Annotated in this window: 49 protein-coding genes (1 of these 49 running past the window's edge); 31 read left to right on the plus strand and 18 right to left on the minus strand. The window is 70.3% G+C overall.

Going from position 1 to position 57,671, the window contains the following annotated elements; translation table 11 throughout:
* The 4 genes from ACIBJB_RS11335 to ACIBJB_RS11350 form a co-directional block, all read left to right on the plus strand.
* A partial coding sequence (locus ACIBJB_RS11335) for a hypothetical protein (RefSeq protein ID WP_398929035.1) occupies positions 1-291 on the plus strand: 291 nt, incomplete at its 5' end.
* Between the two features lie 480 nt (positions 292-771).
* Complete coding sequence (locus ACIBJB_RS11340; RefSeq protein ID WP_398929037.1) at positions 772-2,574, plus strand: acyl-CoA dehydrogenase; 1,803 nt, start codon at positions 772-774, stop codon at positions 2,572-2,574.
* A gap of 109 nt (positions 2,575-2,683) precedes the next feature.
* Entirely contained in the window at positions 2,684-3,046 is a 363-nt protein-coding gene (locus ACIBJB_RS11345; RefSeq protein ID WP_398929834.1) for an ArsR/SmtB family transcription factor, read from the plus strand.
* Positions 3,039-3,677, plus strand: a complete 639-nt coding sequence (locus tag ACIBJB_RS11350; RefSeq protein ID WP_398929039.1) for an SRPBCC family protein — start codon at positions 3,039-3,041, stop codon at positions 3,675-3,677. The genes ACIBJB_RS11345 and ACIBJB_RS11350 overlap by 8 nt, the downstream gene beginning before the upstream one ends.
* A 15-nt stretch (positions 3,678-3,692) precedes the next feature.
* Here ACIBJB_RS11350 and ACIBJB_RS11355 read toward each other — a convergent pair whose 3' ends face one another.
* The gene (locus tag ACIBJB_RS11355; protein ID WP_398929041.1) at positions 3,693-4,328 is read right to left on the minus strand and encodes a lipoprotein; all 636 of its coding nucleotides are present in this window, start codon (positions 4,326-4,328) and stop codon (positions 3,693-3,695) included.
* A gap of 70 nt (positions 4,329-4,398) precedes the next feature.
* Here ACIBJB_RS11355 and ACIBJB_RS11360 point away from each other — a divergent pair, with 70 nt between their 5' ends.
* Together ACIBJB_RS11360 and ACIBJB_RS11365 are read left to right on the plus strand one after the other, a co-directional pair.
* On the plus strand, positions 4,399-5,199 hold the full coding sequence (locus ACIBJB_RS11360; RefSeq protein ID WP_398929043.1) for a maleylpyruvate isomerase family mycothiol-dependent enzyme: 801 nt from the start codon (positions 4,399-4,401) through the stop codon (positions 5,197-5,199).
* Between the two features lie 361 nt (positions 5,200-5,560).
* A complete protein-coding gene (locus ACIBJB_RS11365; protein ID WP_398929045.1) occupies positions 5,561-6,088 on the plus strand; it encodes a hypothetical protein in 528 nt (175 codons plus the stop codon).
* 151 nt (positions 6,089-6,239) lie between these two features.
* Here the strand turns inward: ACIBJB_RS11365 and ACIBJB_RS11370 are convergent, their stop codons facing one another.
* Genes ACIBJB_RS11370 through ACIBJB_RS11380 form a run of 3 tightly spaced genes read right to left on the minus strand, consistent with a single transcriptional unit; the run spans position 6,240 to position 9,773 of the window.
* Positions 6,240-6,803: a hemerythrin domain-containing protein gene (locus ACIBJB_RS11370; RefSeq protein WP_398929047.1), complete on the minus strand. Its 564-nt coding sequence runs from the start codon at positions 6,801-6,803 to the stop codon at positions 6,240-6,242.
* 52 nt (positions 6,804-6,855) lie between these two features.
* Positions 6,856-7,311 carry a hypothetical protein gene (locus ACIBJB_RS11375; RefSeq protein ID WP_398929049.1) on the minus strand — a complete coding sequence of 152 codons (456 nt, stop codon included), beginning with the start codon at positions 7,309-7,311 and terminating at the stop codon, positions 6,856-6,858.
* Positions 7,308-9,773 (minus strand): molybdopterin oxidoreductase family protein, encoded by a 2,466-nt coding sequence (locus tag ACIBJB_RS11380; RefSeq protein ID WP_398929051.1) that lies wholly within the window; start codon positions 9,771-9,773, stop codon positions 7,308-7,310. Before ACIBJB_RS11380 ends, ACIBJB_RS11375 begins: the two co-directional genes overlap by 4 nt.
* Before the next feature lie 138 nt (positions 9,774-9,911).
* Between ACIBJB_RS11380 and ACIBJB_RS11385 the strand changes: the two genes are divergently transcribed.
* A complete protein-coding gene (locus tag ACIBJB_RS11385; RefSeq protein ID WP_398929054.1) occupies positions 9,912-11,102 on the plus strand; it encodes an amidohydrolase in 1,191 nt (396 codons plus the stop codon).
* Between the two features lie 37 nt (positions 11,103-11,139).
* On the opposite strand, the gene ACIBJB_RS11390 is transcribed toward ACIBJB_RS11385, so the two are convergent.
* Genes ACIBJB_RS11390 through ACIBJB_RS11400 form a run of 3 tightly spaced genes read right to left on the minus strand, consistent with a single transcriptional unit; the run spans position 11,140 to position 12,802 of the window.
* Entirely contained in the window at positions 11,140-11,865 is a 726-nt protein-coding gene (locus ACIBJB_RS11390) for a metallophosphoesterase (RefSeq protein ID WP_398929056.1), read from the minus strand.
* A complete protein-coding gene (locus tag ACIBJB_RS11395) occupies positions 11,862-12,134 on the minus strand; it encodes a BON domain-containing protein (RefSeq protein ID WP_398929059.1) in 273 nt (90 codons plus the stop codon). Before ACIBJB_RS11395 ends, ACIBJB_RS11390 begins: the two co-directional genes overlap by 4 nt.
* Positions 12,131-12,802 (minus strand): hypothetical protein, encoded by a 672-nt coding sequence (locus tag ACIBJB_RS11400; RefSeq protein WP_398929061.1) that lies wholly within the window; start codon positions 12,800-12,802, stop codon positions 12,131-12,133. Before ACIBJB_RS11400 ends, ACIBJB_RS11395 begins: the two co-directional genes overlap by 4 nt.
* 233 nt (positions 12,803-13,035) lie before the next feature.
* Here ACIBJB_RS11400 and ACIBJB_RS11405 point away from each other — a divergent pair, with 233 nt between their 5' ends.
* Positions 13,036-13,344, plus strand: a complete 309-nt coding sequence (locus tag ACIBJB_RS11405; RefSeq protein ID WP_398929063.1) for a hypothetical protein — start codon at positions 13,036-13,038, stop codon at positions 13,342-13,344.
* 178 nt (positions 13,345-13,522) lie between these two features.
* Here the strand turns inward: ACIBJB_RS11405 and ACIBJB_RS11410 are convergent, their stop codons facing one another.
* The gene (locus tag ACIBJB_RS11410; protein ID WP_398929065.1) at positions 13,523-13,945 is read right to left on the minus strand and encodes an NUDIX domain-containing protein; all 423 of its coding nucleotides are present in this window, start codon (positions 13,943-13,945) and stop codon (positions 13,523-13,525) included.
* A complete protein-coding gene (locus tag ACIBJB_RS11415) occupies positions 13,942-14,511 on the minus strand; it encodes an exonuclease domain-containing protein (RefSeq protein WP_398929067.1) in 570 nt (189 codons plus the stop codon). The genes ACIBJB_RS11410 and ACIBJB_RS11415 overlap by 4 nt, the downstream gene beginning before the upstream one ends.
* Positions 14,512-14,777: 266 nt before the next feature.
* Between ACIBJB_RS11415 and ACIBJB_RS11420 the strand changes: the two genes are divergently transcribed.
* Positions 14,778-16,778, plus strand: coding sequence for a DUF1996 domain-containing protein (locus tag ACIBJB_RS11420; protein ID WP_398929836.1), 2,001 nt, complete (start codon positions 14,778-14,780; stop codon positions 16,776-16,778).
* A gap of 397 nt (positions 16,779-17,175) precedes the next feature.
* On the plus strand, positions 17,176-18,339 hold the full coding sequence (locus ACIBJB_RS11425; protein WP_398929069.1) for a serine hydrolase domain-containing protein: 1,164 nt from the start codon (positions 17,176-17,178) through the stop codon (positions 18,337-18,339).
* A 23-nt stretch (positions 18,340-18,362) separates the two neighbouring features.
* On the opposite strand, the gene ACIBJB_RS11430 is transcribed toward ACIBJB_RS11425, so the two are convergent.
* Complete coding sequence (locus ACIBJB_RS11430) at positions 18,363-19,289, minus strand: GNAT family N-acetyltransferase (RefSeq protein WP_398929071.1); 927 nt, start codon at positions 19,287-19,289, stop codon at positions 18,363-18,365.
* Between the two features lie 418 nt (positions 19,290-19,707).
* Between ACIBJB_RS11430 and ACIBJB_RS11435 the strand changes: the two genes are divergently transcribed.
* The 9 genes from ACIBJB_RS11435 (at position 19,708) to ACIBJB_RS11475 (ending at position 27,943) form a co-directional block, all read left to right on the plus strand.
* Positions 19,708-20,895 carry an ATP-binding protein gene (locus tag ACIBJB_RS11435; protein WP_398929074.1) on the plus strand — a complete coding sequence of 396 codons (1,188 nt, stop codon included), beginning with the start codon at positions 19,708-19,710 and terminating at the stop codon, positions 20,893-20,895.
* Complete coding sequence (locus tag ACIBJB_RS11440; protein ID WP_057613125.1) at positions 20,892-21,293, plus strand: roadblock/LC7 domain-containing protein; 402 nt, start codon at positions 20,892-20,894, stop codon at positions 21,291-21,293. The genes ACIBJB_RS11435 and ACIBJB_RS11440 overlap by 4 nt, the downstream gene beginning before the upstream one ends.
* The gene (locus tag ACIBJB_RS11445) at positions 21,290-21,667 is read left to right on the plus strand and encodes a DUF742 domain-containing protein (RefSeq protein ID WP_007386762.1); all 378 of its coding nucleotides are present in this window, start codon (positions 21,290-21,292) and stop codon (positions 21,665-21,667) included. Before ACIBJB_RS11440 ends, ACIBJB_RS11445 begins: the two co-directional genes overlap by 4 nt.
* Entirely contained in the window at positions 21,639-22,247 is a 609-nt protein-coding gene (locus ACIBJB_RS11450) for an ATP/GTP-binding protein (protein ID WP_028807646.1), read from the plus strand. The genes ACIBJB_RS11445 and ACIBJB_RS11450 overlap by 29 nt, the downstream gene beginning before the upstream one ends.
* 51 nt (positions 22,248-22,298) lie before the next feature.
* On the plus strand, positions 22,299-23,657 hold the full coding sequence (locus tag ACIBJB_RS11455) for a cytochrome P450 (RefSeq protein ID WP_398929077.1): 1,359 nt from the start codon (positions 22,299-22,301) through the stop codon (positions 23,655-23,657).
* A 138-nt stretch (positions 23,658-23,795) separates the two neighbouring features.
* A complete protein-coding gene (locus ACIBJB_RS11460; RefSeq protein ID WP_398929079.1) occupies positions 23,796-25,472 on the plus strand; it encodes a hypothetical protein in 1,677 nt (558 codons plus the stop codon).
* A gap of 36 nt (positions 25,473-25,508) precedes the next feature.
* Positions 25,509-26,480: a phosphotransferase enzyme family protein gene (locus ACIBJB_RS11465; protein WP_398929081.1), complete on the plus strand. Its 972-nt coding sequence runs from the start codon at positions 25,509-25,511 to the stop codon at positions 26,478-26,480.
* 57 nt (positions 26,481-26,537) lie between these two features.
* The gene (locus tag ACIBJB_RS11470) at positions 26,538-26,966 is read left to right on the plus strand and encodes an OsmC family protein (RefSeq protein WP_398929084.1); all 429 of its coding nucleotides are present in this window, start codon (positions 26,538-26,540) and stop codon (positions 26,964-26,966) included.
* 20 nt (positions 26,967-26,986) lie between these two features.
* Entirely contained in the window at positions 26,987-27,943 is a 957-nt protein-coding gene (locus ACIBJB_RS11475; protein WP_398929086.1) for a GlxA family transcriptional regulator, read from the plus strand.
* On the opposite strand, the gene rox is transcribed toward ACIBJB_RS11475, so the two are convergent.
* Positions 27,927-29,429, minus strand: coding sequence for a rifampin monooxygenase (rox, locus tag ACIBJB_RS11480; RefSeq protein ID WP_398929088.1), 1,503 nt, complete (start codon positions 29,427-29,429; stop codon positions 27,927-27,929). The genes ACIBJB_RS11475 and rox overlap by 17 nt on opposite strands.
* A gap of 288 nt (positions 29,430-29,717) precedes the next feature.
* Between rox and gap the strand changes: the two genes are divergently transcribed.
* Entirely contained in the window at positions 29,718-30,716 is a 999-nt protein-coding gene (gene gap / locus ACIBJB_RS11485; RefSeq protein WP_398929090.1) for a type I glyceraldehyde-3-phosphate dehydrogenase, read from the plus strand.
* 43 nt (positions 30,717-30,759) lie between these two features.
* Here the strand turns inward: gap and ACIBJB_RS11490 are convergent, their stop codons facing one another.
* Together ACIBJB_RS11490 and ACIBJB_RS11495 are read right to left on the minus strand one after the other, a co-directional pair.
* Positions 30,760-32,778 (minus strand): non-reducing end alpha-L-arabinofuranosidase family hydrolase, encoded by a 2,019-nt coding sequence (locus tag ACIBJB_RS11490; RefSeq protein ID WP_398929092.1) that lies wholly within the window; start codon positions 32,776-32,778, stop codon positions 30,760-30,762.
* Positions 32,779-32,831: 53 nt separating this feature from the next.
* Positions 32,832-34,451, minus strand: a complete 1,620-nt coding sequence (locus tag ACIBJB_RS11495) for a glycoside hydrolase 43 family protein (RefSeq protein ID WP_398929094.1) — start codon at positions 34,449-34,451, stop codon at positions 32,832-32,834.
* A 373-nt stretch (positions 34,452-34,824) separates the two neighbouring features.
* On the opposite strand from ACIBJB_RS11495, the gene ACIBJB_RS11500 reads away from it, so the two are divergent.
* The gene (locus ACIBJB_RS11500; RefSeq protein WP_398929096.1) at positions 34,825-36,471 is read left to right on the plus strand and encodes a glycoside hydrolase family 27 protein; all 1,647 of its coding nucleotides are present in this window, start codon (positions 34,825-34,827) and stop codon (positions 36,469-36,471) included.
* Between the two features lie 25 nt (positions 36,472-36,496).
* Here ACIBJB_RS11500 and ACIBJB_RS11505 read toward each other — a convergent pair whose 3' ends face one another.
* Positions 36,497-38,962: a SpoIIE family protein phosphatase gene (locus ACIBJB_RS11505; RefSeq protein ID WP_398929098.1), complete on the minus strand. Its 2,466-nt coding sequence runs from the start codon at positions 38,960-38,962 to the stop codon at positions 36,497-36,499.
* 393 nt (positions 38,963-39,355) lie between these two features.
* Positions 39,356-41,587 (minus strand): alpha-L-fucosidase, encoded by a 2,232-nt coding sequence (locus ACIBJB_RS11510; RefSeq protein WP_398929100.1) that lies wholly within the window; start codon positions 41,585-41,587, stop codon positions 39,356-39,358.
* Between the two features lie 451 nt (positions 41,588-42,038).
* On the opposite strand from ACIBJB_RS11510, the gene ACIBJB_RS11515 reads away from it, so the two are divergent.
* Positions 42,039-42,785, plus strand: a complete 747-nt coding sequence (locus ACIBJB_RS11515) for a FadR/GntR family transcriptional regulator (RefSeq protein WP_398929102.1) — start codon at positions 42,039-42,041, stop codon at positions 42,783-42,785.
* On the opposite strand, the gene ACIBJB_RS11520 is transcribed toward ACIBJB_RS11515, so the two are convergent.
* A complete protein-coding gene (locus ACIBJB_RS11520) occupies positions 42,753-43,940 on the minus strand; it encodes an acyl-CoA dehydrogenase family protein (RefSeq protein ID WP_398929104.1) in 1,188 nt (395 codons plus the stop codon). The two genes, ACIBJB_RS11515 and ACIBJB_RS11520, sit on opposite strands and share 33 nt — an antisense overlap.
* Before the next feature lie 149 nt (positions 43,941-44,089).
* On the opposite strand from ACIBJB_RS11520, the gene ACIBJB_RS11525 reads away from it, so the two are divergent.
* From ACIBJB_RS11525 to ACIBJB_RS11555, 7 genes are all read left to right on the plus strand, one after another.
* Positions 44,090-44,635 (plus strand): ATP-binding protein, encoded by a 546-nt coding sequence (locus ACIBJB_RS11525; RefSeq protein WP_398929106.1) that lies wholly within the window; start codon positions 44,090-44,092, stop codon positions 44,633-44,635.
* 198 nt (positions 44,636-44,833) lie between these two features.
* Positions 44,834-47,143, plus strand: coding sequence for a glycosyl hydrolase family 95 catalytic domain-containing protein (locus tag ACIBJB_RS11530; protein ID WP_398929108.1), 2,310 nt, complete (start codon positions 44,834-44,836; stop codon positions 47,141-47,143).
* Between the two features lie 25 nt (positions 47,144-47,168).
* The gene (locus ACIBJB_RS11535) at positions 47,169-49,067 is read left to right on the plus strand and encodes a glycoside hydrolase family 97 catalytic domain-containing protein (protein ID WP_398929110.1); all 1,899 of its coding nucleotides are present in this window, start codon (positions 47,169-47,171) and stop codon (positions 49,065-49,067) included.
* A gap of 104 nt (positions 49,068-49,171) precedes the next feature.
* Complete coding sequence (locus tag ACIBJB_RS11540) at positions 49,172-50,425, plus strand: 4-hydroxybenzoate 3-monooxygenase (protein ID WP_398929112.1); 1,254 nt, start codon at positions 49,172-49,174, stop codon at positions 50,423-50,425.
* A 54-nt stretch (positions 50,426-50,479) separates the two neighbouring features.
* Positions 50,480-51,433, plus strand: a complete 954-nt coding sequence (locus ACIBJB_RS11545) for an expansin EXLX1 family cellulose-binding protein (protein WP_398929114.1) — start codon at positions 50,480-50,482, stop codon at positions 51,431-51,433.
* Between the two features lie 65 nt (positions 51,434-51,498).
* Positions 51,499-51,924, plus strand: coding sequence for a VOC family protein (locus tag ACIBJB_RS11550; protein WP_398929116.1), 426 nt, complete (start codon positions 51,499-51,501; stop codon positions 51,922-51,924).
* A 179-nt stretch (positions 51,925-52,103) separates the two neighbouring features.
* On the plus strand, positions 52,104-53,618 hold the full coding sequence (locus ACIBJB_RS11555; protein ID WP_398929119.1) for an FG-GAP and VCBS repeat-containing protein: 1,515 nt from the start codon (positions 52,104-52,106) through the stop codon (positions 53,616-53,618).
* A 31-nt stretch (positions 53,619-53,649) separates the two neighbouring features.
* On the opposite strand, the gene ACIBJB_RS11560 is transcribed toward ACIBJB_RS11555, so the two are convergent.
* On the minus strand, positions 53,650-55,410 hold the full coding sequence (locus tag ACIBJB_RS11560; protein WP_398929121.1) for a protein kinase: 1,761 nt from the start codon (positions 55,408-55,410) through the stop codon (positions 53,650-53,652).
* A 217-nt stretch (positions 55,411-55,627) separates the two neighbouring features.
* Between ACIBJB_RS11560 and ACIBJB_RS11565 the strand changes: the two genes are divergently transcribed.
* Together ACIBJB_RS11565 and ACIBJB_RS11570 are read left to right on the plus strand one after the other, a co-directional pair.
* Positions 55,628-56,638, plus strand: a complete 1,011-nt coding sequence (locus ACIBJB_RS11565) for a zinc-binding dehydrogenase (protein ID WP_398929123.1) — start codon at positions 55,628-55,630, stop codon at positions 56,636-56,638.
* A 261-nt stretch (positions 56,639-56,899) separates the two neighbouring features.
* Entirely contained in the window at positions 56,900-57,601 is a 702-nt protein-coding gene (locus ACIBJB_RS11570; protein ID WP_398929125.1) for a GAF and ANTAR domain-containing protein, read from the plus strand.
* A 37-nt stretch (positions 57,602-57,638) separates the two neighbouring features.
* On the opposite strand, the gene ACIBJB_RS11575 is transcribed toward ACIBJB_RS11570, so the two are convergent.
* Positions 57,639-57,671, minus strand: partial view of a class I SAM-dependent methyltransferase gene (locus ACIBJB_RS11575; RefSeq protein WP_398929838.1) — the 3' end only. Its footprint extends 738 nt past the window's final position; 33 of the gene's 771 nt are visible here — the last part of the coding sequence; its start codon lies beyond the right edge, outside the window; the stop codon is at positions 57,639-57,641.

A 57,671-nucleotide genomic window follows, 5' to 3' on the forward strand; every position in this document is an offset into this window, starting at 1 on the left:
ACGGCCTCCGCCCTCACGGCCTCCGCCCTCACGGCCTCCGCCCTCACGGCCTCCGCCCTCACGGTCTCCGGCCGGAACACTGTGCTGTGCCGGACCCTCCGAAGGACCGTATGTGCGACGGCCGCACAAACGCACCCCGATCCCACAGTCACCACGCCGACCAGCGATCACCGGCACACCCGTTCGTATCGCCTCGGCGACATCGGCAGCGGCACGGGCGCTCCGCGCCCTGAGCCCGACGCGGCGACGCTCCGCGTCGCGACCACCGGATGCGACTTCTCCCCGGCGTGAACCCCGGAGCCTCCTCGCAAGAAACAGGCGAAGGGCTCCCTCATAGCCGCCGCCCAACCGAACCCCGGCCGGCCACCGGTCGCGCGACTGCACATCACCGAGGAGTGAACTGCCGCGCTTGTCGGCGCGTTTCGCCCCGTTGTCCCCGCCTTCTCCGTCAATTGCGGGGTTTCCGCGAACGTTTGGAGGCGCAACGAGTCAAGGTTGTTTGGGAGGGGGGGCCGTTGGAGCCCCCGGGTGTGTCGGCCTCTCCGGCCTATCGTCGAGCGTGCCCGCCATGGCGCCACGCCGAGGGGGGTAACCGGCCATGCTCCGACGCGCAGGCGTAAAGTGCGGCCTGGGAGGGGAATCACCCTTGTGTAGATTGGGGCTTCTGGTATTAGAGAGGCCGTTTAAGGGGTAACTACCACCACGCGCGGGTGTTCAATCGTGGTGATGATCATGATGTGATCAGGGGCCACCTCGGGCTACGTTGCCGCTGTGATCACCTCTCAACTCCCCGTAACCTCCCCCCCGTTGACCGAGACCCTCGCACTGCGGCAGCTGCTCTTCGGTACGCAGGCCGAGATCCATGAGCCGTGGCGCCGCCTGTTCAGCTCCGACGTCTTCGCCTACCACGAGGGGCTGACGCATCAGGAGCGCACGGAACTGTCCTATCAACGCCTACGGGTGGTGAACGCGGCGGTGCCCGACGCGCAAGCCCTGGCCCGGGACCCGGTCGCCCTGAGCGCCCTGCACGAATGGGCCGGGGTGGTGGACGCCGGCATGACCACGATCGCCAGCATCCACTACAACCTGTTCCTCGGCAGCCTGCTCGAACACGACCACGACGGGCGGGACTTGGGGCCGTACCTGCGGATGGAGCGCATCGGCACCTTCCTGTGCACCGAGCAGGCGCACGGCAACGACGCCCCCCAGTTGGAGACCACCGCGACCCTGGACCGGGACACGGGCGGTTTCGTGCTCACCACCCCGACGCGGGGGGCACGCAAGTGGATGCCCAACACCTCCCTGGCCGGCGGACCCAAGGACGCCCTGGTCGCCGCCCGTCTGGTGATCGACGGCAAGGACCAGGGCGTCTTCCTCTTCCTGACCCCCCTGACCGACACGAACGGCCGTCATCTGCCGGGCGTGGAGGTGGAGTTGCTGCCCCAGACGGCCAGCAGCCCGGTCGACCACTGCGCCACCTCCTTCCACGGGGTGCGGCTGCCGCGGACGGCCATGCTCCAGGGCGAACACGGCCGGCTGACGGCCGAGAGTGAACTCGTCTCCTCCCTGGGGAGTCCGCGCAAGCGGTTCCTGCGCTCCATCGGCCGCGTCACCATGGGCAAGCTGTGCATGAGCGCCTACAGCCTCGGGGTCACGCGGCACGCCCTGGCCGTCGCGATACGCCACGCCCACCAGCGGGTCACCTCGGGCATGACCAGCGGACAGCGCGTGCCGCTTTTCACCCATCGCACCCACCACGCTCCGCTCGTGGAGGCGCTCGCCACGACCTACGCCGCCACCCTGCTGCAGCGCGGGGTCGTACGGCGGTGGGCGCAGGCGGCGGAAGGTGAGCGCGACGAGGCCGAGCGGCTCGTGGCCGTCGCCAAGGGCTGGATCACCTGGCAGGCCCGGGCCGTGATGACCGAGTGCCGGGAACGCTGCGGCGCACAGGGCCTGTTGCTCTCGAACGGAATCGCGGGTCAGCTCGCGGCCAACGAGGGCACGATCACCGCGGAGGGCGACAACACCGTCATCTGGGTCAAGGCGGCGGGCGAGATGCTGCTGGGCGGTTTCACCCCGCGCCCCCTCAGCGAGGTGCCCCCGGCCACCCGGTCCCTGCACGATCCGGCCCACCTGCACGACCTGTTGGGGGACCTGGAGCGCATACGTCACGAGCGGGCCCGGGTGCGACTGCGCGCGAAACGGGCCGGCTCGCCCCTCGACCGCTGGAACGGCGCCTCGGGTGCGGCGCTGTCCCTGGTCGACGCCCACGTCCACCGGCTGGCCGCCGAGGAACTCCTCGCCGCGGCCGCACAGGCCGCCGACCCGCAGGTGGGCCTTCTGCTGGACCACCTCCACCGGCTGTTCGCCCTGCGCTACGTGGCCGCCCACAGCGGTGAACTGCTCGCTCACGAACGCATGACCGCCGAGCAGGTCCGATACCTGCCGGAGGTGCTGGAGGCCACCGTTGCGGCGCTGGCGCCGCACGCCCTGACGCTCACCGATGCCTTCGCCGTGCCCGAGGAGGTCACGGCGCACCACCCGATGCTGCGATCCGAGGGAGTGCCCGCGTGACCCTCTCCCGTACGTCCTGACCCGTCGGCTGACGTCCCGGGGTCGCGGAGCACTCCGCGGCCCCGGGCTCCTTTTTAAGACTTGGCTTATATAAGTGGTGGGTGGCATAGTGGGTTGCGTGCACGCCTTCGACGTACTCGGGGATCCGGTCAGGCGCCGGATATTGGAGCTGCTCGCCTCGGGTGAGCAGGCGTCGGGCGAGGTCAGTGCCGTGATCCGCGGCGAGTTCGGCATCTCCCAGCCGGCCGTCTCGCAGCATCTGAAGGTGCTGCGGGAGAGCGGCTTCGCCTCCGTCCGCGCCGACGGCACTCGGCGGCTGTACGCCGTCGAGACCGAGCCGCTCAGGGAGGTGGACGCCTGGCTGGAGCGCTTCCGGGGTTTCTGGGACCAGCGGCTCGACGCGCTCGGAACGGAGCTCGCGCGGGGAAAGCGCGAGCGCAGGACGCAAGGAGAGGTGAGCGAGGATGAGTGAGATCGCCGACGAGATCAACCGTATGCACCGGCGGGTCGGCACCCGGCAGGTCGAGGCCGGCGAGGCCCGGACAGTCCTGCTGCGCCGTACGTACGACGCCGAGGTCGCCGACGTATGGGACGCGGTGACCTCTCCCGAACGGATCGCGCGCTGGTTCATGCCGGTCAGCGGCGAGCTCAAGGTCGGCGGCCGCTACCAGCTGGAGGGCAACGCCGGCGGCGAGATCCTCGAGTGCGTGGAACCCGAGCGGCTGCGGGTGAGCTGGCTGTACGGCCCCGACCCCGGCTTCAGCGAGGTCGAAGTGCGCCTCACGCCCGAGGGCGGGGAGCGCACGGTCCTCGAACTCGAGCACGTGGCCGTCGTACCGGACGACTTCTGGGACCAGTTCGGACCCGGTGCCGTCGGAGTCGGCTGGGACCTGGGGCTCTACGGACTCGCCCTGCACCTCGCGGGCGGCGGTCTCAGCAAGGAGGAGGCCGCGACCTGGCACACCACGCCCGAGGGCGGTGCGTTCATCACCGGCTCGGGCGAAGGCTGGGGCGAGGCGTACGCCGCCTCCGGTGCCGACCAGGAGACGGCGACGAGGACGACGGCCGCGACGATCGCGTTCTACACGGGAACTGAGGCCTGACACCGCGGCCCTTGCTCAGGCGGTGCGGAGCGTGCGGCGCGCGAGCTCGTACGCCGGGAGCATCTCCTCGTGCTCCTCGGTGTCGAGCCCGCCGAGGTGCACCACCACCGGCCCGTCCGCGGTGGTGACGGCGAAGGCGCTCTCCTTCTTCGTCTCCTCCAGGAGCTCGCTGGAGTACAGGTACTCGACCTCCACACCCGAGACGCCGCCGGACGTGAAGGCGCGGTACTTCTCCTTGGTCACCCCGTCCTCGGCCGCGACGAATGCTTCCAGCACGGCCCGTGTGTCGGCGTCACCCGATTTCCCGGCCCATACGCGGAGGAAGCCGATGTTGCCCGCGGGCTTCGCGTCGATCTCGCAGGCCAAGGAGACGGGCCCCTGGCTCACCGGCGCCTCCACGGCCTCCGCCTTCCAGCTCTCGGCGAGGTCGAAGGTGACGGGCAGCTCGCACGCCGAGCCGGCGGCGCCGATCGTGCCGCCGCCGGCCGCGGCGGCCGTGTCGCCCGGACCGGACGTCTCCGCCGTCGCCGACGGGCGCGCGGACGCCTTCGAGTCGTCCCTCTCAGCGGCCTCCGAACAGCCCGTCAGCACACCTGCCAGCAACGCCACATGAGCGATCCGAAGCCATGTGTTCTCCGCCCCGACCAGCATGGCCGTGTCTCCCTCTACGCAGTGGTGGTATTGGAAGGAGTCAGGTTAGGTGGCAGGGATAACGAATCGTGTGGCGAGGGGGGAAGCGTTGTTGCGCTTCGAGGACTACTGCGAGGCGATCGTCGCCCAGACCGACCTGCTGGCCCGCCACGTCAAGGGTGCGGACCCGACCGTTCCGGTGCCCACCTGCCCCGGCTGGGACCTCGGCCGGCTGCTGCGGCACGTGGGCGGTGACCACAGGTGGGCGGAGGACATCGTGCGGACCCGGGCCACCGAGCCGATCGACGACGGCATGGTCAACGACCCGGCCGCCTACGCCCACCTGGACGACTCCGCGCTCGGCGGCTGGCTCGTCGAGGGCGCCACGCGGCTGGCCGGAACCCTGCGGGCGGCCGGACCCGACGTGCCGGTGTGGACGCCCGCCGACGAGCAGCTGATCGAGCAGGCCACGATGTTCTGGGCCCGGCGCATGACGTACGAGACCCTGCTGCACCGCGCCGACGCGGCACTCGTGACCGGCGCGGAGTTCGAGGTCGAGGAGTCCCTCGCGGTGGACGCCGTGGAGGAGTGGCTGGACTTCTCGACCGTCCCCGAGGCCTACGCACCCCTGCCGGGCGTGCCGGAGCTGCTCGGTCCCGGGCGTGCCCTGCGCTTCGACGCGGGGTCGGCGGGGGAGTGGCTGCTCGACCTCTCCGAGAGGCGGCCGGTATGGCGGCGCGGGTTCGGCTCGGCGTCGGTGAGTGTGCGCGGGCCGGTGACGGACCTGCTCCTGTTCCTCTACGCCCGCCCGGCGCCCGGGGTCGAGACGCGAGGGGACTCGGAGCTGCTGGACCAGTGGCTCGGCCGCACCCGGTTCTGGCTGGAGGCCTAGGGCCCGTTGCGAAAGTGGCCTCTGCCGCGCGACGCCCGGCACGCTCCCCCACTGCCCTGAGGCGTGGGAGGTACCCCCACTCGCCGCACCGCCCGAAAGCCCGAGTACGCCCCGTACGAGGGCTTCCGTGCGGCACTCCCCCCAGCCTTCGGCCGGGGGGGACCCCCAGAGCACGCACCGAACACCGCGCGGCCGCCCTCCGGGCGACGAGGCCACTCTCGCAACAGGCCCTAGGCGCGCGAAGGGGCCGGTGTGGCCGAAGCCACGTGCCGGGGGAGACCGGAGCCATGTCCTCCTGGCGGGACCGCGGCTACCGTTTCGCGCAGTCCCCTCTCCCACCAGCACCTCGGGCGGCCCGGCAGTGCAAGCAGATCTCTCTCCGGTCATCGCGGCGACCACCCACTGGCTGACGCGCGCCTTCCCACCGTCGGGCGGTGCACTGGCCGCCGCGCTGTGCGAGGTACAGGCGCGGCAGGCCGTGACGGTCGCCGCGTGGCTGCGCTATCCCACGGCGATGGACGCCGCGCTCGTCGGCATGGCGGGCCCGGGAGGCTCCGCCCGCCTCGACTGGGTCACCGGCGCGGACAGTGCCGACGACCGGGACGCCGAGGAGCACGCCTGGCGCAGCTGGGTGGACGAGGTCGTGGCCAGCTGGGCGGCCTGTCTGCTCACCGACCCCGGCCTGGCCGAGCTGGCGGTGGCCGGGATAGCGGAGGGCGAGCACACGACGGGCACACCGACCGTGTTCCGCCGCCTGCTCGCCCCGGACGTGACGGACCAGCATGCCGCCGCCCTGCTCCGCCACCCCGATCTGCTCGCGTCGGTGGCCGGGCTGCACCGGGGCGAGCTGCTGGGCCGCCTGGGACCGGACGAGGCGCTCGTCGCCTGAGCGCGGGCGCGGCGCGGCCCGGCAGGGTGTAACGCGCCGAACGTCTCCGTCTCACCCCCCGACCGGGTCGGAGCCCCGTCGGTCGTGCGGGCCGTCCACCTGTGCTCCCGGGAGGCGGTTTCGTGCCGGTGGCCGCCGAAGAGACCGAAGCTCAGTCCTCCTTGCCCCGGCCTGACAGGGCGTCCCTCAGCCGGTCGACCAGGCCGGCGCCCGGAGCGAGCATCTTGTTCGCCGGAGGGGTGTCCGGGGCCGACGGATGCGGGCGGGTCGGCGCCATCTTCTTGGCGCGGCGCACCTTCTCGCCCAGCTCGTCCAGCTCCTTGTCCGAGCACGCGACACGCAGCTGCGGGAAGAGGGTCTGCTCCTCCTCGGCGATGTGGGAGCGGACCTCGCTCATCAACTCGGCCACGATCCGGTCGAACTCGGGATCGTCCGCCTCGCACCCCTCCAGGTCCTTCATGAGCTGCTCGGCCTTGGAGTGGTCCTCGATCTCCCGGTCCGCCATGGTGTCCCCGTTGACCAAGTGCTTCCGCACCGCCGGGTAGAGGTACTCCTCCTCCGCGACCGAGTGCCGGACCAGCTCCATGGTGGCCTGATCTGCGTACAGCTTCCGGTTCTTCTCACCGGGCGCCAGCACCTCGATCTTCCCGAACAGCTCCTCGACCTCGCGGTGATCGGTCACCAGCTCGTCGATGACGTTTCCTCCGTGTCCCATGTTCGTTCACCTCCGCCCCTCGGGTGCCCTCGGCCGTAGTCCCTAAGCCTGGTCAGAGGCTTGTCAGGACCTGTGGGGACAATTGTTTGATCAGCGTGTTGGTCCAGCGCATCTGCCGCAGCGTCTGCGGATGACACGCCGACGCCAGCTCCAGCAGCCGTTCGTCCCGGGTCGCCTGGGCGGCCTGCGCGAGCATCTCCCAGTGCAGGGAGTTCTCCGTGGCGGCCAGGTGCAGCGCCCGCAGATCGTGCAGGAGCAGCAGCCCCTCCGGTCCCTCGGCCCCGCCGGAAGTGGGCTCGGGCGTGTCGTCGTCGAGGCGCAGCCCTTCGCCCGCGGCGTGCTCGGCCAGCCGGTCGGCATGGTCGCGCGACCAGTCGGCGAGGTCGAGGGCGACGTGGTGGACCTCGTGCTCCTCGGCGTGCCGCTCGGCCACGGCCACGAGGAACCGCGCCAGCTGCCCCTCCCCGTGGTGCAGGGCGCGCAGCGTGTGGGCGATGCCGTCCTTCATGGCGTGCCTCCCGGCTCACTGTTCTGTGTCGCGTACGCCTGCTGCCCGCCGGCCGTGGCCGGCACGGAATCAGGGTCCGAAGGGGCCGAGGCCGTGGTGGTCGGCGCAGGCGCGTACCGTCCGTCCGCGCGGCCGACGAGGGTGAGCGCCGCGGCCGCGGTTTTGAACAAGGGCTGCTTGGAGGCGGGATCCCAGTCGGTGATCGTCGTCTCGTTCGCGGCGCGCCCCGGGCCGCCCCCGTCCGGACCGTCGCCCTCCTTCGTGTCCCAGTAGCCGTAGTGGAAGGGCACGAACAGCAGCCCCGGCCGGATGTCCGTGACCCGCAGCCTCGCCTCCAGGGCGCCGCGCGGGGTGGTCACCCGCACCAGATCGCCCTCGCCAAGACCGAGACGCACCGCGTCCGCCGCGCAGGCCTCCACCCACACCTCGGGCGCGGCCTCGTCGAGCTGGGCCACCCGGCCGGTCTTGGTCCGGGTGTGGAAGTGGTAGAGCGTACGGCCCGTCGAGAGCTGGAACGGATACCGCTCGTCGGGCATCTCGTGCGGCTCGACGTAAGCGGCCGCCTTGAGTACGGCCTTGCCGTCCGGGTTGAGCGAGCGGTACTCCACCGGGTCCACGGCGGCCCCGGTCTCCAGGTCCTTGCCGTAGCTCTCGCAGTCGTCGGGGTGCGCCCAGGTGATGCCCTCCGTGTAGAGCCGCTCGGTGCCCCGCGGGTTCGCTTCGGCGCACGGCCACTGGATGCCACCGGCGTCGCGCAGCCGGTCGTAGGAGAGGCCCGTGTAGTCGCAGGGCCGGCCCGCGCTGCACCGCTTCCAGGCCTCGAACACCTCCTCGGGCTCCCGCCAGCCGATGAGCGGCCCGCCGTCCTTGTCACGGAAGTCCATGCGGCGCGCGAAGTCGAGGAAGATGTCCAGGTCGGGCCTGGCCTCGCCGGGCGGCTCGACCGCCTTCTCGCACAGGTGGACGGTCCGGTCGGCGTTGGTGATCGTGCCGGTCTTCTCGCCCCACGTGGCGGCGGGCAGAACGACGTCGGCGAGCCGGGCCGTCTCCGTCAGGAACAGATCCTGTACGACCGTGAAGAGCCGTTCCCGCCCCAGCAGCGCCCGGATCCGGGCCAGTTCCGGCAGCGACACGGCCGGGTTGGTGCCGCTGATCCACAGCATCCCGATCGAGCCCTGCTCGGCATAGCGGAACATCTGCATCGCGTGCGTGGGCGGCGCGAAGTGCGGGATCGTGGACGGCTCCACGTTCCACACCTTCGCCAGGTCGGCCACATGGCTGTCGTTCTGCCAGTTGCGGAAGCCCGGCAGATCGCCGTCGGCGCCGCACTCACGGGTGTTCTGCGCGCTGGGCTGACCGTTCATCTGGAGCACGCCCGCGCCCGGACGGCCCAGCATCCCGCGGATCAGATGCAGGTTGTTGACCTGTACGGCCGCGGCGGTGGCCTGGTGCGCCTGGTAGACGCCCTGGAGGACCGTGGACAGCAGGGCGTCCGTCGTACCGACGAGCTCGGCCGCCTCGATGATCCGAGCTGCCGGTACGTCGCAGATGTCGGCGGCCCACTCGGGCGTGCAGGACGCGACCCGCTCGGCCAGCTCCTCGAAGCCGACCGTGTGCGCCTCGACGAAGTCGTGGTCGACCCGGTCGTGCCGGATCGTCTCGTGCAGCAGGGCGTTCAGCAACGCCACGTTGGTTCCGACCCGCGGTGCCAGGTGCACGGTCGCGTGCCGGGCCACCTGGGTCGGACGGGGATCCACGCACAGCAGCCGCGGCGGATCGCCGCCCGCCAGCCGGTCCAGCACCCGCGTCCACTGCACGGTCTGCGTCTCGGCCATGTTGTGGCCGAACAGCGCGATGACGTCGGCGTGGTCGAGGTCGTCGAAGCTGCCCGGCTGGCCGTCGCAGCCGAACGACTCCTTCAAAGCCTCGGCCGCGGTCGCCGTGCACAGGCGCGTGTTGCCGTCGAGATGGTTCGTGCCGATACCCGCCCGGGCCAGCACCGCGAGCGTGTAGTACTCCTCCAGGAACAGCTGCCCGGTGGTGTAGAAGCCGATCGAGCCGGGCCCGCGCTCGGCGAGCAGCTCCCGGGTGCGGTCGGCCACCAGTTCCATCGCGGTGTCCCAGTCCGTCTCCACGAGATGCCCGTCGCGCCGTACGAGCGGCCTGGTCAGCCGGTCCGACGAGGCGTTCGCCTGCCAGCCGAACAGGTCCTTCGGGCCGAGCCTGCCCCGGCTGACGCGGTCCGCCGCCCGCCCTCGCACGCCCGCCATACGGCCGTCGACGACGGCGATGTCCATGGCGTCCCCGCCGGAGTGCAGGAGCGACGCGGCCCCCACCCACCTCTGCACCGCACCGGGCTCCACGCCCTCCGCGAGATACGTGTCCACCCTGGACGGCCAGGCCTCGTGGCGCCGGTACGGCGCCCGGGCACCCCAGGGATCTGCGATCCGGTCCGCCTTCATGGAGGCCTCCTGACAACGCCGCTGACCGCTCCTGAGTACCCGTACCCCGGTGCCGGTAACGGCGCCCCTGGTGTAAGGCGGGCCGCTCGAAGGAACCCGCTCCACGACACAGCCGTACGACGCTCCCAGGAGGCCGATGTGACCGACGCCGTGGACGAGGTGCTCGCGCGAGTGCGCGGAGAGGTGGCCGCACGGGCGGATCGGCTGTGGGACATGGCGCGGATGCTGCACTCCGACCCGGAGTACGCCTTCGAGGAGCACCGGGCGGCGGCCCTGCTGTGCGGGGAACTCGAATGGGCCGGGTTCACGGTGCAGCGGGACGTGGCCGGACTGCCCACCGCGTTCACCGCACGCTCCGGTACGCGGCCCCGCCCCGCGGTGGCCCTGATGCTGGAGTACGACGCCCTGCCCGGCCTCGGTCACGCCTGCGGGCACAACCTGATCGCCGCGGCGGGCCTGGGCGCCGCCCTGGCCGCCCGAGCCGTACTCGACCGGGACGCGGGCACCGTGTGGGCCATCGGCACGCCCGCCGAGGAAGGCGGCGGAGGCAAGGTCGCCGAGACCGACGCCGGGGTGTTCGACGACCTCGACGCGGCGCTGATGTTCCATCCCGGTGTGCACAGCTGGCAGTGGGCGCCGCTGACCGCGCAGGCCCAGTACCGGGTCGGGTTCCACGGGCGCTCCGCCCACCCCACCGGGAACCCCACCGAGGGCATCGACGCCCTCGCCGCGCTCATCCAGCTGTTCAACACCCTGGCGGTGATCGGGCGCAGGCTGCCCGAGGGCTCGCATGTCCAGGGCATCATCACGGACGGCGGCAGGGCGACCAACATCGTCCCCGAGTACGCGGAGGGTCTGTTCGGTCTGCGCGCGGTGACGACCGATGCCCTGGAGGACCTGGCGGGGGAGCTGCTGACCTGCGCCCAGGGGGTGGCGCGGGCCACGGGGACCACGGTCACCGTGGAACGCGCGACACCCCGCTACGAGCATTTCCGGAACAGCACGGTCCTGTCCGCTCGGTTCGCCCGGCACCTGGCGGCGGCGGGCATCTCGGTGACACCGCCGGAACCGGGCGTCTACCTGGGTTCCTCCGATGCCGGGAACGTCAGCGGCCGGGTGCCCGCCATCCATCCGTTCGTGGCGATCATGGAGGAGGACGGCTCCGACCACACACCCGAGTTCGCCGCCGCCGCCGGCTCCGAACGAGGCCGTCAGGTGATGCTCGCCGCCGCCGAGGCACTGGCCTGCACCGCCGTGGAGGTCCTGCTCCGCCCGGAACTGCGGGACGAGGCGTGGGAGCACCACGACCGGGCGTCCGTCCGCAGTTGAGACACACACCGCCAGTCGGCGTGGTCGGTCGGCCTGGTCAGTCGACGTGCAGGTGGTACACGTTGAACGCCCGCCGGATCACCGGCTGGGCCACGTTGCGCACCCGCACCCCGCCGGCCGTCATCCCGTGCTCCGTGCCGGCGTGGGCGTGTCCGTGCACGCTCAGGTCGGCTCCGGCGGTGTCGATCGCCTCGGCGAGCAAGTAGGTGCCGAGGAACGGATAGATCTCCGGCGGCTCACCGGCCAGGGTGTCGGCGACGGGGGAGAAGTGGGTGAGCGCGACCCGGGCCGCGCAGTCCTGCCGGTCCAGTTCCTCCAGCGCGGTGCGCAGTCCGTCCGCGCAGCGCCGTGAGTACCGTACGAACTCCTTCATCAGCGGCTCGCCGAACTCCCCGGCGCTGCGGCCCACGAACCCGCCGCCGAACCCCTTGGTCCCGGCGACCCCGACGCGCGTGTCGCCGCACTCGACGACCGTCCCCTCGCCCTCCAGCACCCGCACCCCGGCGTCCTCAAGGAGCGCGGCGACCTTCTCGGGCTGCTCGTCGTGGTGATCGTGATTGCCGAGGACCGCCACGACGGGCACGGCGAGACCGCGCACCTCCTGGGCCACCACCCTGGCCTCCTCCGGTGTGCCGTGCCGGGTGAGGTCCCCGGCCAGCAGGAGCAGGTCGGCGCACTCGGGCAGGGTGTCGAAGGCGGGGCGCAGCAGGCCCTGGCTCTCGGGGCCCATGTGGATGTCCCCCACGGCGGCGACGCGGATCACGGCAGCTCCTCCGCATGATCGGGCGTGACGTTCTCCGCCACCACCACATCGGTGTGCACGGCGAGGCCGTCGAGCTCTTCGCGAACGGTCCGCAGCACGGTCTCCCGGCACTGCGCGGAGGGCACCGTGCCGGTGACCACGACCGCCCCGGCGCGCACCTCGGCGCGGACCCCCAGCTCGCCGAGTTCCTCGGCGGCCAGCCGGTCACGCAGGTGGGCGACGCGGTACTCGACGTTCTCCTCGGAGTGTCGCGCCAGCGGCTCGCTCATGACCGTCCCTCCCTCGTCCTCGGCTCGATGACCTCCAGGCGTTCCAGGAAGTAGAAGAACGCGTCCGGCATCGGGGCGTCCCCGCAGTCCCTGCGTACGGCCTCCCAGTCGACCTTCTCCCGCAGTGCGCGCGCGATCGGCAGGACCGCCCCGAAGTCGCAGTGGTGCTCGGAGAAAGCGGACAGCAGGCTGTGCAGCAGGTCGGTCGGGGACAGCACCGGCATGAACACCGAGTCCACCGAGAGTTCGTCGGCCCGATCCAGCAGTTCCCTGGTGACCGGCTGGTGCGCGAGTTCGAAGATCAGGTCGACCTGCTGGCCCATGCAGTCGGCCTTCAGCAGCCAGTCCTCCGGAGGCGTCCGCACCTCCAGACCCGCCCCACGGAGGGTCTCGGCCACGGACTGCGCGTCCTCGGGGAGGATCGCGAAATCGACGTCGTGCTGAAGGTTCTGAGCGCCGCCATGGGCGTACACGGCGACGCTGCCCGCGAGCGCGAACGGGTGCCCTTCCCGTTTCAGGATCGCGCCGACCTGCTTGGCCGCCTCCAGGATCGCCTGGTTGCGGTCGACCGGCAGCGTCGAGGCGAGCGCGTCGGCGCTCTCCGTCGCCAGTCGCAGTCCGGCGACGCCCCGGTGGCGCTCGACGTCGTCGTCGGCGTGCTGCGTCATCAGTGCACCCCTTCCTGACCGGCCCGCACCCGAGGGGCCGTGACGGCGACCCTCGAGTACCCGGGGCATCGCCTTCGACACGGCGGTCGGCCTACGGCCGCTGGAAGCGGCGGCCCTTCCAGATTCGACAAGGCCCGCTTGGTCGACGAGTCCCGGCTCCGGTTACTGGCGGGTCACATAGGTCTGTAAGATCCACTTCGACCAATGCAAGCCCTATCTGGGGGAAACAACTCATGACCAAGCGCTTTTCCGCCCTGGCCGTCTCCGCGGCCATCGTCGGAGGCTTCTTCATCACCTCGATGCCCGCTCACGCCGCCACGTCGGCCGACCGGGGCGAGGCATCGGTCAAGGCCTCCGTCACCTGCAACACGAGCCAGCTGCGCCAGCAGATCGCCAACCTCAAGACCAAGGCCGCGAAGCTGAGGCAACTGGGGGAGACCGCTGCGGCCAGGAAGGCGCTCAGCGACGCGGCCGCCCTGCAGAAGAAGCTCGACGCGTGCATCAAGGCTGACGACGACGCGAGCAAGCCGTTCCCCGGGTAAGTCTCCGGTTTCGATGTGTGGCGCTGCCCGCCCTGTTCCAGGGACGGGCAGCGCCACACGCTTGCCCGGCCCACTGACGCCGCTACGCGCGACTCCGCTACCTCGGGAGCGGCATCCGGCCGGGCAGTACCGCAGGCTCCGGCCGGGCAGGACCTCGGTCGAGCGAGTCCTCGGGAAGTCAGTCGAGCAGCCTCCGGGACCTCAGGAGCGGCAGGACGTGGTCTCGTACGGCAGGGGCCAGTGTCAGGTCGGGCTCCTGGCCGGTGATCCAGCGCATCGCGGACAGTTCGGCGGCGGGGCGGGGCAGGCCGGTGATCGTGGTGTCGTAGACCGTCATCGTCATCGGGATCCGCTCCAGCGCCGCGAGCGCCCGGACCTCCTGGAGGCGGCTGAAGGCCACGGGGACGAGACCGAGCTCCTCGCGCAGTTCGCGCAGAAGTGCCGTCTCCAGGTCCTCGCCCGGATCGGGCTTACCGCCGGGAAGGTAGAAGACATCGGGGGCCGCGGTCTTGCTGACGACGAGAAGGCGTCCGGATCGGATGATCACGGCGGCGGCCACGACGAGAAAGCCGTCGTCCGACTCGGTGACGTGCTCGCTCATTCCGCGGGCCAGCCGTCCCGCCCCACCAGATGCAACACCAGCGCGGCGATGTTCCAGGCGTCGTCCTCGCCGCGATGATGGCGTCCTTCGAGCGGCAGCCCGGCAAGGTCCAGGGCCTGTGCCATCCCGGGGCGCTTGCGCAGGCCGTGTACCTCGGTGAAGACCGCCTTGGCGTTGGTGTGGCGGCGGCCGAAGGGATACGGCGTCCTCGTGGCCCCGCACTGCCGGGTGAACTGGTGACGGTCGTAGTCGCCCCAGCTCGCCCACGGCCGCGCGCCGGAGGCGTGTTCCGCGGCCAGCAGTCGGCACGCAGCCCCGAACGACAGTCCCCCTTCGACCTCGTCCTGGGTGAGACCGGTCAACTCCGTGCAGAAACAGCTGACTTCGGACCGGGCGGGCCGCACCAGGATCCGGTGCCGTTCCACTCGCTCGGCTGTCGACAGGTCTACGACGGTCAGCCCGATCTCGATGATCTCGCTGACCGCGCCCGGGGGAGGGGAGCCGGACCAGCACGTGGCTTCGACGTCCACGACGTTCAGGAGGCGCTGGGGGCTCGCGCTGTTCATGACGAGAACCGTAGGGGCGCAGTTGTGTACGAGTCACCTCGTTTTCCCTGCGCAGAGGTTCGCGAGGGGGTGGTGGAACCCCGTGCTCCGTATGAGAGTGCTGTGAATTTCCGAGACGCTTGAACACAGGGGGCCCACCGTCCGTATGGGGCGAGGGATTTGCATGCCCGGAGAGAGCCGACACGCGCAGGAGTACTTCCGTGGGACGCAGCAATCGCAGACGACCGACCGGCGCACGACGTGCGACCTTCGCCGCAGTGGCCCTGATGCTCGGGGGTGGTGGCCTGGTCGCGGCGAATGTGTACGCCTCCGCCACGGAGAGCGGCACGCCGCAGCAGACGTCGTGGGGAGCCGTCACGATCGACTGTCCGGACGTCGGGGACACGCTCACCAGCGTGCCCGAGGCGTCGAGGGCGGACGTCGACAAGGAACTCGCCCTGCTGGACCAGCAGATAGCCGAGGCATACCAGCAACTCCAGGACCCGTCGGTGCAGAACCGCGAGGACGCGCAGAGTCGTATCGTCGACCCGCTCCAGGAGAACCGCGCCGCCACGATCCAGCGCATCGGCGCCGCGCTCGAACGCACCGGAGAGCAGCCGGACGGCCTCGGCGACATGGCCGGCTGCGACCTGCGCGAGACCGAGAACCAGAACGGTGACGGTCAGGACCAGCAGGGCGACGGTCAGGATCAGGGAGACCAGCAGGGGGACGGTCAGAACCAGGACGGCCAGCAGGGTGACGGCCAGCAGGGTGACGGCCAGGACCAGGGCGGTCAGCAGGGCAACGGCGGGCAGGCGGGCAACGGCCCCGTCGCCGGGGACTACGCCGACATCAACAGCGCACCACCCGCCGCACAGGCGCCGCAGGCTCAGGGCGACGCCTCCCGTGGCACCTTCGTCACCAGCTGCGGCGTGAACGCGAACGGCCTGTTCAACTCGGACAACGTCATCGTCGCCCCGGGTGTCTCCAATGGCGCCCACCACTTCCACGACTACGTCGGCAACCAGTCCAACACCGCCTTCGCGAGCGACCAGGACCTGGCGAACGCCGAGACGAGCTGTGTCGACCAGGGCGACAAGTCGACGTACTACTGGCCCGTGATCCGGCTCCAGAACGGAACGCAGGAACAGGACGCCAACTCGCCCGGCGGCGGCATCGAGGGCAACGCCGGCGAGATCGTCACCCCCAAGGAAGTAACGCTGACGTTCGTGGGCAACCCCCGCAGCAAGGTCACCGCGATGCCGCGGCTGCTGCGCATCATCACCGGTGACGCCAAGGCCTTCGTCAACGGCACCGCCAACGCCAACGCGTCCTGGAGCTGCACCGGGTTCGAGGACCGGCAGCTGAAGGACAAGTACCCGCTGTGCCCGCAGGGCAGCGACGTGGTGCGCACCTTCAAGTTCCAGAGCTGCTGGGACGGCCGCAACATCGACAGCGCCAACCACCGCACCCACGTGGCGTTCGCCCAGAACGACGGCACCTGCCCTGAGGGCTTCGAGGCCATTCCGCAGCTGGTCCAGCGGATCGTCTACGACGTCGACGCGCCGAGCCTGGGCGACGGCGGCCGCACGACCCCGCTGTTCGCTGTCGACTCCTTCCCGGAGCAGCTGCACAAGCCCGTCACCGACCACGGCGACTTCATCAACGTCTTCGACGAGGACCTGATGAACGAGATGGTCGGCTGCATCAACGACGGCCGTGAGTGTGGCGCGGGCACCGGCCAGGACGACCCGGGCAACGGCGACGGCAACAACGGCGGCGACAACGGCAACGGCAACGGCGAGAACGGTGGCGACAACGGCTCCACCCCGGACCCCGGCGCCAGTCAGGACCCCGGTAACGGCAACGGCAACGGCAACGGCTCCGAGGACAACCCCGGAAACGACGACGAGCCGCAGCAGCAGCCGACGCCGACCACCGAAGCCCCCGCCGGCGACCAGACGACCGCCCCCGCCGCCGACCAGCCGAAGACCTACAGCTCACCCACCGCCCACAGCACCACCGCGCCTTCGCCCGAGGCCGGGAACGGCAATGGCAACGGTCAGGCGACCCAGCCCGACCCCCAGGACGACACCGCGACCGACGACCCCGGAACCGGCACCACCGGAGCCGTCGCCCAGCCCCCGCTCGCCGCGCAGCCCGAGCCTCAGGGCAGCCAGAGCAGTCTCGCCGAGACCGGCACCCAGTTGTGGCCGGCCGCACTGGGCGCGATCCTCCTGATCTCCGGCTTCGTTCTCCTGCGACGCACCAGCCGCCGCTCGATGTGACATCGGCCGGCACGCACGAGTAGCAGGGGTGGCTGTCCGCCGAGCAGCTCCACCGGCGGACGGCCACCCCTGCTCGGCTGACGGCCGGGCGCCGCATGCCGATGAGCACGACGGCGATCACCGCGGCCACAGCGCGTAGGTGAACCCCGCAAATCGGCATGTGAGCCATTCCTGGCCCGGAAAGCGAATCGGACCGCACCCCCGGAGGCCGTCCCGCGAGATGCCGTTGTACCCGCCAACTAAGCTGAACAAGGACGACCACCGATCCCGAAGGGGTGAATTCACGGCACCACTGGGTGTTCCCACCACTGGTCCGTATGCAGCAGCACGGGAAGCAGGAGACTGTGGCTGCCGGTGAGGCTTGACGGGTCATGACGTCCCACCCCCGGGAGCCTCCATGCCTCCACGCCGATCCCGCCTGCGAGCGGCGTCCGCCCTCGCGGCCTGCCTCGCCGCGCTGTCCCCGGCGATGGGCTGTACCGCCGCCGACGCCTCGGGCAACCAGACGCTGCAGCGTCAGCTCGACGACTTCGTGCGCCGCCCCGGCGGCCCTCCCGGAGCCATCGCCGTCCTGCGGACCGAGAAGGGGACCCGCATCGTGCGCGCCGGAGTCGCCGACATCCGCACGCGCCGCTCGCCCCGCCCCGCCGACCACATGCGCATCGCGAGCACGGCCAAGGCCTTCAGCGGCGCGGTCGCCCTCACCCTGGTCGACCACCGCACTCTGCGCCTGGACGACACCCTGCGCAAGCGGCTTCCCCAACTGCCCAGCGCCTGGGGCTCAGTGACGCTTCGCCAACTCCTCAATCACACCAGCGGTCTGCCGGACTACTCCCGGAGCGCCGGGTTCCTCGACGAACTGCGGGCCGACCCGCGCCACCGCTTCGACTCCCGGCGCCTGCTCGACTACATCGCCGACCAGCCCCTGCTCTTCAAGCCGGGCACGCAGTACCGCTACTCGAACTCGGACAACATCGCCGTAGCGCTCATGGCGGAGGCGGCGACGCATACACCGTACGAAGAACTCCTGCGGACACGCGTCTACGGGCCGCTGAGTCTGCGATCCACCAGCCTCCCGCAGGGGTACCAGATGCCGAAGCCGTTCCTGCACGGCTATGACGTGAGCCCGTCGGAGTCCCCGGCCGACGTCAGCGAGGTCATCGGCATGTCGGGTGTCTGGGCCTCCGGAGGCATCGTCTCCACGCCGGACGACATGACCCGCTTCATCCGGGGTTACGCGGGCGGACGGCTCTACGGCAGGCAGGTCGTCGGGCAGCAGCGGCAGTGGGTCAAGGGCGCGTCCGAGCCCGCCGGGCCGGGCCGCAACTCCGCGGGCCTTGCGATCTTCCGCTACGAGACGCGATGCGGTGTCGTCCTCGGCCACACCGGCAACACGCTGGGTTACACCCAGTTGATCGCGGCCACCCCCGACGGCCGTCGTTCACTGACGTTCTCGGTCACCGCCCAGATCACCCAGTCCGCCGACGCGGAAGGGCTGCGGAAAATGCGCGCACTTCAGGAGGACTTTGTCTGCGCATTGCTGCGCGGAACGAACCAATAGCAGTCTCCCGCGTCCGTGGGGATTCAACTCACCACGATTTCCCAGGTGTCGACGGCGTAATGGACCGACATTCCGTTGCGTGCGTACAACTCGGGGGCGCCGGTGGTGTTTTCGGTGTCCACGCCGAGTCCTACGGTGTCCCGCCCCCGGGCCGCGAACGCCGCGAAGGCCTGTCGCAGCAGCAGTCCGCCGAGACCCCGGCCGCGGGCCTCGCGGACGACGCCGAGGCTGCGGATCCACCCCATGGCCTCGCGGTCGTCGCGGGCGATCAGGAAGCCGACGTCGCCGAGGTCCTCGGTGGAGACGAGCCACACCAGGGACCAGTCGAGCCGGTCGGCGTGGATGTCGGACAACCACGGCTCGTACTCGCGCGGCTGGAAGTCGAAGTGCTCGGCGAACGTGGCCTGGTAGAGGGCGTGGGTCTGCTTCCGGTCCGCCTCGTCGGCGCAGGCCCGCACCCGCACGCCCGTGGGCGGCTCGGGCGGCAGGTCCTCGCTCCTGCGCAGCGCTCGCTCCAGTACGTGATAGCGCCGTACGACCGACCAGCCTCGGGCCCGTATCAGCGCGAGGTCGGTCGTGGGCGCCGAGTTGAGGTGCAGATGGAGTACGGCCTTCGAGGCGCCGTTCGCGCGGGCCTTCTCCAGTGCCCTGGTCTCGAGCGCCTCCAGGAGGAGTACGCCGGCCTGCTGGTGGTCGGGCAGCACATAGTGGTCGGCGTCGATGCGCTCGCCCTTCGAGTCGTCCCACACCAGGGCGTACGCCACCAGACGGGCTCCGTCGAAGGCCAGCCAGGAGTCGTGGTCGAGGTCGGTCTCTGGGTTCCCCAGATCGGACTCCACCGTGTGCAGATCGGTCTCGGGCCGCCCGACCTCGATCCGGTCGATCTCATTGAGCAACTCGGTGACGGCCGGCGCGTCGGTGGGCGCGGCAGCGCGCAGGAGATAGGGCATGAGGCAAGGGTCCGGGGCGGGCCAGGCAGCCGCAAACGAGTTTTCACCGAGGGGTCTCAGAGCGTTCTCGCAACCTTGGTAGGCTCCGCGTGTTGATCATGAACGGAACGGTGAGCAGGACCAGGGCGGGCGGCGGCGACCGCTGACGGTGGCCGATGAGGCCTTTGCGGGATCTTTGTGGAGAGTCGTCAAGTGTGGCCCCTGATACGCCTGTTGACACCGTGACGGCTGATAAGATCATTACACTTTTCAGTAGGCTGATGACGCGTCATACGCGCGTACGGGGACAGCCAAAACGGCCCCATCGTGAAGGAGTGACGGTTGGTCCGCCGGTAAGGTCCGCGCCGCACGGCGGCGGGCATTTCCGGGGCCCATGCATGGTCAGTCTCCCGACGCGAGGCGACTTGAAGAGAGTCTCATGACGTCATTGTTCGAAGATCCACTCCTGTGGGTCCTGCTCGTGGTACTCATCGCTGCGGTTTTCGCAGTGATGCGCGCACGGAGAACCAACATCCAGCTCCGCGCGAACAACAACAAACTGCACGGCGACGTGGCGAGCGTGCGCGGTCAGCTCGCCGAGCTCCAGACGACCTACTCGTCGGTGAGCGCGCGCCACGCCGCGGATCTGGAAGAGGTGCGCAAGGACGCCGAGTCGGCGACGAAGGCGACCCTGAAGTCGGCCGTCGGCACCCTGGCGACCCTGGCCGAGGAGCAACTGGCCCTGCTCGACGGCCTCCAGCAGAAGTATGGCGACGACCACGCGGTCCTCGGCGACCTGATGCTGGTCGACCACACCGGCAGCCAGTTCAGCCGCCGTACCAAGGGCATCTCGGTGCTCTGCGGCGGGTGGCTCGGCCGGCGCGACCGGGACGCCTCGGTGTACGACGTCGCCCGCAGTGCCCAGGGGCGGATCCGCGACTTCGAGCGGGTCAGGGTCCACTCGCAGGCCAACGTCGCGATCACCAGCCGCGCCGTCGAACCGGTCGCCATGGTCCTGGCCGAACTGCTCGACAACGCCACCAAGTACAGCGCCCCCGGCACCCCCGTCGAGATCAACATCCAGGCCGTCCCCACCGGGATATGCCTGATCGTCGACGACGCCGGTCTCGGTATGGACCAGGAGACCAAGGCCCGCGCCGCGTCCCTGCTGACCACCGGCGGCTCCGTGGACATCACGAGCCTCGGCGACCCGCCCAAGTTCGGCTTCGCCCTCTCCGGGAAGCTCGCCGCCCACTACGGATTCCACGTCTCCGTCGACGCGGTCTCCCCCTACGGCGGTGTGCGTGCCGTGATCCGGGTGCCCGAGAACCTTCTGACGGCGGACGTGCCCGCACCCGCACCCGTCGAACTCGACGAGCACGAGGGCGAGCCCACGGCGGCCAAGCCGTCCCCCGTCGCCTCCCTCGTCGTCGGACAGACCGCCGGAGGCCTCCCCAAGCGCCGCCGGCGGCGCAACGGCTCCGTCTCCGTGGTGGCCTCGCCCGGCGCGGACGTACCCGACCTGGACGCGGCCGGTGAGGAGACCGCCTCGCGGCTCAAGGCATTCGCTCGCGGAACCCTGCTCGGGCGGGACTCGGACAACACGGAAGGACCTCAGAACCAGTGAATCCCGATCTGTCGTGGGTGCTGAACGACGTGCTCGAGGTGCGCGGAGCCCGCCACGCCATCCTCGTCTCGGCGGACGGCCTGCTGATGCAGCGGTCCGACGGCATCGTCCGTGACGACGCGGAACGCAACGCCGCCGCGATGAGCTCCCTGCAGTCCCTGTGCCGCAGCGTCGCCCCCTTCGTCGGCGGCGGCAAGGGCCTGTGGAAGCAGACACTGATCGAGTTCGACGGCGGATGGATCTTCCTCATCGCCGGGGGCAGCGGTTCCTACCTCGCCGTCTCCACCGCACTGGACGTCGACATGGAGGCCATGTCGATCCGGATGCAGAAGACGGTGGGCGCGCTGACCAAGGCGATGAGCGCCATTCCGCGCCAGAACACCGGCGTAGACGCATGACCTGGCCCGGCGAGGACGCTCCGGTAACCAGCGACTTCGTCCGCTCCTACGTCATCACGGGCGGGCGTCGTCTCCCCTCCGACGACGACCTGGCCCTGCACACGCTGGTGTGCCTGGCCCCCGACCGGACCCTGCCGCTCGGGGCCGGACCCGAGGTACGGGCGATCTGGGAGCTCTGTTCGGGCGGCTACCTGTCGGTCGCCGAAGTCGCCGGTCATCTGGGACTGCCGGTCGGCGTGGCCCGACTGCTGCTGTCCGATTTATTCGAGCAGGGGCACCTCCTGCGTCGCGCTGAACCGGCCCCCGCCCAGCACGTTCCCCGAGCGATACTCGAGAAGGTTCTGCATGGACTCGAAACCCTCAACATCGGCTGACCCCGGGGCGAACGGCTCCATCTACGTGTCCGCCGAGGTGACCACCGCAGCGAAGATCCTCGTGGTCGGACACTTCGCCGTGGGCAAGACGACCTTCATCGGGTCCCTGTCGGAGATCACTCCTCTGCGCACCGAGGAGAAGATGACCCAGGCGTCCATGCACGTCGACGACCTGCGCGGGGCGCCGGAGAAGGCGACCACCACCGTGGCGCTGGACTTCGGCCGGCTGACCCTGAGCGACGAGCTGGTGCTGTACCTGTTCGGCACCCCCGGACAGCAGCGCTTCATGCAGCTGTGGGAGGACATGGCCCGCGGCGCGCTCGGCGCCCTGCTCCTGGTCGACCCCTCACGCCTGGAGGAGACCTTCCCGGTCATCGACCTGATCGACGAGTACGGCCTCGAGTACGCGATCGCCGTCAACACCTTCTCGCAGACCAGCCACTTCGAGGAGGACGAGATCCGCGAAGCACTCGACCTGCTTCCGGACACGCCCGTCATCTACTGCGACGCCCGCGACCAGCGCTCCTCCGCCCGCGCCCTGATCGCCCTCGTGCGTCACCTCCTCGACCGCGCCGCCTGAACCACCACCCCCGCCCGGACCCCACGGTCCGGGCCACCAAAGGACACAGACATGGACGTTCACGACACGGCCGCCACCGGTGCGGCCAGATGCCCCATGTACGACGGCTCCTTCGCCGCGGACCCGCAGAAGGTCTACGACTACCTCCGGGCGCACGGACCCGCGGGCCCGGTGGAACTCGCCCCCGGCGTCGACGCCACCCTGGTCGTCGGACACGAGACGGCCCTGCGGGTGCTCCAGAACCCCTCCCTGTTCGCACGCGACGGCCGCCGCTGGACCGCCCTCAACGACGGCCGCGTTCCCCTCGACAGCCCCGTCCTGCCGATGATGGCCTACCGGCCCAACTGCCTGTTCACCGACGGAGCCCAGCACCTCAGGCTGCGCAAGGCGGTCACCGAGAGCCTCGACCGGCTCAACGTCACCCGCATCCGCCGCGACGTCGAACCGATCGCCGCCTACCTCATCGACCAGTTCAGCGAGCGCGGCCGGGCGGACCTGATCAACGACTACGCCAAGCTGCTGCCGATGCTGATGATCAACAAGCTCTTCGGCTGCCCCGCCGCCATCGGTGACCGCGTCACGAGCGCGATGGCCGACATGTTCGACGGCAAGGACGCGCTGCGCGCCAGCGACGAACTCACCGCCTGCTTCATGGAGTTGGTGTCCCTCAAGCGCCGCGAACCCGGCGACGACATCACCTCCTGGCTGGTCCAGCACCCCGCGGGCCTCAGCGACGAGGAACTCAAGGACCAGCTGGTGATGCTGATCGGCGCCGGAGTGGAGCCCGAGCGCAACCTCATCGCCAACTCCCTCCTGCTGCTCCTCGACCGGGAGGGCGACAACGGGCCGAGCATGCAGATCGAGGACGCCCTCGACCACGTCCTGCTCAACAACCCGCCGATCGCCAACTACGCGACGCACTTCCCGGTGCAGGACGTCGACCTCGGTGGAGTGGTGGTTCAGGCGAACTCCCCCCTGGTCATCAGCTTCGCCGGAGCCAACAGCGACCCCGCGCTCGCCTCGTCGGGCCAGGCCCACAGCCGCGGCGCCCACCTCGCCTGGGGCGCGGGCCCGCACGCCTGCCCGGCCAAGAGCCCGGCCCAGGTCATCGCGGTCACCGCCATCGAGCTGATCCTCAACGCCCTGCCCGACCTGGTCCTGAGCGTCCCGGCCCAGAAACTGGAGTGGCGTCCCGGCCCGTTCCACCGCGCCCTGGCCACCCTTCCCGTCCAGTTCAGCCCCACCCCGGCCACCCGGATGGCATCGGCGTACGGCGTGCCCACCGCGCCCCGCCCGACCGTCGTCCAGCAGCCCGCCCCCGGGGCACGCGTCCCCGCGCCCGCGCCCGCGGCGCAGAAGCCGGCCAAGAAGGGCTTCTGGAGCAGTTTCCTCGAGATCTTCCGTGTGTGACGGCTTAGCACCGCCCGGCAGGTGCCGGAGAGAGGACTGACGGTCTCACCAGTCCACTCTCCGGCACCTGTGTTCGTTCGGGCGACAGATCGGCTCCCACGCGGCCGAAAGGCCCTTCTTCGGGCAGAATTGCGGCGCATGGAGTACTACGACCTCGGTTCCCACGGCCGACCCGTCACCACCGACTCCGCCGAGGCCCAACTCTGGTTCGACCGTGGCCTGGTGTGGACGTACGCCTTCCACCACGAGGAGGCCGTGGCCTGCTTCGAGAAGGCGGCCGCCGCCGACCCCGACTGCGCGATGGCCCACTGGGGCATCGCCTACGCGCTCGGCCCGAACTACAACAAGCCCTGGGAGTTCTTCGACGACCGGGACCTCGCCCGGACCGTCCGACGCACCCATACGGCCGTCGAGTCGGCGCACGAGAAGGCGGCCGCCCGGGCCACCGAGGTGGAGCGTGCCCTGATCGGCGCTCTCCGCGCCCGCTACCCGCAGGCCGAGCCCGCCGAGGACTGCGCGGTGTGGAACGCGCCGTACGCCGACAGCATGCGCGCCGTCCACGAACTCGCCCCGGACGACCTGGACGTGGCCGCCCTGTACGCGGACGCGTTGATGAACCTCACGCCCTGGCAGCTGTGGGACCTGCGCACCGGCGAGCCCGCTGACGGAGCGCGCACCCGCGAGGCGCGGGCGGTGCTGGAGCGCGCCCTCACCGGCGCCACCGGACGCACCCACCCGGGCATCCTGCATCTGTACATCCATCTGATGGAGATGTCGCCGACCCCCGAACTGGCCCTGTCCGTCGCGGACCGGCTGCGCGGCCTGGTGCCGGACGCCGGGCATCTGCTGCACATGCCCTCGCACCTGGAGGTGCTGTGCGGTGACTACCGGCGGGTGGTGGCCGACAACAGCGCCGCGATCGCCGCCGACGAGAAGGTCCGAGCCCGGGCCGGAGCGATGAACTTCTACACGCTCTACCGCTCGCACAACTACCACTTCAAGATCTACGGGGCGATGTTCCTGGGCCAGTCGGAAACAGCCCTGGAGACCGCCGCGCAACTCGAGGCGTCGATCCCGGAGGACCTTCTGCGCGTCGAGAGCCCGCCCATGGCCGACTGGCTCGAGGGCTTCCTCGCGATGCGCGTCCACGTCCTGATCCGCTTCGGCCGCTGGACCGACATCCTCGACCTCCCGCTGCCCGCCGACCCGCGGCTGTACTGCGTGACCACCGCGATGCTCCACTACGCCCGCGGTGTCGCCCTGTCCGCCCTCGGCCGCATCACCGAGGCGGAGGGCGAACGCGCCCTGTTCCATGAGGCGGTCGCCGAGGTCCCGGGGACCCGCATGCTCTTCAACAACACGTGCACCGACATCCTGGCGATCGCCTCGGCGATGCTCGACGGTGAACTGGCGTACCGCAAGGGCGAGTTCGACACCGCCTTCGCGGCCCTGGCACGATCGGTCGAGCTGGACGACAACCTTCCCTACGACGAACCGTGGGGCTGGATGCAGCCCACCCGCCATGCCTACGGCGCCCTCCTGCTCGAACGGGGCCACCTCGCCGAGGCCGAGGCCGTCTACCGCGCCGACCTCGGTCTCGACGACACCCTCCCACGGCCTCTCCAGCACCCGGGCAACGTGTGGGCGCTGCACGGCCTCCACGAGTGCCTGGTCCGCGGGAAGAAGGAAGGGGAGGCACGGATCATCGCCCAGCAACTGCGGATCGCCGCCGCACTGGCCGACGTGCCGGTCGAGGCGTCCTGCTTCTGCCGTCTGGAAACCAGTGCGCCGGAGACGTCGGGCTGCTGCGGATAGGCTGTGATCAACTGCGCGGCGGAACCAAGGAGTTGCATGCGGAACACGGGTGAGCTCATCGCGGACACCTATGCGCTCGGCGCGGGAGACTGGACGATGACGCCCGTCGCCCGCGGCGCCCTGGGACAGATCTGGAAACTGTCCGGGAACGGCACCGCCTGGGCGGTGAAGGAGCTGCTCTTCGAGAAGGACGAGCCGGACGTCGGCGCCGAGTCCGCACTGCGCGACGCGGCGGAGACGCTCGGCATCTCCGCGCCCCGCCTCATGCCCGACCGCACCGGCGCCCATGTCGTAGGGCTCCCCGAGGGTTCCCACGTGAAGCTGTACGACTGGGTCGACGGCACCGCGGCCGACCCGTCGGACCCGGAGACCCTGAGCTGGTGCGGCCGTACGCTCGCCATCCTGCACAAGGCGGGAGCAGGCACGCGCGGGACACCGAGCGGCTGGTACGAACGGTGCAACCCGGAGTCCGACTGGGCCGAACTGCTCGGGAAGGTGGAGCGGGCCGGCCTGCCCTGGGCGGGGGAGCTGGGCCGGTTCACCGCCACGACAGCCGTCGAGCTGGCACGGCATGTCTCGCCGTCGTCCCCTGCTGACGTGGTGACCTCCCATCTCGACATGCGGCCGCAGAACGTCCTGGTCGGCCCCGACGGTCCGGTCCTGCTCGACTGGGACAACGCCGGGCCCGTCTCGGCGGAGCGTGAACTGGCCCGTGCCGTCTATGTGTGGTCCGGCGGCAACCGCTTTGACGCCGATGCGGCACGGCGCCTGGTGCGTGCCTACCGGGACGCCGGGGGCCGCGCGGTGATCAAGAGCCTGGACGCGTTCTCGATGCTCTTCGCGACCGACCTCAACTACGTGTACGTACAGGCCGATTGCGCGGCCGATCCGGCGATGACCGCGGAGCAGCGTGCGTTCGGCAGCCGCGAGGCCGTGGCCAAGCTGCGCAGCCTGCCCGACCTGACCGCCGTCTCCCGGCTGGTGGAGGCGCTGGAGGCCGAGTGGTGACGTTCCGGCACTGTCACCCGTGGGCACCGCTCGGCAGCCCGGACTAGTGTCCTCGGTATGAGCGAAAACTCCGCGCGGTCCGTCACCGTCGAGCGCACCGGTACCGGCCACTTCGTCGCCACCAACACCCGTGGCGGCACGATCAGCTTCGGCACCGGCTCCGACAGCGAGTTCACCCCGGTCGAACTGCTCCTCGCCGCGCTCGGGGGCTGCACGGCGGTGGACGTCGACCTCGCCACCAGCCGCCACGCCGAGCCCACCGCCTTCTCCGTCGAGGTGAGCGGCAACAAGATCAACGACGAGCTCGGCAACCGGCTGACCGACCTCGCGGTCACCTTCACCGTCACCTTCCCCGACGGCGAGGGCGCGGACCGGGCCCGCACCATCCTGCCCCGCGCGGTGAAGACCTCCCACGACCGCCTGTGCACGGTCAGCCGCACGGTCGAGACCGGCACGCCCGTCACGGCGACGGTCGAGGACGCCTGACCTCTGCGTAGCCTGTCCCCGTGTCCGCCTCCCGCCTTCGCCGCGTCGCCGTTCTCGTCCTCGAAGGCGCCAAGCCACTCGACGTCGGCATCCCCGCGCAGGTGTTCACCACCCGCGCGAGCATGCCGTACGAGGTACGGCTGTGCGGCGCGGCCCCGGGGCTGGTGAGCGGCGGGGACGGGCTGTCGTACCACGTCGCCCACGGTCTGGAGGCGCTCGCCTGGGCGGACCTCGTCTTCATCCCCGGCTACCGGTTCCCGGACCGCGAGGACCCGCCGCCGGCCGTCGTCGAGGCGCTGGTCGCCGCCCACGGCCGGGGCACGCGGCTGGCCGCCATCTCGACCGGCGCCTTCGCGCTGGCCGCGACCGGCCTGCTCGACGGCAGACGCGCCACGACCCACTGGCACTACACGAGGGCGCTCGCGGCGAAGCACCCCCTCGTCCGGGTCGACGAGAACGTGCTGTTCGTCGACGAGGGCCGTGTCCTGACGTCGGCCGGCGCAGCTTCCGGCATCGACCTGTGCCTGCACATCCTGCGCGGCGACCTCGGCGTGGCCGCGTCCAATCACGCGGCCCGGCGCCTGGTCGCGGCCCCCTACCGCAGTGGCGGTCAGGCGCAGTACGTGCCGCGCAGCGTGCCCGAGCCGCTCGGCGAGCGGTTCGCCGCCACCCGGGAATGGGCCCTGCACCGACTCGACGAACCCCTCACCCTCGACCTCCTGGCGCGCCAGGCCGCGGTCTCGCCGCGCACCTTCTCACGGCGCTTTGTCGAGGAGACCGGATACACGCCGATGCAGTGGGTCATGCGGGCCCGCATCGACATGGCCCGCGAGCTGCTGGAGCGTTCGGAGCGGAGTGTCGAGCAGATCGCGACCGACGTCGGGCTCGGCACGGGAGCGAATCTGCGGATGCACTTCCAGCGCATCCTGGGGACGACGCCGAGCGAGTACCGGCGCACCTTCACCCGGGGCGAGTAGCCGTAGGAGCTGAGCGGCGGTCTGGCCAGGCCGGGTTGCCGAACCAGCGGGAGAGGTGGTCGTCCAGGTCCTGCTGATCGTCGCCGATCCAGGCGACGTGGCCGTCGGGGCGCAGCAGGACGCAGGGAACATCCAGCGCCGCGGTGGGGTCCGCGAGGTGATCGACCCGGTCCGCCCAGCCGCCGACGGTCAGGCGTTCGGTGCGGTCCAGCAGCAGGCCGCGCCCGCGATGCAGCAGATCGTAGAGGCGGCCGTGTTTCACGTCGAGGTCGGGCAGGCGGCGGCCGAGCAGGTCGGGGCCCTCGCCGACGTCGTAGCGGATACCGATCGCGGTGATCTTCTCGATGAGGTGGCGGTTCACCTCGTCGAAGTCCATCAGTTCCGTGAGCAGCCTGCGCACGGCCTGCGGGCCCGGTTCGGTGGAGTGCAACTCCATCTGGGCGCGGGTGTTGTCCAGCACGTCCTCGGCGACCGGACGGCGTTCGGCCTGGTAGGTGTCCAGCAGGGTCTCCGGCGCCCAGCCGCGGATCTGTGCGGCCAGTTTCCAGCCGAGGTTGAAGGCGTCCTGAACGCCCAGGTTGAGACCCTGCCCGCCGGTGGGCGGATGGATGTGTGCCGCGTCACCGGCCAGCAGCACCCGCCCGACCCGATAGCGTTCCGCCAGCCGGGTGGCATCCCCGAAGCGGGACAACCAGCGCGGGGAGTGCACGCCGAAATCGGTTCCGGCGATGCTGCGCAGTTGTTGTCTGAAATCCTCGAGGGTGGGCGGTTCCGCGCGATCGCCGACTCCCGCGGCCGGGACTACGACGCTGTATACGCCTTCACCGAAGGGGCGGAGCCAGAAGCGCTTGTTGGTCCGGCCGATTTCGCTCACCTTGGCGGCGATCACCTCCTGCTGCACCCCCACCTTCATCTCACCCATGAGCGTCTCGGTCCGCGAGGGCTCACCGGGGAAGCCGACGCCGAGCAGTTTGCGCACCGTGCTGCGCCCGCCGTCACAGCCGACGAGATAGCGCGAACGCAGCTGTTCGCCGTCGGCCAGCTCGACGGTCACGCCTTCGTCGTCCTGCTCGAAACCGGTCACCGCACAACCGCGCCGTACCCGCGCACCCAGGTGCGTCGCATGCTCTTCGAGCAGACGCTCGATCGCCGGCTGCGGGATGCCCAGCAGATAGGCGTGCGCGGAATCCAGGCCCTTGGGCGCTGGTTTGTCGATGGCGGCGAAGAACCCGCCGGCCGGACGCTTCCTTCCGTGCTCGAGCATGCGGTCCAGCAGTCCGCGCATGGCCATCAGCTCAAGACTGCGGATATGCAGGCCGACGATGCGGACGAACGAAACCGGCTCGGTTTCCTTCTCCAGGACGAGAACCCGCACCTTGTGCAGCCGGAGTTCGGCGGCCAGCATCGCGCCGGTCGGACCGCACCCGGAAATGATCACATCGAACATGGGCGCGCGATCGGCGTCGGAGAATGGCGAAGAGTCCATAGGTGTTGCCTTTCGGGAGTGCCTTGTTGTGGAGGCGCTCCCGGCGACACCTACGTCAGTCGCCCGACCGTGACGGCAAGGGGGAGCACCCACATCGCTACAGCGTTCATGGGTCTCACCTCCTCGGGCGGCGTCGCGGTCGACTGCAAGCTACAAGCCCAGGCATTGCTCCGTCCAACCCTTTGCGGAGAGCGTGTGGCGCGATCCTTTTGAACCATGGCGATCGCGCCACTGTCAGCGGCCGATGCCGCGCGCGAGCCTGGTGGACATAGGGAAGGGACACCATTCATGACTCGCATCGCCATCAACGGATTCGGCCGCATCGGACGCAATGTGCTGCGTGCGCTCCTCGAACGCGACAGCGCCCTGGAGGTCGTCGCCGTCAACGACCTCACCGAGCCCGCCACCCTCGCGAGGCTGCTCGCCTACGACAGCACGGCCGGCCGACTCGGCCGTCCGGTGACCGTCGACGGGAACACCCTGGTCGTCGACGGCCGTCGCATCACCGTGCTCGCCGAGCGTGAACCGGCCCAGCTGCCGTGGGCCGAACTCGGCGTCGACATCGTGCTGGAGGCCACCGGACGGTTCACTTCGGCCAAGGCCGCCCGCGCCCACCTCGACGCGGGCGCGAAGAAGGTCCTCGTCAGCGCACCCTCGGACGGTGCCGACGTCACGCTGGCGTACGGGGTCAACACCGACGCCTACGACCCGGACGTGCACACGATCGTCTCCAACGCCTCGTGCACGACCAACGCGCTCGCACCGCTCGCCTCGGTGCTCGACGAGCTCGCCGGCATCGAGCACGGCTTCATGACGACCGTGCACGCCTACACGCAGGAGCAGAACCTCCAGGACGGCCCGCACCGCGACGCCCGTCGCGCCCGCGCCGCCGGCGTCAACATCGTGCCCACGACGACCGGCGCCGCCAAGGCGATCGGCCTCGTGCTGCCCAACTTGGACGGCAAGTTGTCCGGCGACTCGATCCGCGTCCCGGTCCCCGTCGGCTCCCTCGTCGAGCTGAACACGACGGTCTCGCGTGACGTGACCCTCGAGGACGTACTGGCGGCCTACCGCTCCGCCGCCGAAGGGCCCCTCGCGGGCGTCCTCGAGTACTCGGAGGACCCGCTCGTCTCCTCGGACATCACGGGCAATCCCGCCTCGTCGATCTTCGATTCGGCCCTGACCCGCGTGGAGGGCCGCCATGTGAAGGTCGTCGCCTGGTACGACAACGAGTGGGGTTTCTCGAACCGAGTGATCGACACACTGGAGCTCCTGGCCAACGGCTGACGGGACGGGTATGGGCCCCGCACGCGGTGCGGGGTCCCTACGGTCAGCAGGTCGAGTTGGTCTGGGTGAGCAGGCCCAGTCGCCATGGCAGGTTGTCGTAGTCGCCGCCGGCGTTGGGGTCCTTGCCCTGGTACAGGTACTGGAGCTTGCAGGCCGGGACCGTGAGCGTCTGGTCGTAGCCCGCGCGGATCATCTCGCCGTGACTGATGTCCCGGCTCCAGGTACCGGAGGGGAACGTCACGTTGCTCGACTTGGCGAACGGGTTGCTCTCGGACGCGGCCAGGGGTGACCAGGAGCCGGCGAGGCTGCTCGACGTCCAGGAGCGGAAGTAGCGCCGGCCGTCCGAGGCGATGGCCTCCACGAGGAGCAGGTACTGGTTGCTGCCCTGCACCTTGTACACGTTGCTCGCTTCGAACAGGGCGTACTTGGAGTCCTGGGCCGCGATGACGGTGTTGGTGAAGCCGTTCGGGAACTGGCCGACAGTCGTCTGGGAGCGGTACAGGTGGCCGTTGTCGTCGGATGAGAACAGGTAGCAGTTGGCGCTGTCGCAGATCACCCACATGTCGACCCAGTAGCCGTTGCCGATGTTCTGCCTGATGATGTCCGGCATCGACGCGTAGAAGTTCTTCGGTGCGCTCCACCCGTTGGGGTTGCTGATGTCGGGGTTCGTGGAGTACGAGGCGTTGCCGGTCTGGTAGACGAGGTACCACAGGCGCTGCTGTGTGTTGTAGAAGACCTGGGGCGCGGCCCGGTACCCGGCGCCGATGGCGGTGCGGTCCAGGTAGTGGTGGGTGGCCGACCCGGCCTGCGACCAGTCACTGAAGCTCAGGTACACCAGGTTGTACCCGGAGGAGCTCGCGGTGCTCGCGAACACGTGGTACTTGCCGTTGTAGTAGACGACCGACGGGTCCTTGATCCCGGCGATCCTGTGGGTCGCGTCCGGTTTGGGCGCGATCAGCGGGCCGCTCGAGCTCCAGCGGAAGGAGGAGGGGAGTGCCGCGGCGGACCGGGGGGAGGAGGCGCCTGTCCGCTGTGCCGCGGCACTGCCGCCCAACGCGGTGAGCGTCGACTGGTAGGCGGGCTTCTTGTTTCCGTTGCGGTCGAACAGCAGCGGGTTCTCTCCGCTGCGCCAGGAGTCGCTGTCGCGGATGCCCCAGACGGTGATGCCGGTGCAGCGTGCCACGTTCATGCAGGCCCTCACCGTGTTCGCGTACGCGGCTGTGGGTGCCTGCGCGATGTCCAGTTCGGTGATCTGGACGTCCACGCCGAGCGCGGCGAAGTTCGACAGCGTCGTCTGGAAGCTCGATGGCGGGCCGCCGGCGCCGAAGTGGGACTGGAGGCCGACGCAGTCGATGGGCACGCCGCGCGCCTTGAAGTCGCGCACCATGCGGTAGACGCCCTGGGTCTTGGCGTCGCTCCAGTTCTCGATGTTGTAGTCGTTGTAGCAGAGCTTGGCCGCCGGGTCGGCAGACCGTGCGGTGCGGAATGCCTGCTCGATGAAGCCGGTTCCCAGGACGTCCCGGAAGACCGAGCTGCGCATCTGGCCGCTGCCTCCGTCGGCGAAGGCCTCATTGACCACGTCCCAGGCGTAGATCTTGCCCTTGTAGTGGTTCATCACCTGGGTGATGTGGTTGTTCATCACGCTGCGCAGGGTGTTGGCGTCCCTGATGGAGCTGACCCAGCCGGGCAGTTGCTGGTGCCAGACGAGGGTGTGACCGCGCAGGCGCTGCCCGCGTGACTGGGCCCGGTTCGCGATCTGGTCGCCGGGGCCGAAGTTGAACGAGCCGCGGGATCGCTCGATGGTGTCCCACTTCATCTCGTTCTCGGGCGTGACCGAGTTGAACTCGCGGTCCAGGATCCCGGTGTACGTGCCGTCGCCGAGCCTTCCGGCGGCCACCGCGGTCCCGAAGTACCGTCCGGACTGGGCCGCTTGGGCCCCCAGAGTGGAGGCGCGAACGGCGTCGGGTGCGGCGGTCGCGGCCGTCGGCGTCACCAGGGTGCCGACGGCCAGCAGGGTTAACACCGAGGCTCGGCGACGGCCGAGCCGCGTGAGCGGGTTCATGGTTCTCCTCTGCGATGGGCGGGGGGTTGGGTGGTGCGGTCGATGGGATCGGGTCAGGGCGTCGACAGCTCGAACCGCAGGACGCGGACCGCGCCGCCGAGCGCCTGCGTGGCGTGGTTGAAGAGGGCGAATCGGTAGCCCATGAAGAACCGCCAGTCGTTGCCCATGGAGAAGGAGGGGCCGAGGCGGGTGAAGTTCGTGCCGTCGGTGCTGTAGGAGAAGGTGCCGGGGCGTGCCGAGCCGGGGCGGATGTCCGCGCTCGCGCGCAGCCAGATCCGGCCGCCGGAGACGGGCGCGCTCGCGACCTCGGTGCCGGTGCCGGTGGTGTTCCAGTTGCCGTCCATGGTCAACCCGTTGACCATGGCCACCCGTGTCGCGCCGCCGTCGCGTTGGACACCGATCCAGGCGGAGGAGTCACGCAGCAGCGCGAGTCCGGCGCGGTCGCCGTCCCGCATCGCCGAGAAGTCGAGCTGGGCCGTGGCGGTCGAGGTGGGCCCCTGGATGCGGTGGGTGAGGGTGTTGCGGGCCCAGTACAGGTCGTTGGTGACGGTTGCGGTCTGGAGGGTCAGTCCGTTGTCGACGGACCACTTGGTGTTGTCCGGGTTGTGGTTCCATTCCCACCTCGGCTTGAGGCTCGTACCGTCGAAGGTGTCGACGCCGGTCATCGGAGTGACCTGGCGGGGTGGAGTGGGCACGGCCGGACTGGGATACGAGGTGCCCCATGCGCCGTTCACGAGGTGGACGACGGGCCAGCCGTCCGGGGTCCAGGTGACCGGCGCCAGGGCGGGCATCCGGCCGCCGGGGTACGCGTCCACGAAGGCCAGGTAGTACCAGGCGCCGCTCTGGGTCTGGACCAGCCCGCCCTGGTGCGGGACGCCGCCGCCGGGGATGGGCCCGCGCAGGTCGAGGAGGACCTGCCGCATCGTGTAGGGACCGAAGGGGCCGCCCGACGATTTCAGGATGTACTGCCCGTTGGCCGGGCGGGTCAGGAAGATGTAGTACTGCCCGTTGATCTTGTAGAAGCGGGAGCCCTCGAGGGTGCCGACGCTCGACGGTGTGGTGAAGACCTGCTGCGTGCGGACCTGGTTGCGCCCGTCGGGCGAGAGCTGGGCCACGCTGATGGTGGTGTTCCCGTACGCCACGTACAGCGTGTCGTCGGTGTCGACGAGCAGTCCCGCGTCGTAGTACGGGGTGCTGATCGTCGTCAGTCGGCTCCACGGCCCCTCGACGGCGGTGGCCGTGTACACGTACGTCCGGGCGAAGTCGATCTGGCCGAGCCAGTAGAACGTCCTGTTGCTCGACCGGTAGGCCAGCGACGACGCCCAGATCCCTCTGACATAGCCGCGGGCACCGCTCAGGTCGTACTTGGCCCCGAAGTCGAGGACGGGCACCGAGTGACCGGCGAGCTCCCAGTTCACGAGGTCGTACGAGCGCAGGACGGGTGCCCCGGGCGAGTAGTGCATCGTCGAGGCGGAGGCGTAGTAGGTGCTGCCGACGCGGATGACGTCGATGTCCGCGAAGTCCTGCCAGATCACCGGGTTGGTGTACTGGGCGGCGTCCGCGGGGACCGGTCCCGGGGCGGAAGCGGCGGCGGGGGAGGGCCGCCCCGCCAGAGACAGGAAGGCACCGGTGGCCAGGCCGCCGGCGGCGGTCAGCGCCCGACGGCGATCCATCCATTGGCGAGGGCATGACATATCCATGTGTCGTTCTCTCTGCGAGGGGGCTCGTTCGAGAGTGCGAACGCTGATTGATGTGTCGAGCAACCAGGATGATAGGAGGCTGACACATCCCGTCAATGCCTCACGCATGATTCGCTGTTGGCATCGAAATATTTCGGAGATCTGAGCAGTGCGCACATGCTGGAGTGAACAGTTGACCGCTCATCAGGTGTTGACATGTGCAGGACTCTCTCTAGCATCCGTACAGCCGACGATCCGAAAGACGACCGAAATTTCGAACTATCGGCGAGTGTCGTATACGGGATACGGGTCGGCACGGTGCATTCGTCATCCTCTGTTTGCCCATGTCCTTCGGAAGGAGTTCACGGTGCCCCGACCATCAGGCAGACGACTGCTCCGCGTCTTCACGGCCACCGCGCTGGCGGTGACCGCGTCATTGACGGCGTCTGTCCACTCCACTGCTTCGGCCGCCCCCGGAAGCCCCGCGCTCACCCCACCCCTGGGCTGGAACAGCTGGAACAGCTTCGGATGCGGGGTCACCGAGGCCCAGGTCCGCCAAGCCGCCGACGCGATGGTGTCCTCCGGCATGAAGGACGCCGGCTACCGGTACGTCGTGGTCGACGACTGCTGGTTCGACCCCCAGCGTGACGCGACGGGGAACCTGCGGGCCAATCCCACCAAGTTCCCCAGCGGGATGAAGGCCCTCGGGGACTACATCCACGGCAAGGGCTTGAAGTTCGGCATCTACCAGGTGCCGGGTGAACGCACCTGCGCGCAGACCAGCGGCGCCTATCCGGGATCGACGGGCAGCAGGGGGCACGAGGCCCAGGACGCCGCGACGTTCGCCTCGTGGGGCGTCGACTACCTCAAGTACGACTGGTGCTCCTCCAGCGGCACCCGTGACGAGCAGGTCGCGCGGTTCACCCTCATGCGCGACGCCCTGCGCGCCACCGGGCGGCCGATCGTCTACAGCATCAACCCCAACAGCTTCCACGCCATCACCGGCGCCACGTACAACTGGGGCGAGGTCGCCGACCTGTGGCGGACGACCGAGGACCTGCTCGACATCTGGCAGAACGGCAACACCAACAGCTATCCGATGGGCGTCGGCAACGTCCTGGACGTCACCGCGCCGCTGGCGGCGCAGTCGGGCCCGGGGCACTGGAACGACCCCGACATGCTGGTCGTCGGCCGTCCCGGCCTGTCGCTGACCGAGTCCCGCTCGCACTTCGCCCTGTGGGCGCTGCTGAGCGCACCGCTCATGGCCGGCAACGACATCCGCACCATGTCCACCGACGTGAGCGCGATCCTGCGCAACCCCCGGCTGCTGGCGGTGAACCAGGATCCGCTGGGAGCGGGCGGGCGCAGGGTGCGCGACGACGGCAGCACCGAGGTGTTCGCCAAGCCCCTGTCCGACGGCTCGGTCGCCGTGGGGCTGTTCAACCGGGGAGCGGGCACCGCGACGGTCGCCACCACGGCCGCTCAAGTCGGCCTGTTCGGCGGCCCGTTCACCCTGACGGACCTGTGGACCGGCGGTACGGCCGGCACGTCCGGGCAGATCTCGGCGAGCGTCCCCGCGCACGGCGTGGCCGTGTTCCGCGTGACCGGTGGCAGCCCGGTGGCCGCCACCACCTCCCGGCTGCGCGGCAACGCCTCCGGCCGCTGCGTGGACGTCGACAACGCCTCCACCGCGGCCGGGGCCACGGCACTGATCTGGGACTGCCACACGGCTGCCAACCAGCTGTGGACCACGTGGGCGGGTGGCGAGATCCGCGTCTTCGGCGACAAGTGCCTGGACGCCTACGACCAGGGCACCGCCAACGGCACCCGGGTCATCACCTGGCCCTGCAACGGTCAGGACAACCAGAAGTGGACCATCGGCTCCGACGGGTCGATCCGCAACGTGCACGCCGGGTTGTGCCTCGACGTCAACGGGGCCGGCACCACCAACGGAACCCCGCTGGTCCTGTGGACCTGCAACGGCCAGGCCGGCCAGAAGTGGACCCGGGCGTGAGGGGCGTCGCGCACCGGCCAGGATTTCAGCGGCTCGGGTTTCGTCGCGGCTGGGACTCGGGGAGGGTCTGTGCGCACCAGATCGTCTTGCCGTCGGTGGTGTGCCGGGTCCCCCAACCCTGGGTGAGCTGGGCGACGAGCAGCAGGCCCCGGCCGCCCTCGTCGAAGGCGCGCGCCCGGCGCAGATGCGGTGAGGTGTTGCTGGCGTCTGAGACCTCGCAGATCAGGGAGCTGTCGCGAATCAGCCGCAGTCTGATCGGGGGTTCGCCGTATCTGATGGCGTTGGTGACCAGCTCGCTGACGACCAGTTCGGTGACGAACGACGCCTCCTCCAGGCCCCAGGCCTCCAACTGGTCGAGGGTGAACTTCCGGGCGAGCGGCACCTGCGCGGGGTCGGGCTCGATGTCGCAGTCGGCGACATGCTGGAGATCCAGCGCGTGCGTGCGAGCGAGCAGCAGGGCGGCGTCGTCGGTGCGGCGTTCGGGAAGCAGGGCGTCCATCACTGTGTCGCAGAGGTCCTCCAGCGGGGTGGCCGGGTTCAGGATCCGCAGCAGGTCGGCGATTCCCTGGTCGACGTCGCGCTCGCGGCTCTCCATCAGTCCGTCGGTGTAGAGGGCGAGCAGGCTGCCTTCGGGCAGCTGGACTTCGGTGGCCTCGAACGGCAGTCCTCCGATGCCGAGCGGTGGTCCCGGCTGTGCGGGTGCCGGGGTCCTGGTGCCGTCCGGGGAGATGATGAGCGGCAGTGGATGACCTGCGCTCGCCAGTGTGAAGCGGCGGGAGACCGGGTCGTAGACGGTGTACAGGCAGGTGGCCCCGAACTCGCCGGTCGGCTGGAAGCGGCCGGCGGGCTGGAGGTCACTGGCGAGGTGGATGACCAGGTCGTCCAGGTGGGTGAGCAATTCGTCCGGCGGCAGGTCCACGTCGGCGAGCGTGCGCACCGCCGTGCGCAACCGGCCCATGCTCGCCGAGGCGTGCAGGCCGTGACCGACCACGTCGCCGACGACCAGGGCGACCCGGGCACCGGAGAGCGGAATGACGTCGAACCAGTCACCACCCACTTCCGTGCCCGTCCCGCCGGGCAGGTAGCGGGATGCCACGTCCACTGCCTCCTGGCTCGGCAGCCGCTGCAGCAGCAGACTGCGTTGCAGGGTCAGCGCGGTCATGCGCTCGCGCGAGTACCGGCGGGCGTTGTCGATGGCGACGGCTGCTTTGGCGGTCAGCTCCTCGGCGAGGATCAGGTCGTCGGCGGTGAAGGCCTCGGGCCGGTCGCTGCGGGAGAACGCGACCACGCCGAGCAGCGCGCCGCGGGCCCGGAGGGGCACGGTGATCCGGCCGGTCAGCCCGTCCGCGGCGAGGGACGCGTCGATCAACGGGTTGCCCGGCGGCCAGTGGGCCGGGTCGGCGGCGAGCCCGGGCCCGAAGGCCCATTCGCCGCCCTCGCCCGGTTCGGCGGCGAGCTGGACCGTGGACCTGCCGGTGGCCATGCAGCGCACGGCGACGGAACCGGGAGCGTGACTGACTGGCATCGGGAGCCCGGGAACCCGTCCGGTGTCACGCGTCGCGCTGTGCTGGGCGGCGCGGCTGAGCGCGACGGCTTCGCCGGAGGCGGAGGCGGGGGAAGGCGGCGGTTCGTCTCCGCGCAGGACCTCGTCGAAGAGATCCACGGTGACGAGGTCGACGAATCTCGGCACGGAGGTCCTGGCCAGTTCCTGGGCGGTGCCGATCACGTCGAGTGTCCGGCCGATGCCGCGGCTGGCCTCGTTGAGCATGAGCAGGCGCTGCCTGGCCCAGTACTCCGCGCTCATGTCGAATCCCCAGTTGGCGACCGCGCGGACCCTGCCCTCGGCGTCCCGGACGGGCCAGATGCTGGTGGCCCAGGCGTTGGCGTAGTTACTGCCGAGCGGCCGGAAGACGGTGATGAGACGTGCGGGCTTGCCCGTCCTCGCCACTTCGGCGAGCTGGTCGGTGTAGGGCTTGTCGTCCCTCTCGGGGAACAGTTCGCGGTCGAATTCGGGAAACAGCTCGCGGTACTTCTTGCCGAGCACTTGCTCCTCTGAGTGCGCGATCACCCGGCCCGAGGAGGCGTTGATCCACAGAAACCGCAGCTCAGGGTCGTAGACGCCCAGAGCGAAGGGGCTCTGTTCGAAGGCCAGGTCGGCGATCACCGGGCGGCGTTCCCAGCGCTGGACGGTCACCGCGTGGCCCAGCGCCCGGCCGTCGGCGTCGGACAGCGGGTGAGCCGACACCAGGACGTCCACCGTGGAACCGTCCCGGTGCCGCAGGGAGACGAGCCCCGTGTGATCGGGGCCGCCGACGTGACTCTCGGGGAAGCCGGGTGGTGGGGGAGCGGCCAGCAGGTCGGTCACGGGGCGGCCGACGGTGTCCGCCGCCGTCCAGCCCAGCAGCAGCCGCCCGCTTTCGCTCCAGCCGCTCACTACGCCGTCCGGGCCCACCACAAGCGCGGCAGCGGGGGCATCCTGCTTGTCGGCCATGTCCACGGCTACGCCTCCGTCGGGACAGCTCTGCCCGTCAGGGCTGGTTCCCCACCGCAGCTTCCAGCGTAGGTCCGCTTCTGTTCCATGGCTCTCCGGCCGGTGCATGCCTGATCGCCGGGTGCGGGGCTGAGCGGGGCCGCCCAGCACGTCCGTGGACCGCCGTGGTGGGAATGCGGTACGGCCGGGGCCGAACGCCCAGCCCGGATCGTGATGCACACAGGGTGGGCCGCGTACCAGTTCCGCGTTTCGAACCAGCCCGTGGCATGCCCGGACGTCAGGCGGCCGGTGCGGTCACCAGCCTGTCGGCAGACCCGCGACGAACGAGGTGAGCCGGCCGGCGACGAGGCGGTCGTATCCTGGGCATCGCTGTCCCTTCACCGAATGCGCCGCCTACACCGCCGTGAAGGTCCACAGCAGGTTGGTGCTGCTGCCGTAGGTCCACTGCTTGGTGACGGAGCCCGAGGCCACGTTGCCGCCGCCGTCGAGGACCAGGCCGGTGGTGCGGTTGGCTATCGAATAGCGGTCGCCGCCCCGGTGGGTGATGGTCCACTGCTGGTTGGTGCCGCCGTTCCAAGGGGCCTGCCTGGCGGCGGAGCCGTCGGCGGTGGCGCCCCAGCCGTCGGCGACCATGCCGTTGGTGCGGTTGACCAGCCTGTAGTAGCCGTCTGCGACAGCCTCCGCATGCCACTGCAGGTTGGGACTGCCGTCCCAGGTCCACTGCTTGAGGTGGGAGCCGGAGGCGACGTTGCCGCCGCTGTCCAGCGCGAGGCCGTTGGTGGCGTTGGTGATCCGGAAGTACGTCGCCGGGTTGAACTGGACCCTCAGTGAGGTGATCTGGTCGTTGTTGCCGGTGACCCGGAGGTCGGGGTTGTCTGCGGTGAAGGTCCAGGAGGTGCCGGTGAAGTTGTCTCCCGAGTAGCCGATCACCTGGTAGCCGGGGGCCGGCCGGAGGGAGGAGAGGGTGTGCGGGCCCGGTCCGGCCGCGGTCAGGTCGGCCGCGGTGTGGTCGCCCAGGGTCAACACGGCTGCCTTGCCGGTGTAGTTGACGTCGGAGAAGGCGATGGCGCCGGCGAGGGGCCGCAGGCCGGGAATCGTGCCGGAGAACGTGAGCTTCAGGGCGTAGGCGCCCGCGCTGTACGGCGCCGAGGACGGCAGGGTGACGGTGAGGCCGGAGGTGTTCTGGGCCGGCGTGGGCAGGTCGATGTAGGTGCCGGCGGTGGAGCCGAGGAGCTTCACGGAGGTCAGCGAGGAGAGGTTGATCCGGTCCGAGCCGAGGGTCTTGATGGTCAGCGAGCTGCCCGGCCAGCCCAGGACCGTGGCGTACAGGACGTTGTTCGTCTTGTTGCGGGTGAAGCGGACGTCCTGCGCGGTGCCGGCGTGCGGGGTGGTGAACGAACCGCCGCCCATCTTGGTCGGGCCCTCGCCGTACGCCGTCCAGGCGCGGGTCGCGTACACCGACTCGCCGAAGCGCTTCAGGTGGTCACCGATACCGAGCAGGATGTCCTTCTGCGCCTGGGGGATGGTGCCGTCGGCCATCGGTGCGATGTTCAGCAGCATGTTGCCGTTCTTGCTGACCCGGTCGAGGAACGAGTGCAGCATCTGCTGGACGGTGTAGTAGCCGATGCCCTGGGTGTAGCACCAGCTGGAGCTCGAGATGCTGTCGTCGGTGAGCCAGTACGGGGTGGTGAGATCGGCCGGGCCGCCGCGCTCGTAGTCGAAGACCTCGCCCTTGCCGTTCATGCCGTCCTTGTACGTGGCGACGACCTCACGGCCCCAGCTCTCCGCCTGGTTGTAGTAGTACGCCAGGAAGTTCAGGCGCTGCGTCTCGTCGACGGCGTCCAGATTGAAGTCCTGCCACAGGATGTCGGGCTGGGCGCGGTCGATGACCTCTTTCAGTTTGTCGAACCAGAGCTGGTTCTCCGTGGCCGAACCCAGCTGGCCGTAGAGCTTCTTGAGGCCGGAGTCGGTTTGGGCGGGGGCGAACTCGTAGAAGCCGGTGAAGTTGTACGCGTGGTGCATGGCCACCAGCAGCTTGAGGCCTTTGGCGCGGATGGCCGTGGAGAACAGCCGCAGCAGGTCGAGTCCCGGGCCTTTGTTCACCGAGTTCCACTCGTTGACCTGGCTGTCCCACATGGAGAATCCGTCATGGTGCTCGGCGACCGGCCCGGCGAACCTGGCGCCGGCGTCGACGAACAGCTGCACCCACTCGTCGGGGTCGAACTTCCCGCCGGCCGACTTCAGTTTCGGCGCGAACCTGACGGTGTTGCCCGCCAGGTCCTTCGCTCCGTTGATGAAGTTGTGGTACGGCCACGCCGAGGGCTGGCCGTAGGTGGCGAGGTGGTGCTGGTTGGCGTTGCTGCCCGCCTGATACATGTTGCGCGGGTACCACTCGTTGTCGTAGGCGGGGACGCTGAAGACGCCCCAGTGGAAGTAGATCCCGAACTTCGCGTCCTGGAACCACTCCGGAGCCGGCGGGTGCTGGTCGAGCGAGTTCCAGTCGGGCGTATACGTGCTGGGCGCCGCCTGGGCGACACCGGCACCGAACGCACCTCCGGCAACGGCCGCCGTGGCCACGCAGGTCGCGGAGGCCAGGAGTTGGCGTCTGTTGATCGAGCTCGACATGGACACATCCCTGGGGCGGAAGGGGCAGGGGGAATGCAGGGCCACGCATGAAGGTCGACCATGCCGCCCTGGCATGTCAACCAACGTGCAGGGATGAATGTGTCTGTAGTGGCCGACGAATAGCCTTGTTTGGGCCGTTCTGATGGGTATTCATGTCTCGCAAACATGGAATGTCTCACCGATGCGACGGCGACGGCGACGGGCAACGGGTCGCACAACAAGGCGATTGAGATGAGCGGTGTGGTCCGCCCGTGTCTGACGTGGGCCCGCCTCTCGCCCAGGCAGCCCAGTATCATCAACGTCGCCCCAGGCATGCGGACCCCGGACAGGTCGGACGGAACGTGCAACTCCATGATCAACCCATCCCCGTAGGCCTCCGGGGCGATCTCCGCACTCAGGGAGTGATCAGGCCGGACGTGCCCGTGGAGCACGGTGGGGGGAGGGATGAGCCGTGTCTCTGACGGACAAGGCCATCGAGGACATCCGTGAACTGATCCGGACCGGTGCCCTGCCTCCGGGCTCGAAGCTCCCCCCGGAGCCGGACCTGGCCGCCCAACTGGGGCTGTCCCGCAACCTCGCCCGCGAAGCGGTCAAGGCGCTGGCCGTCGCCCGGGTTCTGGAGGTCCGGCGGGGCGACGGCACCTATGTGACCAGCCTGCAGCCGAGCCTGCTCCTGGAGGGTCTCGGCGGCGCCGTGGAACTGCTGCAGGGCGATTCCGTCGCGCTGCAGGACCTCATGGAGGTACGGCGACTCCTGGAACCGATGGCCACGGCCCTGGCCGCCACCCGGATCTCCGACGCCCAGCTGGCCGAGGTGAAGCGGCACCTGGACGCCATGCGGGAGGCCCGCGACGACGTCGCCCAGCTCAACGCCCATGACGCCGCCTTCCACCGCGCCGTCGTCTCGGCCACGGGCAACGAGACCCTTCTCACCCTCCTGGAAGGGATCTCCGGTCGCACCCTGCGCGCCCGTATCTGGCGCGGTCTGGTCGACGACAAGGCCGCGGGACGCACACTCGCCGAGCACGAGGCGATCTTCCATGCCCTGTCCACCCGTGACTCCGCCCTCAGCCAGGCCGCCGCCCTGCTGCACGTGAGCAACACCGAACAGTGGCTGAGGGAGCACCTGCGCTCAGGCGAACCCCTTCCCGTGGGGCGGAATCCATCAGAGGAACGGCGTACCGGCGTCCAACCCTGACAACACCCTCCCGTACAGCTCCAGATTGGCCGCGGGGTTGACGAAGGAGTGCAGGCTCAGGGCGTTGAGGTCCCGCACGGCACGCTGGACCGGCACCTCCAGACGCAGCGAGGACGCGCCGGATGCGGAACCGAGCAGGTCCACGGCCTCCTTGCACAGCCGCGCCACATAGCCCGACTGGGCCCGGATCCGAGCGCGTTCCTCCGGCGTGTACGGATTGCCGTCCGCGACCCGGGCGTCGATCAGCGAGACGAAGTCGGCGGTGAGCAGTTCGGCACAGGAGATCTTCATCGCGGCCTCGGCGAACTGCAGATGTGTCACCGGGGCGGTGTGCTGCTGCTCGTAGATCGTGTAGGTGATGCCCCGTTGATGGATGCGCTCGCCGAACTCCGCCAGTGCCGCCCGGGCCGGACCGAGGGCGCCGGCCGCTGTCCAGGCACAGAACAGCAGGAGGACGGGCATGCCGTAGAAGGGGTCCTCGCTGTTGCGCCGCGAGGGGTAGAACCCGCCCAGCAACGGCCCCAGTGGCAGCACACGGTGGGCCGGCACATGGACGTCGTGGGCGACGACACTGTTGCTGCCGCTCCCGGCCAGACCGGAGACGTGCCAGTCGTCGAGCACGTCGAGGTCGGTCATCGGAACGGCCGTCCACAGCAGATCCGGTGGGCGGCCGCCCCCGGAGTCCGCCACGGCGGTCAGCAGGTGCCAGTCGGAGTCCTGACAGCCGGTGGCGAACGGCGAGGTTCCGTCGACCACGTAACCGCCGTCCACCGGACGGGCCTTCGCCTTCGGTACGAGGGTGCCGCTGACCCGTACGTCGGGGCCGGTGAAGATCTCGTCCTGCGCCTCGTCCGGGAAGAGTGCCGCGATGAACGCGCACCCGGCCTGGATCAGCGCCATGAACCCCGTCGCCCCGCATGCGGCGGAGACCTCGCTCAGTACGTCGACCTGGGTACGCACCGAGGTCTGGTAACCGCCGTACCGGCGGGGCACGTTCATGCGCGGGACCCCGGCGTCCGTGAGAGCCGTGACGACCTCGCCGGTCACCCGGCGTTCCTGTTCGGTGCGCAGGGCGTGCGAACGGATGAGAGGCTGAAGTTTCCTTACGCGTTCGACGAGTTCGGCGTCCGGATCCGGTGCGGATGAACCAGCCAAGGCAAGACCTCCGGGGCCCGTTGCGCAGCGAACCCTCACCGTGACGCCGAACCTGTCGGGTGTCAACGCCCCCTTCAGGCCGTGCTGTTGATGCGGTCCGGTCCGAGTGACCGGGACCAGCCACCAACCCGAACGAAAGGCTCCCCACCATGCGTCGCTACGTTCTCACCGGCACACCCGGCGCGGGCAAGACCTCCCTCCTGCACCGCCTGAGCGAACTCGGTCACAGCGTGGTCGAGGAGGCGGCGACGGAGGTCATCGCGCGGGCTCAGGCCCAGGGCGAGGATGAGCCGTGGACGCGGGTCTCCTTCATCGACGAGATCGTCACCCTGCAACGACAGCGGCAGCAGGAGGCGAGCGGGGCCACCGCCCTCCAGGTCTTCGACCGCTCACCCGTCTGCACCCTCGCCCTCGCCACCTACCTGGGACATCCGGTGTCCCCGGCGCTCGGGGCGGAGCTCGAACGGATCACCTCCGAGGGGATCTACGAGCGTCAGGTGCTCTTGGTCCGCAGTCTGGGTTTCTGCGAGCCCACCCCGGCCCGCCGGATCAGCTACCAGGAGTCGCTGGTCTTCGAGAAGGTCCACGAGGAGACCTACCGCGAGCTCGGCTACGAGCTCATCGACATCCCCGCCGACGACCTGCCCCACCGGCTCGCCGCCGTCATGTCGGTGATCGCGCCGCCCACGTCATGAAGAGCACGGATACATCGGATGGGTTAAAGGGCTGGTCTGGGCCTGAGGGCATGGGGTCCCCGGGGTGGGCGACCCCATGAATTGCCGCACTGTCACGCGATTCGCATGGTGCTGAAGTCATTGACAGGTACAGGAGAGCCTCTTAGGTTCCCCGATACACCCGATGTATCGAGGATCCGTCAGGTAGAGAGGACGACGATGACCTCACAGCCGGAGAGACACGCGCAGCCGGCCCGCAGAGCCGTACTCGGCACCGCGCTGGGCGGAGCCGCGGTGGCCGCGTTACCCGGTACGGCCCGCGCCGAAGAACCGATGTCTTCGCCGAGTGCCGCCGGACGCCCCTGGAAACTCCGCGACACCATGACCACCGACGGCGCGTGGGCCCGGTTCCTGCACGACCAGGACCTGCTGTGGACCAGGCTGCCCACCCTCTGGTACGAGGGCCCCTTCCTCGGCGACGGCCAACTCGGCAGCATGATCTACCAGGAGCCCGGCGCCAACCAGATCCGCTTCACCGTCCAGCACGGCCGGGTCCAGGACCACCGCCCCGAGTTCGGCAGCGGCTGGGGAACCTGCCGTCTCCCCGTGGGCCACCTCACCCTCGAACCGGCCGGCACCATCACCGCCGTCGACTGGCGGCTGAGCCTGTGGAACGCCGAACTCACCGGCACGGTCACCACCACGGCCGGCACCCTCACCCTCGCCGCCCTCATCCACGACGAGGTCCTGGCCGTCCGGGTGAAGGCCGCCGGCGGTGAACGGGCCACCTGGACCTTCCATCCCGAGGAGGCCATCAGCCCCCGCAAGATCAGCGAGGCCCCGCCCGCCGGATACACCGCCAACCCGGCCTGGGTCACGCGCACGGCCGCCGACGGCACCGAACAGGTCCTCCAGCCCCTCACCGGCGGCGGCCAGACCGCCACCGCCCACCGCCGCACCGGCGACGACCTGCTCCTCAGCGTCGGCCACAGCCACCCCTCCGACACCGCCGCGGAAGCCGACTCGCTGCGCAACCTCCGCCGCGCGAAGTCGTACAGCACACTCAGGAGCCGCCACACCGACTGGTGGCACGCGTTCTACCGCAAGAGCTTCGTCTCGTTCCCCGACCAGCGGCTCCAGAGCTTCCACTGGATCCAGCTCTACAAGGTCGCCTCCGCGAGCCGCGCCGGCGGCCCCGTCATGGCCACCTCCGGACCCTGGCTGGAGCCCACGCCCTGGCCCGCGGTCTGGTGGAACCTCAACGTCCAACTGGAGTACTGGCTCATCCACGGCTTCAACCACCCGGAGCTCGACTCCCTCGCCACCACCCTGCGCCAGAACCAGGAACAGCTCATCGCCAACGTGCCGGCCCCCTACCGCGCCGACAGCTCCGGCGTCGGCCGCAGCTCCGACATGTTCGCCAACCGCAGCGTGGGCCAACCCGGCACCGGCGCCGAGACCGGCGACCTCACCTGGGCCCTGCACAACGTGTGGCTGTCGTACCGGCACTCCATGGACAAGTCCCTGCTGCGCGACACGATCTACCCGGTGCTGCGCCGGGCCATCAACTACTACCTGCACTTCCTCACCCCGGGCAGCGACGGCAAGCTCCACCTGCCCAGCACCCTCTCGCCCGAATACCCCGTCGTACCGCCGCAGGACACCAACTACGACCTGGCCCTGATCCGCTGGGGCTGCCAGACCCTCCTCGACTCCGCCGAACTCCTCGGCATCGACGACGAGTTGACCCCGCGCTGGCAGGAGGTGCTGGCCAGGCTCACGCCGTACCCGGTCGACGCCAACGGCTTCATGATCGGTGCCGACACCCCTTACGCCCAGTCCCACCGCCACTACTCGCACCTGCTGATGGTCTACCCGCTCTACCTCGTCAACTGGGACCAGCCCGAGAACCGCGACCTCATCACCAGGTCGCTGGTCCACTGGCACGCGCTGACCGGCGCCCACCGCGGCTACAGCTACACCGGCGCGGCCTCCATGTACGCGATGAGCGGCGACGGCGACACCGCGATCACCTACCTCCGCAAGTTCTTCGACCCCACCACCCGTTACCCGTGCCGGGCCAACACCCACTACACCGAGGCCGGCCCGGTCATCGAGACCCCGCTGTCCGCCTCGCAGTCCCTGCACGACATGTTCTGCCAGAGCTGGGGCGGAGTGATCCGCGTCTTCCCGGCCGTCCCGACCGCCTGGGCGGACCTCACCCTGCACAACTTCCGTACTGAGGGCGCCTTCCTCGTCAGCGCCGTCCGCAAGGCGGGGACCACCCGTTTCATCAGGGTCAAGAGCCTGGCGGGCGAACCCCTCAAGCTCCGGCACGGCCTCACCGGGCACCTCACCGCGGTGCTGGACGACGGCACCCCGGCCCGCACCCGCGACCTCGGCGACGGCACCCTCGGCATCGACCTGCCGCGCGGCCGCGAGGTGCTGGTCCACACCGGCTCCCGACCCGACCTGAGCATCGCGCCCGTCGCCGTCAGCGAGCCGGGACCGGCCTGGGGTCTGCCGTAGAGGCCACACAACTCGGAGGTTTCCGATGGCAGTTCCGATCAGAACCGCGGTCGCCGCACTCTGCGCCTCGCTGGCCGCCGCACTCCTCACCACAGCACCCGCCCAGGCCGAACAGCAGGACCTGCACAACCGGGCCTGGTCCCTGTCCGCAGGAGCACACGCGCCGCGGGCGCAGGTCACCCTCGACGACGCCACGGGCACGCTGAGCCTGGCCGTGTCCCGGGACGGCCGTACGGTCATCGAGCCGTCACCCGTCGGCATCGTCACCGAACAGGCCGACCTGTCCAAGTACTTGCGCTTCCTCCACCGCAAGAGCCGTACGGTTCAGGAGCGTTACCGTGCGAAGTCCGGCAAACGCCTGGACCGACTCGTGCGCATGAACGAGACCCGTCTCTCCTTCGCCACGGCCGCGGGCGCCCGCCTCGACCTCGTCGTCCGCGCCTCCGCGGACGGCATCGCATACCGCTACGCCCTGCCCGCGGGATCCGGTGACGTCCTCGGCGAGACGTCCGCCTTCAACCTCCCGGCCGACGCGAAGAGCTGGCTGGGCACCTACCGGGTGGACAACGAAGGCCAGTTCGTCCAGTACACGGCATCGACCGCGCCCACCGGTGAGTACTCCGACCAGGCCCTGTTCGCGACCGACGGCGGCTACACCCTGCTCGCCGAGTCCGACCTCACCGGCGCCTACTCGGGTGCCAGACTCGCCCACACCCAGGGCACCGGCTCCTACCGCATCAAGCTCGCCGACGACCGGGTCCACACCGACGGCCCGTTCGCCACCCCTTGGCGGGCCATGGTCACCGGTGACCTCGCCACCGTCACCCGGTCCACCTTCACCGACGACCTCGCCCCCGCCTCCAAAGTCGCCGACCCCTCATGGATCCGGCCCGGCACCGTGCTGTGGACCTGGCTCGCCGGTGGCCGCGAAGCCGGCCAGAGCCTGACGGCGCAGAAGGCCTTCGTCGACTACGCCGCGCAGCGGAACTGGCCCTACGAGGCCGTCGACGCGGGCTGGTACTTCAAGACCGACGAATGGGACACCACCGACCCGGACTGGCAGACCAACAGCTGGATGCCGGAGCTCGTCGACTACGCGCGCGCCAGGGGCGTCGGCATCATCGTCTGGATCCACCAGCGCGACCTCGACACCCCCGAGGAACGCGCCCAGTGGCTGCCGACCCTGGAGAAGTGGGGGGTGAAGGGCGTCAAGATCGACTTCATGAACTCCGAGGCGCAGCCCATGCTCCAGTGGTACGACGCCATCCTCAAGGAGACCGCCGCCCATCACCTCATGATCGACTTCCACGGCTCCACGATCCCCAAGGGCATCCAGCGCACCTGGCCTCAGGTCATGACCCTGGAGGGCGTCGCAGGCGAGGAGAAGCGCACCAACACCGCCGCCCATCTCACCACCCTGCCGTTCACCCGCAACGTCATCGGCTCCATGGACTTCACGCCCGGCGCTTTCCAGCGTGTCGGTCTGCGGCCCAACTCCGACGCGGCCGAGGTCGGTCTGAGCGTCGTCTACGAGTCGGGGCTGCAGATGTTCGCGGGCACCCCGGAGTCGTACGAGGCCCGGCCGCTCGCCCGGGCCTACTTCGACCAGGTCCCCGCGGCCTGGGACGACACCCGCCTCCTCGCCGGCGAACCCGGTCAGGAAGCCGTGCTGGCCCGCCGCAGCGGCCAGCGCTGGTTCGTGGGCGGCGTCTACGCCGGTGCCGCCCGCACGGCCGCGGTGCCGCTGTCCCTCGGTCCGGGCCGGTGGCTGGTGGAGACGATCCGGGACGGCGCCGACGGCCTCGTCCAGGACCGGCAGGTGCTGCGCGGCGGCGACACGCTGAGCGTCGACGTCGTGGCCAACGGCGGCTTCGCCGCGCTCGCCTGTCCGTGGCGGCCCGGCCTCACCACCTGCTACCGCTGAGCCCGCAGTTTCCGGGAGCCGGATCCGATCAGCTGTGCCTGTGCTGATCGGATCCGCCTCGTTTCGGCCGGCGTCCTCGCTAGGCTGGCTCCGGAGGTGCCCAAGTGGCCGAAGGAGAAAGACAGTTGCGGGATTCCTCGGAATCCACGACCGTCGTGGTGATCGGCGCGGGTCCGGCCGGGATGACCGTCGCCACGCTGCTGCGGCACAGCGGCATCGACTGCATCGTCCTGGAACGTAGCTCCCGCGACCACGTGGCGCGGCGCCAGCGGGCCGGCATCGTCGAGACGCGCGCGGTCCGCATGTTCGACTCCTGGGGGCTGACGGACCGGGTCCTCGGCGGTGTCCCGTACGACGGCATCCTGGAGTTCCGGGTGGACGGCCGCAGCCATCCGGTGTCCGACAGCGACGGCTCCGACGGCCCTCCGGCCCGTCTGTGCCCTCAGCAGGTCCTCGTGCAGAAGCTCACCGCCACGTATCTCGAGGACGGCGGCGACCTGCGCTTCGAGGCCGCCGACGTCTCCCTGCACGACCTGACCGGCGACCGCCCGACCGTCCGCTACCGCACCGCCGACGGCACGCCCCGAGCGATCACCTGCGACTTCGTCGCCGGCTGCGACGGCGACCACGGTGTCAGCCGTACGGCCGTCCCCGACGGTGCGCTCACCGCGTACGCCTTCGACCACGGCATCGGCTGGCTCACCGTCCTGGCCGACGCCCCGCCCCCGGCCCACCCTCTTCTCGCCGTCAGCCGGGAGGGCTTCGCCGCCCACTTCCCGCGCGGGCCGAGGTCCAGCCGCTACTACCTCCAGTGCCCGCCCGACGACGACCCCGACGCCTGGCCCGAGGCCCGCGTCTGGGACGCCCTGCGCACCAGGCTCGGCGATCCCGGCCTCGTGTCCGGTCCGATCACCGACCGCGAGATCTTCCGGCTCCGCAGCCTGGTGCACGACCCCATGCGGTACGGCCGTCTCTTCCTGGTCGGCGACGCGGCGCACATCGTGTCCCCCATGGGCGGCAAGGGCATGAACCTCGCCCTGTACGACGCCGATCTCTTCGCCCGGGCCGTGCGCGACTCGGTACAGGGCGACGACAGCGCCCTGGACACCTACTCCGCGCGCTGTCTGCGCCGCGTCTGGAACGACCAGGAGTTCTCCCACTGGCTCACCCGGACCCTCCACGACGCGGGCGACGCCGAGCCCTTCCTGCGCAATATCGCCCGCGCCCGCCTCGACCGCCTCTTCACCTCCCCGGCCGCCGCGAGTGCCTTCGCGGAACTCATGACGGGACTGGACCCGACCGTGGACGCGGCGGCCCGGGAAGTCCCCGGCAACCTTTCCGCCCGCGGCGGCGACTGACGGTCGGAAGCACCCTCCGCCGGAGGCTCGCACGGATCCCCGAAGGACGCACCAGTGGCATCTCGTTCGCATCGTTCCTCGTCGCCGGGCAGGCGGCGCACGGCCCTCGTCTCGGCGGCCGCCGTCGCCGTTGTCGCGCTCGTGGCGGCACTGTTCGTCGCCTTCGGTCCCGACCACGAGACCGACGCGGTCGACTCGGCCGCGGCCACGGCCGTCGCCGCCACCCGTGGCACGCCCACCCCGACGGCACAGGAGTCGAAGCCCGCCTCGGCATCCCCTTCCGCGTCGGCCCGCACAGGCAGCCCGAAGGCCACCGCGAGCACCACGTCTCCCCGGCCCTCGAAGGCGCCGGCCTCGCATCCGGCGCGGAAGGTGTCCGCCTCGGCATCGCTGACCGGACGGATCAAACCGGGGGTCTCCTACGACGGGGTGGCCACCTTCTACGACGTGGGCAACGGCGACGGCGCCTGCCTGTACGGCCCCACCAGCGACGTCATGACCGCGGCGATGAACCACACCGACTACGAGACGTCCAAGGCGTGCGGGGCGTACATCCGCGTCCAGGCCGGGAGCGGCGCCGCCGTCACGGTCCGCATCACCAACGAGTGCCCCCTGCCCTGCGCACCCGGCCAACTCGACCTCAGCCCCCAGGCGTTCGCGAAACTCGCCGCCCCCGTGCAGGGCCGGATCCCGATCACCTGGAGCCTGCTGAGCCCCAGCACCTCCGACACGGTCTCGATCCGGTACAAGACCGGATCGAGCCGCTACTGGTGCGGCGTCCAGGCGATCGGCCACCGCAACCCGCTGGCCCGACTGGAAGTCCAAACCGCCGCCGGCTGGAAGGAATTGCCCCGCACGGATTACAACTACTTCCTTTCCGAACAGGGCAGCGGGTGCGGTGGCGCGATCAGGATCACCGACATCTACGGCGAGCGACTGGAAATCGACGGCATCGGCGTGAAGCCGGACGTCGTGCAGCCGACCCGGGTCCAGTTCGCCCAGCACTGACCGGCAGTTCAAGATCCGGAAGGGCGCGCCCGGCACACCGCGGCGAACCGGCGCACAGTGGAGGTATGACCGTAGACGAGACGAACATTCTGGCCCGGGGTCGCGTGGCGACCAGGCTTCCCGCTCAGGACCTGGACCGGGCCCGGCGCTTCTACGCCGAGAAGCTGGGGCTCGAGCCCGTCGACGAACGCCCCGGCGGACTGCTGTACCGCTGCGGGGGCACGGACTTCGCCCTCTTCCGATCGACAGGGGCCTCGCCCGGCACCTTCACCCAGATGGGATGGGAGGTGGACGACATCGAGACCGTCGTCTCCCAGCTGCGGGAGCGGGGGGTGGTCTTCGAGGAGGTCGACATCCCCGGCTTCCGCACGAAGAACGGCATCGCCGACATCGAGGGCAACTACCCGAGCAAGAACGCCCGAGGAGAGCGCGCGGCCTGGTTCCGCGACAGCGAGGGCAACCTGCTGGGCATCGGCGAGCCAGTGCACTGATCCTGCGGCTCCACCCCCGGGGTGTCGTGGTGCGGCAACGGATGTCACTGGCGTGTCACAGCACGCCCGGGCCCCACAACTTGTTCCGGGCTCGTCGTGTCGAACCCTGCGTTGCACCAAGACCAGCCGACTGGACCGGTCGGCTGACAGAGCATCAACTTCCCACGGGGGGAACAGACATGAGCATCACCACGCGCACCAAGCGGCGTACCGCGGGCTCGGCCGCCGTCGCAGCGGCCTCCTTCCTGCTGCTGGCGGGAGCGGGCATCCTGGCCGCGCCGACCGCCTTCGCGGGCGTCCCCGGCGGCACCTCCGCCGCCGACCGCAACAACGACTTCAACGGCGACGGCTACGGCGACCTCCTCATGGGGGTCCCGGAGGGCACGGTCGACGGCAAGGAGGGCGCCGGATACGTCACCGTCCAGTACGGCGCCCCCAACGGCATCGGCACCAACAACACCGTGCCCAAGGGCGAGGTCCAGGTCGTCAGCCAGTCGACCAAGGGTGTGCCCGGCACCTCCGAGACCGGTGACCACTTCGGACAGGCCGTCGCGAGCGGCGACCTGGACGGCGACGGATACGACGACGCGGTCATCGGCACGCCCGGTGAGGACGAGGGCACCGTCGAGGACGCGGGCCGGGTGACCGTCGTCTACGGATCCGCGAAGGGCCTCGACACCGGGCGCACCGGGACCGTCACCGCCGCCAAGCCCGCCGAGGGCGCCCGGTTCGGCCACTCGGTGGCCGCCGCCCGGTTCACCGGGGACATTTACGGTGACCAGCTCGTCGTCCTGGACCAGAAGGTGGGCCTGCACGTCTTCACCTACCACGCCGGCGTCCTGCGCCAGGTCGGCACCCCGCACTCCACCGGCCACAGCCTCCAGGCGGGCTACCTGACGACCGGCGACTACGACCGCGACGGTTTCGCCGACCTCGTGGTCTCCGGCTACAGCCCCGACGACGACTACATCAAGGGCTGGTCGGCGCTCTACGCGGGCGGAGAGGAGGGCCTGAGCTACGGACGCGACCTGCACGGCGGCCTGGGCACCGCTTCCGGCGACATCAACGGCGACGGCTACGACGACCTCGTCGTCGGCCAGCTCAGCGGCGTGGACGAGGCGGCCGGTGACGCGGAAGCGCCCGGTGGCCTGGTCGGCGTCTACTACGGCGGTGCGGAAGGGCCCGCCGGTGAGGAGGGCCCCGGCACCGCCCCGCAGTGGTGGTCGCAGAACTCTCCCGGCATGATCGGCTCGCCGGGCGTGGACGACTCGTGGGGCAACAACGTCTCCGTGGCCGACGTCGACGGTGACGGATACGCCGACCTTGCCGTCGGTGGGCCCGGCGAGGACGCGGACGGCGAACAGGGGGCGGGCGCGGTGTCGCTGCTGCGCGGCTCGCGAGAGGGCCTGACCGCCACCGGTTTCCAGCACTTCGACCAGAACACCGCGGGCATCCCCGGAGCCGCCGAGGCCGGTGACGGCTGGGGCACCCAGGTGCGGCTGGTGGACACCGACGGCGACGGGCGGGCGGAACTGGTGGCTGCCGCGCCCGAGGAGAACGCCGGCGACGGTGCGGTGTGGCTGCTGCCCGCGAGCGGCAAGGGTCTGCTCGCCGAGGGTTCCCGTTCCTACGGCGCCGCCGCCCTCGGCGGGAGCGGCCACGGTGCCCACTTCGGCTCGGTGATCGACCAGTGAGCGCGGCGCGCCGGCCGTTGGTCCGGGGCCGTCACCCGGCGCTGCGCAGGGCGACCCAGGTGTCGTGCCCGACGACGCCGTCGGCGTTCAGCCCCCGCTCGCTCTGGAAGGCCTGGACCGCGGTCTCCGTGTCCGGACCGAACTCACCGTCCACACCGGTGCTTCCCACGCTGTACCCGCGCTCTGTCAGGATGCACTGCACCTGCTGTACGCGTTTGCCGCTGTCGCCGAGGCGGGCGCGTCCGTTGCCGGCGTAGTACGTGCACTCCGCGAGCCAGGGCGCGGTGTCGGTCCCGGCGGACGGGCCGTCGGCGGACGGCGTGGGGGAGAGCGCGGCGGACGGAGTCTCACCGGGAGGCACTGCGCTGTCGTCCTGGTCGCCGACGGAGCCCGAGGCCTCGGGCTCCGTCGAGGCGGTCCCCGTCTTGGCGTCGTGGTCCTCCGCCACGGCGCCGTCGACGTCCGGGCGGGTCAGTCCACTCGTACTCGGGGACACCGAACCGCTGGAGGCGTCGCGGGGGCCGGAGCCGTCCGCGCTGGTGGCACCGGCTTTCGGGGATGCGGCCGCGGGAGGATCCTGACGGATGAGCAAGAAAGCCACGGCAACCACGACACAGATCGCGACGCCCGCGACGGCGACCAACAACGCTGTCCTACGGCGGCGGGCAGGGACGTCCAACGGGCCCGGCCGTCCGGGCGGGGGCACGACCGCGGAGCTGTCGTCCTTCTCCGGTGACCGCGCATCGGGCGCAGCGGACTCGGGCCCCCGCACCGACGGGGGCAGCGGCAGGTCGCCCGGCGACCGGAGACGGCTCATGCCCTCGACGGGCAGATGGTGCAGCGCCTCGTACGCCTGCTGCCGGGCGAGCACCTTGCCGCCCAGCGGCTCCGGCCAGGTCGACGGCACGGGGCGTAACCCCGCGGCGTCGATCAGCTCCTGCGGAGTGGGCCGCCGGGCGGGCTCCTTGTCCAGGCAGGCGGTCAGCAGCGAACCGAGCTCCGCGTCCGCCTCCGCGATCTCACCGACCACCTCGGGGTTCGGGTCCTCGTACGCCACCCGGTGCATCACGTCGACCCCGGTGCCGTCGCCGAACGGCGCACGCCCCGTTGCCGCGTAGACCAGAGTCCCGGCCAGCGAGAACACGTCCGACGCCGTGTCGGACCGGCCCTCTCTCAGGTGCTCTGGCGACATATAGGCCGGGGTGCCCACCCGGTTGCCCGTGCCGGTGATCGCGCTCGCGTCAACGGCCTTGGAAATACCGAAGTCGATCACATGCGCGCCCCGGACGGACAGCAGCACATTGGACGGCTTCAGGTCCCGGTGCACGATCTCCTCGACGGCGAGGCCCGCGAGTGCCTGCCCCAGCTCCGCCACCAGCCGCCAGACCGCTGCCGTCTCCAGGGCGCCGTACACCTTCACGGCTTCCGCCAGATCGAAGCCGGGGAGGTACTCCGTGGCCATCCACAGCAACTCGTCCTCGAAGCCCGTGCCGCAGAGTCGGGGCGCGTGCGGTGTACGAAGGCGGGCGTGCACGGCTGCCTCACGCTCGAACCGGCGCCGGAACCTGGGATCCTCCGCGTACTCGGGCCTGATCACCTTCACCGCGACCAGGCCCGGGCTGTCGTCCGCGGGACGCGCCAGATACACCCGCCCCATGCCACCGCTGCCGAGCAGCGCGACCGGCGCATAGGGGCCGACGCGCCTCGGGTCGCCGAGGCGCAGTGGTAAGGCACCGGTCTGCCGCAGTGCGGCAGCCGCGTCGTTCGCCGACGCCGACCGCTGTCCCGACAAGAGATCCCCCGAAGTCGCGTTCGATGCACGCCAGTTCCCCCCAGCGGGTGACGAGCGTAACCCAGCCCGTGCACGCGTTCAGGAAATCGCCCGAGCGCGTGACCGTCGAGTGGGCACTCACCGGCGCCCGGGTCCGGGACGACTCGGGAATGAACCCGCGGCGGACGCACGTTGACCACCGCCGACCGACTCACCGCCCCGGGTAGAAAGCAGGCTCATGACGTCCTCGCCGAACACCATGCGTGCCGTCCGGCTCACCGCTCCCGGCCCCGTGGACAACCTGCGGCTGACGACGCTCCCGCTCCCGCCCGACAAGGACGGCTGGGTACGGATCCGCGTCGAGGCGTTCGGCGTCAACCGCTCGGAGCTGAAACTTCGGCTGGGCCTCAGCGTGGGTGTCAGCTTTCCCCGGGTGCCGGGCATCGAGGTCGCCGGCACCGTCGACGCGGCCCCGGCCGGCAGTGGGCCGGCTCCCGGGCAGAAGGTCGTGGCGATGATGGGGGACATGGGACGCACCTACGACGGCGGCTACGCCGAGTACACCTCGGTGCCGCTGTCCCAGGTCATCCCCGTCGACACCGACCTGCCCTGGGAGGTGCTGGGCGCCCTTCCGGAGATGGTGCAGACCGCGTACGGCTCGCTCACCATCGGCCTGGATCTGAAGCCCGGGCAGTCCCTGCTGATCCGCGCGGGCACCTCCTCGGTCGGCCTGGCGGCCGCCGCGCTGGCCACCTGGCGCGGCGCCACAGTGCTGTCCACCACCCGGCGGGCCGACCGCCTCACGCTCCTGTCGGAGCATGGCGTGGACCACCCCCTCCTCGACACCGGCGAGGTCGCGCCCGCCGTACGCCAGCTGTACCCGCACGGCGTCGACGCCGCCCTCGACCTTGTCGGCACACCGACCCTGCCCGACACCCTGCGCGCGGTACGCGTACACGGCACGGCCTGCTTCGGTGGCAGCCTCTCCAACCAGTGGACGGTGCGGGACTTCTCGCCGAACGAGTACCTGCCGAGGGGCGTACGCCTCGCGGGTTACTTCGGGGACGCCGCCGACCTGCCTCGGGAGACCCTCCAGGAGATCGTCGACGCCGTCGCCGCCGGCCGGCTGGCCTTTCCCGTGGACCGTGTCTACGACGGCCTGGAGCAGGTGCCGCAGGCTCACGACGACATGGAACACGACCGCGCCACCGGCAAGCTCGTCGTCCGCGTCCGACATGAAGATCGCTGACGTGTTGATCACACCGCATTGGGAAGGAGTAGCGCGGTCGGAGGTGGGGACTTGAAGGGCAGGCCGGGTGTGGCGGCGTACCCCATGGGGGCCGCTCCGGCCAGGCTTCTCCGGTTCTGCCAACGAGCCGGAGAGGCCGCGCTCAGGTGAGCCTGTCATGCTGCTCCCGCCGGGGCGTGGCCGGCGAGGCCGGTTCGACCGATGGTGGAGAGCGGGTCGGCGGTAGGGTGGCCGCACAGATGGGCGAGGTGGGTGGTGGCGGTGGAGTGGCGGGAATTCGCCGAGGCGATGGCCCAGCTTGCGCGGACGTTGCTGGCGCAGGATTCGGTGCAGGGCACACTGGACGAGATCGCGGCGTCGGCGGTGCGACTGGTGGACGGTTGTGACGCGGCCGGGATCCTGGCGGTCCGCAAGGGCCGGGCGGTCACGTTGTCCTCGTGCGGCGACCTGGTGGAGGCGTCCGACCGGCTGCAGGGCGACCTGGCGGAGGGCCCGTGCTTCGATCTCGCCGCCCGCGCCACCGGCGGGGACGGGGAGCGCGTGTTCCGGATCGGGGACATCACCGAGCCGCAGCCTGCTTGGCCGCGGTTCGCCGCGGCGGCTCGCGACCTCGGTATCGGCAGCATGACCGGCGTGCTGCTCTACACCCACGACGCGGACTTCGGCGCGCTGAACCTGTACTCCCGCCGCCCGGGCGCCTTCGGGAAGGACATCGAGACCGCCGGCTGGATGCTGGCCTCGCACGCCGCCGTCGCCCTGGCCGACGCCCGCACCATCGACCAGCTCGAGGACGCCATGAAGACCCGGCACGCCATCGGTGAGGCCATGGGCATGCTGATGGAACGCCACAAGCTGAGTGAGGACGAGGCCTTCAACGTGCTGCGCCGCATCTCGCAGCAACACAACATCAAGCTGCGCGACGTCGCCCAGCGGGTCCGCACCAACCGCGCCGCCCAGGCCTGACCGCTCCTGCGTCGGAGCAGCGGCCGCTCGCAGACGGTCAGCGTCGGCGCGCGCTGACCAGCCAGGCGCG

Origin of the sequence: Streptomyces sp. NPDC050759, assembly GCF_044456945.1 — a bacterium.
Taxonomy (GTDB): Bacteria; Actinomycetota; Actinomycetes; order Streptomycetales; family Streptomycetaceae; genus Streptomyces.

Excerpts from the sequence above, each read along its gene's own strand:
- ACIBJB_RS11525 (WP_398929106.1), top strand. The coding sequence starts at position 44,090 with ATGCGTCGCTACGTTCTCACCGGCACACCCGGCGCGGGCAAGACCTCC.
- ACIBJB_RS11470 (WP_398929084.1), top strand. The coding sequence starts at position 26,538 with ATGAGCGAAAACTCCGCGCGGTCCGTCACCGTCGAGCGCACCGGTACC.
- ACIBJB_RS11530 (WP_398929108.1), top strand. The coding sequence starts at position 44,834 with ATGACCTCACAGCCGGAGAGACACGCGCAGCCGGCCCGCAGAGCCGTA.
- gap (WP_398929090.1), top strand. The coding sequence starts at position 29,718 with ATGACTCGCATCGCCATCAACGGATTCGGCCGCATCGGACGCAATGTG.
- ACIBJB_RS11420 (WP_398929836.1), top strand. The coding sequence starts at position 14,778 with ATGCTCGGGGGTGGTGGCCTGGTCGCGGCGAATGTGTACGCCTCCGCC.
- ACIBJB_RS11435 (WP_398929074.1), top strand. The coding sequence starts at position 19,708 with ATGACGTCATTGTTCGAAGATCCACTCCTGTGGGTCCTGCTCGTGGTA.
- ACIBJB_RS11425 (WP_398929069.1), top strand. The coding sequence starts at position 17,176 with ATGCCTCCACGCCGATCCCGCCTGCGAGCGGCGTCCGCCCTCGCGGCC.
- ACIBJB_RS11350 (WP_398929039.1), top strand. The coding sequence starts at position 3,039 with ATGAGTGAGATCGCCGACGAGATCAACCGTATGCACCGGCGGGTCGGC.
- ACIBJB_RS11375 (WP_398929049.1), bottom strand. The coding sequence starts at position 7,311 with ATGAAGGACGGCATCGCCCACACGCTGCGCGCCCTGCACCACGGGGAG.
- ACIBJB_RS11395 (WP_398929059.1), bottom strand. The coding sequence starts at position 12,134 with ATGAGCGAGCCGCTGGCGCGACACTCCGAGGAGAACGTCGAGTACCGC.
- ACIBJB_RS11510 (WP_398929100.1), bottom strand. The coding sequence starts at position 41,587 with ATGTCGAGCTCGATCAACAGACGCCAACTCCTGGCCTCCGCGACCTGC.
- ACIBJB_RS11450 (WP_028807646.1), top strand. The coding sequence starts at position 21,639 with ATGGACTCGAAACCCTCAACATCGGCTGACCCCGGGGCGAACGGCTCC.
- ACIBJB_RS11550 (WP_398929116.1), top strand. The coding sequence starts at position 51,499 with ATGACCGTAGACGAGACGAACATTCTGGCCCGGGGTCGCGTGGCGACC.
- ACIBJB_RS11505 (WP_398929098.1), bottom strand. The coding sequence starts at position 38,962 with ATGGCCGACAAGCAGGATGCCCCCGCTGCCGCGCTTGTGGTGGGCCCG.
- ACIBJB_RS11495 (WP_398929094.1), bottom strand. The coding sequence starts at position 34,451 with ATGGATCGCCGTCGGGCGCTGACCGCCGCCGGCGGCCTGGCCACCGGT.
- ACIBJB_RS11535 (WP_398929110.1), top strand. The coding sequence starts at position 47,169 with ATGGCAGTTCCGATCAGAACCGCGGTCGCCGCACTCTGCGCCTCGCTG.
- ACIBJB_RS11400 (WP_398929061.1), bottom strand. The coding sequence starts at position 12,802 with ATGACGCAGCACGCCGACGACGACGTCGAGCGCCACCGGGGCGTCGCC.
- ACIBJB_RS11460 (WP_398929079.1), top strand. The coding sequence starts at position 23,796 with ATGGAGTACTACGACCTCGGTTCCCACGGCCGACCCGTCACCACCGAC.
- ACIBJB_RS11405 (WP_398929063.1), top strand. The coding sequence starts at position 13,036 with ATGACCAAGCGCTTTTCCGCCCTGGCCGTCTCCGCGGCCATCGTCGGA.
- ACIBJB_RS11370 (WP_398929047.1), bottom strand. The coding sequence starts at position 6,803 with ATGGGACACGGAGGAAACGTCATCGACGAGCTGGTGACCGATCACCGC.
- ACIBJB_RS11455 (WP_398929077.1), top strand. The coding sequence starts at position 22,299 with ATGGACGTTCACGACACGGCCGCCACCGGTGCGGCCAGATGCCCCATG.
- ACIBJB_RS11465 (WP_398929081.1), top strand. The coding sequence starts at position 25,509 with ATGCGGAACACGGGTGAGCTCATCGCGGACACCTATGCGCTCGGCGCG.
- rox (WP_398929088.1), bottom strand. The coding sequence starts at position 29,429 with ATGGACTCTTCGCCATTCTCCGACGCCGATCGCGCGCCCATGTTCGAT.
- ACIBJB_RS11410 (WP_398929065.1), bottom strand. The coding sequence starts at position 13,945 with ATGAGCGAGCACGTCACCGAGTCGGACGACGGCTTTCTCGTCGTGGCC.
- ACIBJB_RS11380 (WP_398929051.1), bottom strand. The coding sequence starts at position 9,773 with ATGAAGGCGGACCGGATCGCAGATCCCTGGGGTGCCCGGGCGCCGTAC.
- ACIBJB_RS11355 (WP_398929041.1), bottom strand. The coding sequence starts at position 4,328 with ATGCTGGTCGGGGCGGAGAACACATGGCTTCGGATCGCTCATGTGGCG.
- ACIBJB_RS11490 (WP_398929092.1), bottom strand. The coding sequence starts at position 32,778 with ATGAACCCGCTCACGCGGCTCGGCCGTCGCCGAGCCTCGGTGTTAACC.
- ACIBJB_RS11555 (WP_398929119.1), top strand. The coding sequence starts at position 52,104 with ATGAGCATCACCACGCGCACCAAGCGGCGTACCGCGGGCTCGGCCGCC.
- ACIBJB_RS11430 (WP_398929071.1), bottom strand. The coding sequence starts at position 19,289 with ATGCCCTATCTCCTGCGCGCTGCCGCGCCCACCGACGCGCCGGCCGTC.
- ACIBJB_RS11565 (WP_398929123.1), top strand. The coding sequence starts at position 55,628 with ATGACGTCCTCGCCGAACACCATGCGTGCCGTCCGGCTCACCGCTCCC.
- ACIBJB_RS11445 (WP_007386762.1), top strand. The coding sequence starts at position 21,290 with ATGACCTGGCCCGGCGAGGACGCTCCGGTAACCAGCGACTTCGTCCGC.
- ACIBJB_RS11415 (WP_398929067.1), bottom strand. The coding sequence starts at position 14,511 with ATGAACAGCGCGAGCCCCCAGCGCCTCCTGAACGTCGTGGACGTCGAA.